This window comes from Pseudomonas sp. UBA6562, assembly GCF_002434265.1.
In the GTDB taxonomy this organism is placed as follows: Bacteria; Pseudomonadota; Gammaproteobacteria; order Pseudomonadales; family Pseudomonadaceae; genus Aquipseudomonas.
Genome location: NZ_DJJS01000007.1, coordinates 1 through 50,357 on the forward strand (window position 1 = coordinate 1; position 50,357 = coordinate 50,357).

The 50,357-nt window shown below is 59.9% G+C and carries 79 protein-coding genes and 1 tRNA gene (1 of these 80 running past the window's edge); 42 read left to right on the forward strand and 38 right to left on the reverse strand.

Annotated elements, in window-relative coordinates:
- Window positions 1-134: 134 nt before the first annotated feature.
- Complete coding sequence (locus B4M43_RS12030) at window positions 135-752, forward strand: tRNA-(ms[2]io[6]A)-hydroxylase (RefSeq protein ID WP_296267343.1); 618 nt, start codon at window positions 135-137, stop codon at window positions 750-752.
- A gap of 25 nt (window positions 753-777) precedes the next feature.
- Here B4M43_RS12030 and B4M43_RS12035 read toward each other — a convergent pair whose 3' ends face one another.
- Window positions 778-1,098 (reverse strand): DUF883 family protein, encoded by a 321-nt coding sequence (locus tag B4M43_RS12035; RefSeq protein WP_414707849.1) that lies wholly within the window; start codon window positions 1,096-1,098, stop codon window positions 778-780.
- A 130-nt stretch (window positions 1,099-1,228) separates the two neighbouring features.
- Between B4M43_RS12035 and B4M43_RS12040 the strand changes: the two genes are divergently transcribed.
- The gene (locus B4M43_RS12040) at window positions 1,229-1,492 is read left to right on the forward strand and encodes a hypothetical protein (RefSeq protein ID WP_296267347.1); all 264 of its coding nucleotides are present in this window, start codon (window positions 1,229-1,231) and stop codon (window positions 1,490-1,492) included.
- Window positions 1,493-1,570: 78 nt separating this feature from the next.
- Here the strand turns inward: B4M43_RS12040 and B4M43_RS12045 are convergent, their stop codons facing one another.
- The 9 genes from B4M43_RS12045 to B4M43_RS12085 form a co-directional block, all read right to left on the reverse strand.
- Window positions 1,571-2,029 (reverse strand): LEA type 2 family protein, encoded by a 459-nt coding sequence (locus B4M43_RS12045; protein WP_296268385.1) that lies wholly within the window; start codon window positions 2,027-2,029, stop codon window positions 1,571-1,573.
- Window positions 2,030-2,147: 118 nt separating this feature from the next.
- On the reverse strand, window positions 2,148-3,119 hold the full coding sequence (locus B4M43_RS12050) for a glutathione S-transferase family protein (protein WP_296267348.1): 972 nt from the start codon (window positions 3,117-3,119) through the stop codon (window positions 2,148-2,150).
- 95 nt (window positions 3,120-3,214) lie between these two features.
- Window positions 3,215-4,216 carry a glycosyl transferase family protein gene (locus tag B4M43_RS12055; RefSeq protein ID WP_296267351.1) on the reverse strand — a complete coding sequence of 334 codons (1,002 nt, stop codon included), beginning with the start codon at window positions 4,214-4,216 and terminating at the stop codon, window positions 3,215-3,217.
- Window positions 4,213-4,548, reverse strand: a complete 336-nt coding sequence (locus B4M43_RS12060; RefSeq protein WP_296267353.1) for a TusE/DsrC/DsvC family sulfur relay protein — start codon at window positions 4,546-4,548, stop codon at window positions 4,213-4,215. Before B4M43_RS12060 ends, B4M43_RS12055 begins: the two co-directional genes overlap by 4 nt.
- On the reverse strand, window positions 4,545-4,841 hold the full coding sequence (gene tusB, locus B4M43_RS12065; protein ID WP_296267355.1) for a sulfurtransferase complex subunit TusB: 297 nt from the start codon (window positions 4,839-4,841) through the stop codon (window positions 4,545-4,547). Before tusB ends, B4M43_RS12060 begins: the two co-directional genes overlap by 4 nt.
- The gene (tusC, locus tag B4M43_RS12070; protein WP_296267357.1) at window positions 4,841-5,200 is read right to left on the reverse strand and encodes a sulfurtransferase complex subunit TusC; all 360 of its coding nucleotides are present in this window, start codon (window positions 5,198-5,200) and stop codon (window positions 4,841-4,843) included. The genes tusB and tusC overlap by 1 nt, the downstream gene beginning before the upstream one ends.
- Window positions 5,201-5,202: 2 nt before the next feature.
- Entirely contained in the window at window positions 5,203-5,595 is a 393-nt protein-coding gene (gene tusD / locus B4M43_RS12075) for a sulfurtransferase complex subunit TusD (protein WP_296267359.1), read from the reverse strand.
- A gap of 77 nt (window positions 5,596-5,672) precedes the next feature.
- Window positions 5,673-7,052: a nucleobase:cation symporter-2 family protein gene (locus tag B4M43_RS12080; protein ID WP_296268386.1), complete on the reverse strand. Its 1,380-nt coding sequence runs from the start codon at window positions 7,050-7,052 to the stop codon at window positions 5,673-5,675.
- 169 nt (window positions 7,053-7,221) lie between these two features.
- The gene (locus B4M43_RS12085) at window positions 7,222-7,893 is read right to left on the reverse strand and encodes a Bax inhibitor-1/YccA family protein (RefSeq protein ID WP_296267361.1); all 672 of its coding nucleotides are present in this window, start codon (window positions 7,891-7,893) and stop codon (window positions 7,222-7,224) included.
- Window positions 7,894-8,016: 123 nt separating this feature from the next.
- Here B4M43_RS12085 and B4M43_RS12090 point away from each other — a divergent pair.
- A tRNA-Ser gene (locus tag B4M43_RS12090) sits at window positions 8,017-8,104 on the forward strand.
- A 110-nt stretch (window positions 8,105-8,214) separates the two neighbouring features.
- Here B4M43_RS12090 and B4M43_RS12095 read toward each other — a convergent pair.
- The 21 genes from B4M43_RS12095 to B4M43_RS12190 all read right to left on the reverse strand — a co-directional run bounded on the left by B4M43_RS12095 (window position 8,215) and on the right by B4M43_RS12190 (window position 18,875).
- A complete protein-coding gene (locus B4M43_RS12095; protein ID WP_296267363.1) occupies window positions 8,215-9,276 on the reverse strand; it encodes a tyrosine-type recombinase/integrase in 1,062 nt (353 codons plus the stop codon).
- Between the two features lies 1 nt (window position 9,277).
- On the reverse strand, window positions 9,278-9,520 hold the full coding sequence (locus tag B4M43_RS12100; RefSeq protein WP_296267366.1) for a DUF4224 domain-containing protein: 243 nt from the start codon (window positions 9,518-9,520) through the stop codon (window positions 9,278-9,280).
- Window positions 9,521-9,559: 39 nt separating this feature from the next.
- Window positions 9,560-10,051, reverse strand: a complete 492-nt coding sequence (locus tag B4M43_RS12105; RefSeq protein WP_296267368.1) for a hypothetical protein — start codon at window positions 10,049-10,051, stop codon at window positions 9,560-9,562.
- Between the two features lie 50 nt (window positions 10,052-10,101).
- Window positions 10,102-10,296: a hypothetical protein gene (locus B4M43_RS12110; protein WP_296267370.1), complete on the reverse strand. Its 195-nt coding sequence runs from the start codon at window positions 10,294-10,296 to the stop codon at window positions 10,102-10,104.
- Entirely contained in the window at window positions 10,293-10,862 is a 570-nt protein-coding gene (locus tag B4M43_RS12115; protein ID WP_296267372.1) for a hypothetical protein, read from the reverse strand. Before B4M43_RS12115 ends, B4M43_RS12110 begins: the two co-directional genes overlap by 4 nt.
- A 154-nt stretch (window positions 10,863-11,016) precedes the next feature.
- Window positions 11,017-11,511, reverse strand: a complete 495-nt coding sequence (locus B4M43_RS12120; protein WP_296267374.1) for a hypothetical protein — start codon at window positions 11,509-11,511, stop codon at window positions 11,017-11,019.
- Window positions 11,512-11,576: 65 nt separating this feature from the next.
- Window positions 11,577-12,416 carry a hypothetical protein gene (locus B4M43_RS12125; RefSeq protein ID WP_296267377.1) on the reverse strand — a complete coding sequence of 280 codons (840 nt, stop codon included), beginning with the start codon at window positions 12,414-12,416 and terminating at the stop codon, window positions 11,577-11,579.
- A gap of 16 nt (window positions 12,417-12,432) precedes the next feature.
- On the reverse strand, window positions 12,433-13,158 hold the full coding sequence (locus B4M43_RS12130; RefSeq protein ID WP_296267379.1) for a hypothetical protein: 726 nt from the start codon (window positions 13,156-13,158) through the stop codon (window positions 12,433-12,435).
- Window positions 13,155-13,400 (reverse strand): hypothetical protein, encoded by a 246-nt coding sequence (locus tag B4M43_RS12135; protein WP_047595572.1) that lies wholly within the window; start codon window positions 13,398-13,400, stop codon window positions 13,155-13,157. The genes B4M43_RS12130 and B4M43_RS12135 overlap by 4 nt, the downstream gene beginning before the upstream one ends.
- A gap of 64 nt (window positions 13,401-13,464) precedes the next feature.
- On the reverse strand, window positions 13,465-14,028 hold the full coding sequence (locus B4M43_RS12140) for a hypothetical protein (RefSeq protein WP_296267384.1): 564 nt from the start codon (window positions 14,026-14,028) through the stop codon (window positions 13,465-13,467).
- 81 nt (window positions 14,029-14,109) lie between these two features.
- Complete coding sequence (locus B4M43_RS12145; protein WP_296267386.1) at window positions 14,110-14,274, reverse strand: hypothetical protein; 165 nt, start codon at window positions 14,272-14,274, stop codon at window positions 14,110-14,112.
- Between the two features lie 2 nt (window positions 14,275-14,276).
- Window positions 14,277-14,774 carry a single-stranded DNA-binding protein gene (locus tag B4M43_RS12150; protein ID WP_296267388.1) on the reverse strand — a complete coding sequence of 166 codons (498 nt, stop codon included), beginning with the start codon at window positions 14,772-14,774 and terminating at the stop codon, window positions 14,277-14,279.
- 9 nt (window positions 14,775-14,783) lie between these two features.
- On the reverse strand, window positions 14,784-15,347 hold the full coding sequence (locus B4M43_RS12155; RefSeq protein ID WP_296267390.1) for a siphovirus Gp157 family protein: 564 nt from the start codon (window positions 15,345-15,347) through the stop codon (window positions 14,784-14,786).
- Window positions 15,344-16,075 carry a hypothetical protein gene (locus B4M43_RS12160; RefSeq protein ID WP_296267391.1) on the reverse strand — a complete coding sequence of 244 codons (732 nt, stop codon included), beginning with the start codon at window positions 16,073-16,075 and terminating at the stop codon, window positions 15,344-15,346. Before B4M43_RS12160 ends, B4M43_RS12155 begins: the two co-directional genes overlap by 4 nt.
- 17 nt (window positions 16,076-16,092) lie before the next feature.
- Window positions 16,093-16,527, reverse strand: coding sequence for a hypothetical protein (locus B4M43_RS12165; protein ID WP_296267393.1), 435 nt, complete (start codon window positions 16,525-16,527; stop codon window positions 16,093-16,095).
- 159 nt (window positions 16,528-16,686) lie between these two features.
- Complete coding sequence (locus B4M43_RS12170) at window positions 16,687-16,863, reverse strand: hypothetical protein (RefSeq protein ID WP_296267395.1); 177 nt, start codon at window positions 16,861-16,863, stop codon at window positions 16,687-16,689.
- Window positions 16,860-17,054: a hypothetical protein gene (locus B4M43_RS12175; protein WP_296267397.1), complete on the reverse strand. Its 195-nt coding sequence runs from the start codon at window positions 17,052-17,054 to the stop codon at window positions 16,860-16,862. Before B4M43_RS12175 ends, B4M43_RS12170 begins: the two co-directional genes overlap by 4 nt.
- On the reverse strand, window positions 17,051-17,473 hold the full coding sequence (locus tag B4M43_RS12180; RefSeq protein WP_296267399.1) for a hypothetical protein: 423 nt from the start codon (window positions 17,471-17,473) through the stop codon (window positions 17,051-17,053). Before B4M43_RS12180 ends, B4M43_RS12175 begins: the two co-directional genes overlap by 4 nt.
- Window positions 17,474-17,496: 23 nt before the next feature.
- Window positions 17,497-17,736, reverse strand: coding sequence for a DUF551 domain-containing protein (locus B4M43_RS21140; RefSeq protein ID WP_414707836.1), 240 nt, complete (start codon window positions 17,734-17,736; stop codon window positions 17,497-17,499).
- Complete coding sequence (locus tag B4M43_RS12185; protein ID WP_296267400.1) at window positions 17,733-17,990, reverse strand: hypothetical protein; 258 nt, start codon at window positions 17,988-17,990, stop codon at window positions 17,733-17,735. The genes B4M43_RS21140 and B4M43_RS12185 overlap by 4 nt, the downstream gene beginning before the upstream one ends.
- 675 nt (window positions 17,991-18,665) lie before the next feature.
- The gene (locus B4M43_RS12190; RefSeq protein WP_296267401.1) at window positions 18,666-18,875 is read right to left on the reverse strand and encodes a hypothetical protein; all 210 of its coding nucleotides are present in this window, start codon (window positions 18,873-18,875) and stop codon (window positions 18,666-18,668) included.
- A 476-nt stretch (window positions 18,876-19,351) separates the two neighbouring features.
- Between B4M43_RS12190 and B4M43_RS12195 the strand changes: the two genes are divergently transcribed.
- Window positions 19,352-19,663 (forward strand): DUF1654 domain-containing protein, encoded by a 312-nt coding sequence (locus B4M43_RS12195; protein WP_296267403.1) that lies wholly within the window; start codon window positions 19,352-19,354, stop codon window positions 19,661-19,663.
- A gap of 35 nt (window positions 19,664-19,698) precedes the next feature.
- Here B4M43_RS12195 and B4M43_RS12200 read toward each other — a convergent pair whose 3' ends face one another.
- The 3 genes from B4M43_RS12200 to B4M43_RS12210 all read right to left on the reverse strand — a co-directional run bounded on the left by B4M43_RS12200 (window position 19,699) and on the right by B4M43_RS12210 (window position 22,268).
- A complete protein-coding gene (locus B4M43_RS12200; RefSeq protein WP_296267405.1) occupies window positions 19,699-20,244 on the reverse strand; it encodes a hypothetical protein in 546 nt (181 codons plus the stop codon).
- Entirely contained in the window at window positions 20,245-21,345 is a 1,101-nt protein-coding gene (locus B4M43_RS12205; RefSeq protein WP_296267407.1) for a hypothetical protein, read from the reverse strand.
- A 74-nt stretch (window positions 21,346-21,419) separates the two neighbouring features.
- The gene (locus B4M43_RS12210; protein ID WP_296267409.1) at window positions 21,420-22,268 is read right to left on the reverse strand and encodes an XRE family transcriptional regulator; all 849 of its coding nucleotides are present in this window, start codon (window positions 22,266-22,268) and stop codon (window positions 21,420-21,422) included.
- A 102-nt stretch (window positions 22,269-22,370) separates the two neighbouring features.
- Here B4M43_RS12210 and B4M43_RS12215 point away from each other — a divergent pair, with 102 nt between their 5' ends.
- From B4M43_RS12215 to B4M43_RS12285, 15 genes are all read left to right on the forward strand, one after another.
- On the forward strand, window positions 22,371-22,589 hold the full coding sequence (locus B4M43_RS12215) for a hypothetical protein (RefSeq protein ID WP_296267411.1): 219 nt from the start codon (window positions 22,371-22,373) through the stop codon (window positions 22,587-22,589).
- Window positions 22,590-22,664: 75 nt separating this feature from the next.
- On the forward strand, window positions 22,665-23,087 hold the full coding sequence (locus tag B4M43_RS12220; RefSeq protein WP_296267413.1) for a phage regulatory CII family protein: 423 nt from the start codon (window positions 22,665-22,667) through the stop codon (window positions 23,085-23,087).
- A gap of 73 nt (window positions 23,088-23,160) precedes the next feature.
- Window positions 23,161-24,150, forward strand: a complete 990-nt coding sequence (locus B4M43_RS12225; protein WP_296267415.1) for a replication protein — start codon at window positions 23,161-23,163, stop codon at window positions 24,148-24,150.
- Window positions 24,150-25,487, forward strand: coding sequence for a replicative DNA helicase (dnaB, locus tag B4M43_RS12230; RefSeq protein ID WP_296268387.1), 1,338 nt, complete (start codon window positions 24,150-24,152; stop codon window positions 25,485-25,487). The genes B4M43_RS12225 and dnaB overlap by 1 nt, the downstream gene beginning before the upstream one ends.
- A complete protein-coding gene (locus B4M43_RS12235) occupies window positions 25,487-26,140 on the forward strand; it encodes a hypothetical protein (RefSeq protein WP_296267416.1) in 654 nt (217 codons plus the stop codon). The genes dnaB and B4M43_RS12235 overlap by 1 nt, the downstream gene beginning before the upstream one ends.
- Before the next feature lie 88 nt (window positions 26,141-26,228).
- Window positions 26,229-26,414: a DUF1382 family protein gene (locus tag B4M43_RS12240; RefSeq protein WP_296267418.1), complete on the forward strand. Its 186-nt coding sequence runs from the start codon at window positions 26,229-26,231 to the stop codon at window positions 26,412-26,414.
- Complete coding sequence (locus B4M43_RS12245; RefSeq protein ID WP_296267419.1) at window positions 26,414-26,698, forward strand: hypothetical protein; 285 nt, start codon at window positions 26,414-26,416, stop codon at window positions 26,696-26,698. The genes B4M43_RS12240 and B4M43_RS12245 overlap by 1 nt, the downstream gene beginning before the upstream one ends.
- Window positions 26,695-26,826: a hypothetical protein gene (locus B4M43_RS12250; RefSeq protein ID WP_296267421.1), complete on the forward strand. Its 132-nt coding sequence runs from the start codon at window positions 26,695-26,697 to the stop codon at window positions 26,824-26,826. Before B4M43_RS12245 ends, B4M43_RS12250 begins: the two co-directional genes overlap by 4 nt.
- Window positions 26,827-27,120: 294 nt before the next feature.
- On the forward strand, window positions 27,121-27,591 hold the full coding sequence (locus tag B4M43_RS12255; protein WP_296267423.1) for a hypothetical protein: 471 nt from the start codon (window positions 27,121-27,123) through the stop codon (window positions 27,589-27,591).
- The gene (locus tag B4M43_RS12260; protein ID WP_132578470.1) at window positions 27,588-27,890 is read left to right on the forward strand and encodes a nuclease domain-containing protein; all 303 of its coding nucleotides are present in this window, start codon (window positions 27,588-27,590) and stop codon (window positions 27,888-27,890) included. The genes B4M43_RS12255 and B4M43_RS12260 overlap by 4 nt, the downstream gene beginning before the upstream one ends.
- A complete protein-coding gene (locus B4M43_RS12265) occupies window positions 27,887-28,249 on the forward strand; it encodes an endodeoxyribonuclease RusA (RefSeq protein ID WP_296267428.1) in 363 nt (120 codons plus the stop codon). Before B4M43_RS12260 ends, B4M43_RS12265 begins: the two co-directional genes overlap by 4 nt.
- Window positions 28,246-28,836 (forward strand): hypothetical protein, encoded by a 591-nt coding sequence (locus B4M43_RS12270; protein ID WP_296267429.1) that lies wholly within the window; start codon window positions 28,246-28,248, stop codon window positions 28,834-28,836. The genes B4M43_RS12265 and B4M43_RS12270 overlap by 4 nt, the downstream gene beginning before the upstream one ends.
- A gap of 703 nt (window positions 28,837-29,539) precedes the next feature.
- Window positions 29,540-29,707, forward strand: coding sequence for a hypothetical protein (locus B4M43_RS12275; RefSeq protein WP_296267431.1), 168 nt, complete (start codon window positions 29,540-29,542; stop codon window positions 29,705-29,707).
- Window positions 29,708-29,972: 265 nt separating this feature from the next.
- The gene (locus B4M43_RS12280; RefSeq protein WP_296267433.1) at window positions 29,973-30,299 is read left to right on the forward strand and encodes an MFS transporter; all 327 of its coding nucleotides are present in this window, start codon (window positions 29,973-29,975) and stop codon (window positions 30,297-30,299) included.
- Window positions 30,296-30,604, forward strand: coding sequence for a hypothetical protein (locus tag B4M43_RS12285; RefSeq protein ID WP_296267434.1), 309 nt, complete (start codon window positions 30,296-30,298; stop codon window positions 30,602-30,604). Before B4M43_RS12280 ends, B4M43_RS12285 begins: the two co-directional genes overlap by 4 nt.
- 29 nt (window positions 30,605-30,633) lie before the next feature.
- Here B4M43_RS12285 and B4M43_RS12290 read toward each other — a convergent pair whose 3' ends face one another.
- Window positions 30,634-30,966, reverse strand: coding sequence for a hypothetical protein (locus tag B4M43_RS12290; protein WP_296267436.1), 333 nt, complete (start codon window positions 30,964-30,966; stop codon window positions 30,634-30,636).
- Between the two features lie 171 nt (window positions 30,967-31,137).
- Between B4M43_RS12290 and B4M43_RS12295 the strand changes: the two genes are divergently transcribed.
- Window positions 31,138-31,566, forward strand: coding sequence for a proteasome subunit beta (locus B4M43_RS12295; protein ID WP_296267437.1), 429 nt, complete (start codon window positions 31,138-31,140; stop codon window positions 31,564-31,566).
- 30 nt (window positions 31,567-31,596) lie between these two features.
- Here the strand turns inward: B4M43_RS12295 and B4M43_RS12300 are convergent, their stop codons facing one another.
- The gene (locus tag B4M43_RS12300) at window positions 31,597-31,803 is read right to left on the reverse strand and encodes a hypothetical protein (protein WP_296267438.1); all 207 of its coding nucleotides are present in this window, start codon (window positions 31,801-31,803) and stop codon (window positions 31,597-31,599) included.
- A 72-nt stretch (window positions 31,804-31,875) separates the two neighbouring features.
- On the opposite strand from B4M43_RS12300, the gene B4M43_RS12305 reads away from it, so the two are divergent.
- The 15 genes from B4M43_RS12305 (at window position 31,876) to B4M43_RS12375 (ending at window position 42,391) form a co-directional block, all read left to right on the forward strand.
- Window positions 31,876-32,484, forward strand: coding sequence for a putative metallopeptidase (locus B4M43_RS12305; RefSeq protein WP_296267440.1), 609 nt, complete (start codon window positions 31,876-31,878; stop codon window positions 32,482-32,484).
- A 31-nt stretch (window positions 32,485-32,515) separates the two neighbouring features.
- Complete coding sequence (locus B4M43_RS12310) at window positions 32,516-32,992, forward strand: DUF2280 domain-containing protein (RefSeq protein ID WP_296267441.1); 477 nt, start codon at window positions 32,516-32,518, stop codon at window positions 32,990-32,992.
- A complete protein-coding gene (locus B4M43_RS12315) occupies window positions 32,967-34,295 on the forward strand; it encodes a terminase (RefSeq protein ID WP_296267443.1) in 1,329 nt (442 codons plus the stop codon). The genes B4M43_RS12310 and B4M43_RS12315 overlap by 26 nt, the downstream gene beginning before the upstream one ends.
- On the forward strand, window positions 34,295-35,764 hold the full coding sequence (locus B4M43_RS12320; protein ID WP_296267445.1) for a DUF4055 domain-containing protein: 1,470 nt from the start codon (window positions 34,295-34,297) through the stop codon (window positions 35,762-35,764). Before B4M43_RS12315 ends, B4M43_RS12320 begins: the two co-directional genes overlap by 1 nt.
- A complete protein-coding gene (locus B4M43_RS12325) occupies window positions 35,706-36,767 on the forward strand; it encodes a minor capsid protein (RefSeq protein WP_296267447.1) in 1,062 nt (353 codons plus the stop codon). Before B4M43_RS12320 ends, B4M43_RS12325 begins: the two co-directional genes overlap by 59 nt.
- 110 nt (window positions 36,768-36,877) lie before the next feature.
- Window positions 36,878-37,645, forward strand: coding sequence for a hypothetical protein (locus B4M43_RS12330; protein ID WP_296267449.1), 768 nt, complete (start codon window positions 36,878-36,880; stop codon window positions 37,643-37,645).
- A gap of 15 nt (window positions 37,646-37,660) precedes the next feature.
- Window positions 37,661-38,701 carry a phage coat protein gene (locus B4M43_RS12335; RefSeq protein ID WP_296267451.1) on the forward strand — a complete coding sequence of 347 codons (1,041 nt, stop codon included), beginning with the start codon at window positions 37,661-37,663 and terminating at the stop codon, window positions 38,699-38,701.
- Window positions 38,702-38,741: 40 nt separating this feature from the next.
- Window positions 38,742-39,113 carry a HeH/LEM domain-containing protein gene (locus B4M43_RS12340; RefSeq protein WP_414707837.1) on the forward strand — a complete coding sequence of 124 codons (372 nt, stop codon included), beginning with the start codon at window positions 38,742-38,744 and terminating at the stop codon, window positions 39,111-39,113.
- A 4-nt stretch (window positions 39,114-39,117) separates the two neighbouring features.
- The gene (locus B4M43_RS12345) at window positions 39,118-39,495 is read left to right on the forward strand and encodes a hypothetical protein (protein WP_296267453.1); all 378 of its coding nucleotides are present in this window, start codon (window positions 39,118-39,120) and stop codon (window positions 39,493-39,495) included.
- Window positions 39,496-39,497: 2 nt separating this feature from the next.
- Window positions 39,498-39,890, forward strand: coding sequence for a hypothetical protein (locus B4M43_RS12350; RefSeq protein ID WP_296267455.1), 393 nt, complete (start codon window positions 39,498-39,500; stop codon window positions 39,888-39,890).
- Between the two features lies 1 nt (window position 39,891).
- The gene (locus B4M43_RS12355; RefSeq protein WP_414707838.1) at window positions 39,892-40,566 is read left to right on the forward strand and encodes a hypothetical protein; all 675 of its coding nucleotides are present in this window, start codon (window positions 39,892-39,894) and stop codon (window positions 40,564-40,566) included.
- Window positions 40,563-40,991: a phage tail terminator-like protein gene (locus B4M43_RS12360; RefSeq protein WP_296267458.1), complete on the forward strand. Its 429-nt coding sequence runs from the start codon at window positions 40,563-40,565 to the stop codon at window positions 40,989-40,991. The genes B4M43_RS12355 and B4M43_RS12360 overlap by 4 nt, the downstream gene beginning before the upstream one ends.
- A 36-nt stretch (window positions 40,992-41,027) precedes the next feature.
- A complete protein-coding gene (locus B4M43_RS12365) occupies window positions 41,028-41,687 on the forward strand; it encodes a phage tail protein (protein ID WP_296267459.1) in 660 nt (219 codons plus the stop codon).
- 9 nt (window positions 41,688-41,696) lie between these two features.
- A complete protein-coding gene (locus B4M43_RS12370) occupies window positions 41,697-42,077 on the forward strand; it encodes a phage tail assembly chaperone (protein ID WP_296267461.1) in 381 nt (126 codons plus the stop codon).
- A gap of 17 nt (window positions 42,078-42,094) precedes the next feature.
- Window positions 42,095-42,391: a DUF1799 domain-containing protein gene (locus B4M43_RS12375; protein ID WP_296267463.1), complete on the forward strand. Its 297-nt coding sequence runs from the start codon at window positions 42,095-42,097 to the stop codon at window positions 42,389-42,391.
- 208 nt (window positions 42,392-42,599) lie between these two features.
- On the opposite strand, the gene B4M43_RS12380 is transcribed toward B4M43_RS12375, so the two are convergent.
- Window positions 42,600-42,818: a hypothetical protein gene (locus B4M43_RS12380; RefSeq protein ID WP_296267464.1), complete on the reverse strand. Its 219-nt coding sequence runs from the start codon at window positions 42,816-42,818 to the stop codon at window positions 42,600-42,602.
- Between the two features lie 178 nt (window positions 42,819-42,996).
- Between B4M43_RS12380 and B4M43_RS12385 the strand changes: the two genes are divergently transcribed.
- Window positions 42,997-43,371 carry a DUF2513 domain-containing protein gene (locus B4M43_RS12385; protein WP_296267467.1) on the forward strand — a complete coding sequence of 125 codons (375 nt, stop codon included), beginning with the start codon at window positions 42,997-42,999 and terminating at the stop codon, window positions 43,369-43,371.
- A gap of 80 nt (window positions 43,372-43,451) precedes the next feature.
- On the opposite strand, the gene B4M43_RS12390 is transcribed toward B4M43_RS12385, so the two are convergent.
- Window positions 43,452-43,919 (reverse strand): hypothetical protein, encoded by a 468-nt coding sequence (locus B4M43_RS12390; RefSeq protein WP_296267469.1) that lies wholly within the window; start codon window positions 43,917-43,919, stop codon window positions 43,452-43,454.
- A gap of 152 nt (window positions 43,920-44,071) precedes the next feature.
- Between B4M43_RS12390 and B4M43_RS12395 the strand changes: the two genes are divergently transcribed.
- The 6 genes in view from B4M43_RS12395 to B4M43_RS12420 are tightly spaced (at most 55 nt apart) and all read left to right on the forward strand, a layout consistent with a single transcriptional unit that may run on beyond the window.
- On the forward strand, window positions 44,072-44,365 hold the full coding sequence (locus B4M43_RS12395; RefSeq protein ID WP_296267470.1) for a hypothetical protein: 294 nt from the start codon (window positions 44,072-44,074) through the stop codon (window positions 44,363-44,365).
- A 55-nt stretch (window positions 44,366-44,420) separates the two neighbouring features.
- Window positions 44,421-48,119, forward strand: coding sequence for a phage tail tape measure protein (locus B4M43_RS12400; RefSeq protein WP_296267472.1), 3,699 nt, complete (start codon window positions 44,421-44,423; stop codon window positions 48,117-48,119).
- An 18-nt stretch (window positions 48,120-48,137) separates the two neighbouring features.
- Entirely contained in the window at window positions 48,138-48,476 is a 339-nt protein-coding gene (locus B4M43_RS12405) for a phage tail protein (RefSeq protein WP_296267474.1), read from the forward strand.
- The gene (locus B4M43_RS12410) at window positions 48,476-49,174 is read left to right on the forward strand and encodes a phage minor tail protein L (protein WP_296267477.1); all 699 of its coding nucleotides are present in this window, start codon (window positions 48,476-48,478) and stop codon (window positions 49,172-49,174) included. The genes B4M43_RS12405 and B4M43_RS12410 overlap by 1 nt, the downstream gene beginning before the upstream one ends.
- Window positions 49,175-49,183: 9 nt before the next feature.
- A complete protein-coding gene (locus tag B4M43_RS12415; RefSeq protein WP_296267479.1) occupies window positions 49,184-49,954 on the forward strand; it encodes a C40 family peptidase in 771 nt (256 codons plus the stop codon).
- Window positions 49,947-50,357, forward strand: the 5' portion of a protein-coding gene (locus tag B4M43_RS12420) for a tail assembly protein (RefSeq protein WP_296267481.1). Its footprint extends 225 nt past the window's final position; the window shows 411 of its 636 coding nt (coding positions 1-411); it begins with the start codon at window positions 49,947-49,949; its stop codon lies off the right edge, out of view. The genes B4M43_RS12415 and B4M43_RS12420 overlap by 8 nt, the downstream gene beginning before the upstream one ends.

Consider the following 50,357-nt stretch of genomic DNA (forward strand, 5'->3'; position numbering starts at 1 on the left):
TAGGGGTTTTGTCTTTTCTGCAATTTTGAATCATCTTGTTTGAAGCTCATTCAAGTACCCCGTTACACCCCTGACGTCGGCCCGCACCACCGGTATAATCGCCCGTCCAGCTAGCCCGTACATTGAGAATATCCATGTCCCTGACACCTGAAATTGATGCTTTTCTAGGTTGCCGCACTCCCGATGCCTGGATTGAAGCCGCACTCGCAGATCAGGAAACGCTATTGATCGATCATAAGAATTGCGAGTTCAAGGCCGCCAGCACTGCGCTTAGTCTCATTGCTAAGTACAACGGGCACCTTGAATTGATCCATATGATGTCGCGCCTAGCGCGCGAGGAGCTGGTGCATCATGAGCAGGTGCTGCGAATCATGAAATGTCGTGGGGTAGCGTTGCGGCCAGTGTCTGCCGGGCGTTACGCCTCAGGGCTGCGTCGTGCCGTCAGGGCCCACGAGCCGGCCAAATTGGTAGACACTTTGGTGGTAGGGGCCTTTATCGAGGCTCGCAGTTGCGAGCGTTTTGCGGCTTTGGTCCCGCATTTGGATGAAGAACTTGCTACCTTCTACCACGGACTCTTGAAAAGCGAGGCACGGCATTACCAGGGGTACTTGAAACTCGCTTATCAATACGGCGAGCGCTCAGACATCGCAAGGGTGATCGAGAAGGTGAGAGAAGTGGAAGCCGATCTGATCAGTTCATCGGATCAGGAAATGCGTTTCCACAGTGGCGTGCCAATGGTCAGGGCCGCTTGATCACTCAAACGGCCCGGTAATTGATTTAGTAGCGGCGGCCCAGCAGCAAACCCACAACCAGACCGAAACCGGCTGAGACAGCTACCGTCTGCCATGGATGGCCACCGATATACTCCTGGGTGGCTTCGACAGCAGGTTGGGCCTTACCGCGCAGATTGCTCGCGGCATCGCGAGCCTCACGCAGCTTGTTGCTGATCTGCCCGCGCAGGGTTTCGGCTTCTTCACCCACCAGTGTCGCGCTTTGGCTGAGCAACTTTTCAGATTCCTCGATCAGCGATTGCAGATCGCTGAAGACCTGGTCCTTGATCTGATCGGTGTCGACTTGTGCAGTGGATTTCCTGGCCATGAATACGTCCTCGTTGAGTGGGAATACAGCAATGGATACCGCTGGGTAAGGAAAGTTGCAACCGACTCCCGCTCTCCTGGATCTCCCGTGTAGAATGCCGGCCTCGTTTTCAGGCAGAAGGACCATCGGCATGAGTTTCAATTTGGCCAACATGAGCTTCGTCGAGCGCGCTCAAATCGAGGCTGAGAAATCCAGGCTTTTCGACTTCTGGCAAGGCAACCTCGGCAAGGCCAAAGGCGAGGCCGCCAGGCTTATTTCGGAGAAATCCCGACGCAAAGGCAAATGGTCCGAGTGGGCCAGAGCAGAGTTGGATGCCTTGAGTCCTGTGGAATACGGGAGTCTGGTACGCCTTGAGGTGAACAAGATGATGGCTGCGGCTGGGAATAACCGCTGATTGCGTTTTCAGGGATGGCGCGGCGCGTGAGCTAGCGCCTACCCCTTCCAGACGCTAGATAGCGCATGCAGGACTCACTCACATGCCATCGCTACCGGCCATATCCAAGCGTCCTTTTTCTTCAAAACGCACGACGCCCAGTGGTCCGGTTGCCAGCTTTCCTCGCAATCGGTAAGGCATCCCCTCTAGCGATGCTGTCCGGCTCATGCCATAGGCCTGGCGCAATATCGCCAGCGCGCTTACGCTCATAGGCACTGTAAAGACCTGTTCGCCATACCCTTCGATATGTCCGTGCTGGCTGCTGACGCCCGAGGCGAACGGTTGGCCATTGATGCTCAAGTCCAAGGCTAACCCTTTGAAGTCCAAAGCTTCCTGATTCGGATTTTGCGCTCGGAGTTTGACCTCCATGCGTAGCTCCAAATCCTCTCCAGGCAATGGCCCGATGCCAATGACGGTGACCATCAATGAGTCTCGTGGCGCAAGCACGGAACAGGCGCTCAGCGCAGACACTAGGACTAGAGCCATCAGCAACCGCATGGAAAAAGAAAAATGCGTTGGTACAGGCATACACGAGATCCCAAGCAATGTGCGGTAAGCCCAAGCCGTCGCTGGGGCTGTGTCGGGCAAGGCCGCTCCCTGTCCATGCGCACTTGCATCAGTCTGGGGTGACGGCCCGCCAGATTCCTCGGCCCGATAGACGCTCCCGGTCGTGTGGGGCATTGAAATCCTGCTGTGGGCCCTTAGGCACGATTCCGTTCGGGTTGATGGTTGTGTGGCTCAAGTAGTAGTGCTTTTGAATATGCTCCCTGTTTACGGTCGAAGCGATGCCGGGCCATTGATACAGTTCACGTAGCCAATTTGACAAGTTTGGATAATCGCAGACACGGCGCAGGTTGCATTTGAAATGCCCATGATACACAGCATCGAATCGGATCAAAGTCGTGAACAAGCGCACATCCGCCTCGGTCAGGTATGCCCCTGCCAGGTAGCGGCTGTGTTCCAATCGACCCTCCAGCGCTTGCAGTTCATTGAAGACGCCGTCGAAGGCCAGCTCATAGGCTTTTTGCGTCGTCGCGAAGCCAGCTCGATAAACGCCGTTATTGACGGCTGGGTAAATGCGCGAATTGAGCTCGTCGATCGTGGCACGTAGCGGCTCAGGATAGAGGTCCAGGGTATTGCCGGTTAATTCGTCGAAGGCTGAATTGAACATGCGGATGATGTCCGCCGATTCATTGTTGACGATACACTGGTTTTCGCAGTCCCACAGGACCGGAACCGTCACACGTCCGCTGTAATGAGGGTCGTCTTGGGTATAACGTTCATGGAGGTACTGAAACCCGTCGAGCTTGTCGCCCGACGAGCCTTCATGCTGGTCGAAGGTCCAGCCATGTTCGGCCATCCGCCAACTCACCACAGACACGTCTATCAGCGGGGCCAGGCCCTTCAGTTCGCGCAGGATCAGCGCTCGGTGCGCCCAGGGGCAGGCCAGCGATACGTAGAGGTGGTACCGACCCGATTCGGCTTTGGGCAGCGGATTGCGTCGTTGCGCCTGTTCGCGTTTGAACGCACCATCCTCGTCGCTTTCGTACCATTGGTCATGCCACTGTCCGTCGATCAAAAGGCCCATGCCGTACTCCTCGCAACGTGATGTTTGTCGTTGGAGCCCAGCGGGCTGGCAGTGTTCGAATGGATGAGGCGGACCTTGCTTTTCGTGGGCGCTCGTTATTGAGCGCTATAGCGTGCGTCCCAGTACTGGCGCGCTGTCTCGAAAGCCTGCTCGCGCTCTTTGCCTAGGCCGCGCAATGCCAGGGCCATAGTGGAGACGACCGCCAACTCGCCATAACTGTCCTGCGCTTTGCCTTGCCAGACATCTACAAGGTGTTGGGTTTGCAAGGTTGCGGGCTTCACATGGCGCTGCGCGCTCAGTGCAGGCCACTGCTCGTCCCAAGCCTGACCGTCGGTTGCACCGTACAGATGGCTGAGCACATCCGGGTTGATCTCGATCTCGCCGCCGTCACCTTTGACTACGATGGCATGGTCGCCCAATAGCTGACTGGCCTCACGGTGCACGGCCTGGTAGCCGGGGTGGAAAATGCTTTGCAAGGCGCAGCGAGCGGCCAAGGGATTGAGTACCCGAGCCAGCGAATGGACAGGGGAGCGCAAGCCAAGCACGTTGCGCAGGTCGATCATTCGCTGCAGTTGTGGCGCCCAGTCTTGTAGCGGAAAAAAGGCCAGGGCGTGTCCGTCCAGTGTACTGGCCACCGCCTGCCAGTCGCGACACAAAGGAATGTCCAGCAGGCCGAGCATTTGCTCTGTGTAAAGTCGCCCTGCGGTGTGTGCTCCACCCCCGTGCAGCAGGATACGTATGCCATTAGCGGCCAGACATTTAGCAGCAAGCAGATACCAAGGCAGATGGCGTTTTTTGCCAGCATAGGTCGGCCAATCGAGATCGACCGCAATGGAGGGCGGGTTTAGGTGCTGGCGTAGCGCCTCGGTAAATCCGGCCAGTTCCTCGGCGGTTTCTTCTTTGTGCCTGAGCAGCATGAGAAACGCGCCCAATTGAGCATCTTCTACCTGTTCTTCCAACAGCATGCCCATGGCGGCGCGAGCTTCCGCGCGAGTCAAGCCGCGCGCTCCGCGTTTGCCTTTGCCAAGCGTGCGGACAAATTCAGCGAAAGGGTGTTCGGCAGGTGTTTCCAGGACTAGGGGGCGTGGCTCGGTCATATGCAGTTGGTCGGTTTGGGAAGGCCGGCAAGCTTGGCGGCGAGCTTGGCAGGAGTGCCGTTGAAGAGGCGATTCAGATGAGAGCTATTGCCTTTTTCCGGGCCTAGATGGAGGGCCGCATATTTGACCAAGGGTCGGGTGGCAGGCGATAGCTGGTACTGTTCGTAGAAGGCTCTGAGCAAGGCGAGAATTTGCCAATGATCGGGTGTCAGTTCGATGCCTTCACGCTGCGCCAGCGCCAGCGCCACAGGCTCGGACCACTCGTTCAGGTCGGCGAGGAAACCTTCATCATCCAGGCTTACCAAGCGTCCGCAGATATCCAGCGCGTTCATAACCAGCTGTTCACCTTGTCGTAATGCAGCGATAGTTCGACGAAGCCTGGGTAGTCGAGCGCTTTGGCGTAGTCCTGAGAAATGGCCCTGGCGTGCAGATCTTCTTGCAATGCGAACAAGCGTCCTTGTAGCTGCGCGGCATGCAACTGCAATGCGGTTTCACTACCTGGGCGTAGCCCATTGACCGCCTCGCCACACAACAGCACAGCGTCTTTAGCGCCAAGCAAACGTAGGCAGCTGTCAAACCGGTCGTCGCTCGAGGGGGAGTGCGCGATTACGTGCAAAGTCGTCATCACAGGGTCACCACGTGGTCGAAACGCCCGAGCAAGGTGCTTAGTTCATCGTCATCGAGCACCTCGACGGCCAGAGCCAGCGTCTGTTCGCAAAGGCCGCGCCTGGTCAGGCTCGAACGACTGGCGAACAGTTGATCGACGCCGAACATGGGCAATGCCTGCAAGTTGGCGCTGAGGTTCTTTTGCTCAAGGTGCATGGGTTGTTGGTCGATCGCCAGCTGCAAGACACCGTCATCGAGAAACAGCATGCCCAGCTCCAGATCGAACGCCCCCCCTGCCAGGGCGATGTCCAAGGCTTCGCGAGCCGCAGGGCCTCCCCAAGGTCCTTGGCGGCTGATGATCAACATGGATTTGGCCATATTCAATCGCCTCCGAAGCAGATCAGACGATCCGCCAGTTGCGCCGCTTCATGCAGTTGGCCCAAGCCGGACAGCTCCCAAGGTGCTGGCAGGTTCGCCGCAGGTCGTTGGTAGCGTTGCGCTTCTTCCTGATTGAGCACGCCGCGCCGCAGCGCTGCGGCGATACAAACGACTGCGTCGAGCCGATGATTCTGGATGAAGGCACGCCACTGCGTCGCAACATCAATTTCGTCTTGTGGCGCAACGATGTTGGCCGAGGCGCTGTGAACGCCATCCTGGTAGAAGAACAGGCGCGTGATGTCATGCCCGCCCTCGAGCACCGCTTCGGCGAAACGCAGTGCACGACGGGAGGAGGGCGCATGGGCGGGAGAGAAGACCGCGATCGCGAATTTCATGAACGACTCTGACAGAGAACTGCCGCCATGATAGAGCAAAACGCCCCAGGCGGCAGTCTCTGCATCGTTGCTGCGGCTCAGGGTTGGCGAGTGCCTTCGGGCAGAAACCAGTTGAGCAGCAAGGCGCAGATCCCGCCAGTGGCCACGCCCGATTCCAACACGGCGCGTACGGCGCTTGGCATATGCGCAAGGAACTCCGGCACTTGGGCGACTCCCAATCCCAGGGCCAGGGACACGGCGATGATGAGCAGCGCCCTACGATCGAGCGTCGTGCTGGCCAGGATATTGATGCCCGATGCCGCTACCGCGCCGAACATCACCATGGCCGCTCCACCCAACACGGGTTCAGGCACGGCCTGGATGACACCCGCCACGCTAGGGAATAGCCCCAACAGCACCAGCATGGCAGCGATCCAGATGCCGATATGGCGGCTGGCAATGCCGGTCAGCTGAATGACACCGTTGTTCTGAGCAAAGATCGAGCTGGGGAAGGTATTGAACATGCCTGCCAGCAACGAATTGGCACCGTTGACCAATACCCCGCCTTTGATTCGCTGCATCCACAACGGGCCTTCCACCGGTTGCTGCGACACCTTGCTCGTGGCAGTCACATCGCCGATGGCTTCCAGGGAAGTCACCAAGTAGATGACCAGCATGGGAATGAACAATGCCCAGGAAAATCCCAGCCCAAAGTGGAGGGGAGTTGGTACCTGAAACAGCGCCGCCTCGTGCATGCCGGTGAAATCGAGCCTTCCTAGGTAACCGGCCAACGCATAGCCGGCCATCAATGCAATCACGATTGCGCAACTACGCATCCAGACTACGGGAATGCGATTGAGCAGCACGATGATTGCGAGTACTGCCCCCGACAGCAGCAGGTTTTCGCGATTGGCGAAGGTACCGTCGGCCATTGCCGAAAAGCCTCCACCCATGCTGATCAAGCCGACCTTGATCAGGGTGAGGCCGATCATCAGTACGACAATCCCGGTTACAAGAGGGGTAATCAGACGTTTGACGAAGGGCAAGGTCCGCGAAATGCCCATCTCGATGAACGAGCCGGCGATCACCACGCCAAAAATGGCCGCCATCACCGTTTCCACAGGCGTACCTTGCTTGACCATCAACGATCCGCCGGCGATCAGTGGGCCGACGAAGTTGAAGCTGGTCCCCTGCACGATCAGCAGCCCTGCGCCGAACGGGCCGAAGCGTCGACATTGCACGAAGGTGGCGATGCCGGAGATGACCAGTGACATGGACACGATCAGGTTGGTATCGCGCGATGACACACCGAGCGCCTGGCAGATCAACAGCCCAGGTGTGACGATGGGTACGATGATGGCCAGCAGGTGCTGGAGGGCTGCAAGAATACCGATCCAAGGCCGAGGTTTGTCGTCAAGCCCGAGGATTAGATCGTGGGTAGGCGCAGGCGCGCCGGTACCTTGCTCGTGCGAACTCATGTAAGGCTGCCCCAGGGAAAAGGAGCGCATTCTACGGCCCTGGTGGGCGTTGGGGTAGGGGGGGTGGGCTGAGCGTGTGCCGCTTGTTGAAGAAGGCAGGCGATGCTGATCGACAGGCAAAGAAAAGCCCGCTGAAGCGGGCTTTGTATGGCATGTCAGCGATAGGGCATCAATCGTCACGGCCCATCAGGCCGAACAGTTGCAGCAAGCTGACGAAGAGGTTGTAGATCGATACGTACAGGCTGATTGTCGCCATGATGTAGTTGCGCTCGCCACCGTGGATGATCGCACTGGTCTGGAACAAGATGCAGACCGACGAGAACAGCACGAAGCCGGCGCTGATCGCTAGCTGCAAGCCACTGATCTGGAAGAAGAAACTGGCAACTACCGCGCCTAGAAGGACGAAGAAACCTGCGGTGATGAAGCCGCTGAGGAAGCTCATGTCCTTGCGGCTGATCAGCACATAGGCCGACAGGCCACCGAACACCAGCGCCGTCATGGCGAAAGCCGAGCTTACGACTTCGGCACCGCCAGCCATACCCAGATAACGGTTGAGGATCGGGCCAAGGATGAAGCCCATGAAACCGGTCAGGGCAAAGGTTGAAACCAGGCCCCATACCGAATCGCGCAGCTTGGCGGTCAAGAAGAACAAGCCGTAGAAGCCGATCAGCACCACGAACACGTTCGGGTAGCCGACGCGCATCTGCTGGGCGATGAAGGCCATGACGCCACTGAAGGCGAGGGTAAGTGCCAATAGGCCATAAGTGTTGCGCAGGACTTTGCTGACCTCCTGCTGCTCGATCTGCTGACCGTCCCGGACGGCGTAATCCTGTTCGCGCATGGCGACACTCCTGTGGGTATTGAAACATGTAGTCGCAAGAGCATATCAGAGCCCTGGGAAAGCGCGACATAGAGAGTTTGACAGTGTGTGTCATTGAGGTATGATGGCGCCCGCAAAACAGCTGGAAGCGTGGCCGAGTGGTTTAAGGCAACGGTCTTGAAAACCGTCGATGGGCAACTATCCTAGGGTTCGAATCCCTACGCTTCCGCCACGTTCAAACCCCCGTCGAATCGGGGGTTTTTGCGTTTTTGGGGCGCGCAAAATTCCTGAGTGATCGGACCTAGTACAGCGTCTATTTTGGAAGCGCTTCCGATACTTTTCCTATTTGGTGGGTTTTGCCAGCGCTCCGACCCTTCGGTAAACGCGTTCTGTGATATCGCCCTTGGTGTGTCCCAATAGCATGCTGGCGTGCTCGACATCGGTGATCTCCGATGCTGCCTTCGGGCGAATGTCGCGAAACTGGAACTGGCTGATGCGGCCGGCAAGCACTTGGTCTCCTGCTGCAGTTGCTGCTTTCACTGCCTCCCCCCGCGCATCGTCCCAGCGATGCCGGAGCATCGCAGCAGTGACGCGCTTCCCCGACTCGGTCAGCAGCAGGTAAGGTGACGAGTGCGCGTGATGCCGTTCCTGCATTGTTCGGATAAGCGCTCCAAGACTGCTCTCGACGCCATCAACCTCAAGCATGATCCGCAGCTTTTTGTGCGTCTTCTTCTGCTTGACCCCGAGGGCATTACCCTCGATGTCATCCTGTCGCATTACCAGCACATCCGCCGGCCGCTGGCCCGTCAAATACGCCAAGTCCATGGCGTCCTTCAGCTCTCCCACTGCCTTGGCATATACCGCGTTCCAGATGGCTTCGTTCGCGTAGAAATCGCGAGGAGTCTCTCGGTTTTTGCGCACGCCCTGGCATGGATTCTCACGAACCGTAAGGCCCCATTCCCGGGCGATGTTGAAAATGTGCGAAAGCGTAGCGATCTCGCGATTTACTCGCACCGGCGCCGTTCGGGCGTCCCGGTACTTGGCAATGTGGGCAGGTGTGATGCCGTCAATGGGCGCCTGATCGAAGTAGCTGCGAAGCTGCTTAATCTCCGACAGGTTGTCTTTCTGGGTCCGGGGGGCTTTCTTCGGGACTATGTCGCGGATGTAGCGATCGAAGATCGCTCCCATGGTCACTAGGTCTTTGGGCTTCTCCTTCGATTCTAGTTCTGCCCATTTAAGGCGAGCTAGACTCAGGTCGGTCCCCAACGCGACCTCCTTACCTGTCTGGTCGCGGTAGTAGTAACTGACCCAGGTCTTTTCGGGGTTTTTCTTGCTCTTGCTGGTTCGCACGCGCCGATACACACCAGGTGGAAGGTCGCGATTCGCTTTACTCCTCGGGCGCATTTCACCTCACCTTAGAAATGTCAGGCGTCCATACAGGCGTCAGTGGTGGTGGGGGAGCCATAGGCACGACCTCCAGCGTGACACCCAGCTTGACGCGGGCGTATTGGCGACCAACCAAGGGGCGGCCCCCGCGGCTTTCAACGAAGTGCCAACCACGGTCGGTCAGCCACCGGCGCTGCCATCCCCTGGCCTTATAACCGGTGAGCTCGGCCAGCTCATCGTCCGAAAGGATCTCGGTTTGCATAAAAGCGTCTCCACGCCGCCGGTGGCGGCAGGTTGGTGTTCAGGCTGGAATCTTTGCGAGCACCGCGTCGGCGACCTTGAGCGCTTCTTGGGCACCGTTCACGTAGGCAGGATCAAAGCCGCCGGCGTAGTGGATGACGCGCTGGCAGGCATCGAGCTCTTTTCGTGCCAGGCGCAGCGCCTGCACCAGTTCTTCCTGCAGCTTGCCTTCAGCTCGGCCAATGTCCCAAAAGCGCTGGCCCCAGTGGCGGTCGGGTGGCGGGCAGGTGTTTTGCTTGCCCATCGTCATCGCACCTACAGCCAGGTCGCAAACGCCCTCTTTGTAGCTGTTGCTCCCGTCGATGCTGAGGCCCTGACGGCGGAGCGCATCCAGAGCATTGTTCAGGTTTGCCTCTGGCGATGGCAGCACCAGGTCGAAGTCTTTCTTCCCGGGGCGGCAGGCAATGACGAATAGCTGACAACCTGTTGGTATGTGCTGGGCCATGTCGGAAATACAGTCGATGGCCACGTCGCGAAACATTTCTTTAGGCATAGGAAGTCCTCGCCCGCGCGCATCGGCGGGCTGGAGTAGTAGAGAAGGGGTTAGGCGTTCGGGTAGCCGCGGGCGATGCGGTCGGCAATGCTTTCCAGGCGCTCAGCCATGTACCACATGTCGTTGTTGTCGCGGCGCGACACCACCAGTGATCGAGACAGGTTACGGCCTGCCAGAATGGCAACTGCCAGACGAATCAAGCCCGTCTCCAGCTTTCTGCGGAGATAGCCTTTGCGCGGGATCACGGCGTTGCCTGCTTGCGGTAACCGGCGTCGACCATGGCTTCAACCGTAGCCCGGATGGCCGCGCTACAAACCAGGCTTTCGTTATACGCCTCGACAGACTTGTTGATCGCTGTGATCGCATTGCGGATGCTGTGAAGGCGCTCATCCGCCGCGATCTGCTCGGGCGTGCGGATGGGGCGGAAGCCGTCCGCCCATGCCAGCAGCTCTTCATTACCGTGAGCTACGGCGGCTGATCCTCTGTTGCGAGGGTGGTGGTGGACGATTCGGCATTTTCGCCAGGCCAGGTTCCCGTTTCCGTCGAGAATCTTGGCTTCGACCTCACTTCCAACTGGCGGAAGCCCGGCGCCATCCCAGCGATCAGGCCGGGGCGTGATGTACTGGATCTGGCCGCGCGTGAAGTTGTACATGGACTTGCCTGCGTCGCTGCCATAGGCGTAGGTGCGATCCTCGGCACCGACCAATGCGTACTGCTCGGGATTGATCCACGCTTCGGTGATGCCGTGATGGGCGACCAGCGCGTGGCCTTCTGCCCATTCGGGCGCTTTGCTCCAGTCGATATGCCTCACAGCTCATACCTCTCATCAATCCAGCGCCCAGGCGCCAGTGCGGGTGTAGGTTCGGGTTGTTGTTCGTGCGGGGAGAGCTGGCGGCCGGGCTCGGCGTGCGCCAGGTGAGCGCTGGCGCCGGTGGCCAGCAGCAGGAGGCAGAGGGCAAGGCGGGTCATGGCTGAGCCTCGGCAGCGTCCGGGATCTCCTCGAACTTATACGTCTTGATGACGCGCTCTTTCACGTCTGTAACCTTGATGAACTTGGCTTCTTTCACCCATGGATAAGCATTTGGCTCTCCGAACTTGCCGCCACCACTCATCTCGCAGAAGGCCAGGGCTCGACCATCAGGCAAGATGAGGGCTTTCACGTCGACCTCGTAATTTCGCCCCCAGCTGTAGTGGCACCATTCGGCAATACCGCTGACATCAACTGCGCCATAGCGAACCTCGTTGATGGCGTCGTCATGCTCGTTTTCTTCGAAGATCACCTCCAGCAGATCGCCCGGCGCTGCGGAGAGGAAGGCATGGTCGACTGCAGCAGACTGGCCGTCGTCATCGGTGAAGGTGTAGTCGTAACCGAAGTCGAGGCCTTTGCGCATGACCAGCAGCATGGCCAGTTGGCTTGCGGTCAGGGTGCTGAGGGATTCGTGGATGTTTTCGTTGAGCACGGGGATTCCTTTGCCGCCATATCGCGGCAGTGAATAGAGGGGAGAGGGGTTGCAGCGGGGCGGGGTTACTGCTTGCGCTCCAGGGCGGCGCGGGCTTCCTCAACGGCGACAGACAAATTACTAAGCCCCTGGCTACGCAGAACGCACACCGCAGCCACAAGTGCGTCATTGTCGATCTCAGTCGTTGCGATCGGCTCTGCGCTGCAAAGGTCACAAGGGCGCCGGCCGGCCATTTCGAGCTTGCAAGGCCCGCAGCGCCAAGCGGTCGAGACCGGCTCTGCGCTGGTGGATAGGGAAAGTCGAATGTCTGACTTCACTCGTTCCACAAGTGGATAGTCAGTCAAGTGATCAAGCTTGCCTACCTCGCCTAGTGCTTCAAGCGAGCGCAGGAGCAGCGCATCCCGCTCGGCCAGCTGGGCGCGCAGGGCGTTGCGCTGGTCCTGGTAACGCATCCCGACGTTTACGGCCTCGGTGTGTTCAATGCGCAGACGCTCAACCTCAGCAGGGTCGGCGACCGTAGCACCTGGATAGCGATCGTCGCGGCTGTTGCTTGCCGTCCTGACGAACAGATGCGCGTTCCATGACTGGGAAATTTGCTCGTAGCGGCGTAGCGCGGCCGGTCTGGCACCAGATCCACAAAAGTGCTCATTCGCTCGGTCGGCGTCATCGAACACGATGATGTGCGGGCACTCGTCCGGTATCGCCAGCGCCACCGGCTCGCCCTGGTGCTGCTGGGCTGGCTGGGCGCCGTTCCAAAGCGCCAGGTTCGGCGCCGTGGCGCCGCAGCTCTCGCACTCCGGGCCACGGGCGCCGTCACCGCGCAGCCAGCCCTCGGGGTCGACCCGGCCGTCGCAGAACGGGCACGGTGCATTCTCTGTATCGCTGGATCGGTTTTCTGTGGGCATGGGATACCTCTGTAGGTCACAAGGCCAGTTCGGTCTGGCTCTCGCGCTGCCAAATTGGGGAACTGGTGTGGGATTCGATGCGATCAGCGATCACGCTGGCGCGCTGGCCGGCGGATGGCGGGGTATACATACCGAACCGGCTGATGCTGCCGCCATTGACCGCAGCATTGGTGCTGTCCGCTGATGCCAGCGGCAGGCTTTGGAAAATCGCGGGGTCAAGCATGCGCAGGCCGTGCAGTCGGCATTGAGGCCGTCCCAGGTCGTCGCAGATGGCATCCATCGCTGATCCCATCCGCTTCCACCACGCTGCGGTGCCGGGAGATCGCCACTGGCCGGAACTGCCCAGGGCGATTGTTCGCCAGACCTTTGCCAGGCGCTGCAGCCGCTCGATCGACTCATGCATGTGCCAGACTGGTACGCCTGGCAGATGGCCGGGCCATTGCTCGAGCAAGCGGTCGTTGGCCTCTTCGTCGCCGTCGATCACGTCGGGGATCAGTGCCCAGTCGAAGCCTGGGTGCCGGTACCACTCATCCACCCAGCGGGTGTATCCATCAACATCGACCTGGCCGCCTTTCTTCCAGACCGTGAACGCGCCGTTGTCGAAGATGAAGGACTGACAGGCCTCGGCGACGATGCCCATGTCATCTTGCCGCGGGAACGGCACCAAGGCGTGCCGGCCGGCCAGCAGCCGCGCTGCATCCTGACGAGTGCCGCCAATGGGCGTGCCGTGGTAATGGATCATCCGCTCAGCCTCACCGTTTCGATCTCGACGCCCTGGTGCACAGCCTTGATCACCTGGTCACCGCCGAAGCGTTCGGCCAGCTGATCGGCGATCTGCTCGTGCCAGCCCTTTTTGATCAGCGCGGTGGCGGTCTTGATGTGCTCGACACGGATCATCGCCAGGCTACGGATTTCCAGGCTGTAGACGATCACCTCGGCATCGCTCGGGCAGACCGCGGTGAATGTGTGGCGATAGATGTTCATGGCGTTCCTCGCCAGGCAGGCGTTATCGTTGAATAGGGGAAGGCGCTGGAGGGCAGCGCGGGGTTCAGCCGTTGCCGAGCAGCAATAGGCCGGTGTCGTCTGGGTCGTCGCCCAGCATCGGATTAAGAGAGCGGAGTTCTCGCTGCATGCGCCACTCGTAGAGTGTCCGCGCCACGGAATCGCTGATTGCGAATTTGTGGCGCGGAGGAAGCGAGAGCAGGGTGAGAGCCTGAATCGGCCCCAGCGCATGGGCGCGTTCGATCAATAGGCGGATTACGAAACTGCGGTCGTTGGCGTTGATCCACTCGCCCATTTCATCGATCTGCTGGACGGTGCCGCGCCTCGCCATCAGTCTGATCTCGGTTCGCTCGGCCTTGATGTGCTGGTCGCTTTCGACCTCAAGTTGAGCACCGGCGGCGAAGAAGGAGAAATTCTCCGGGCCAAGCTTGTGGGCGTGGTAGATCAGCAGGGTAATCGCCTCGCTGCTCTCGACCATTTCACCCCAGGCCATAAGCTCAGCGAGCTGGGCAGTGTGCGCTGCAGTGGCCTTCATGCGCAAATCTCGCTCGCCCAGGCGTTCCTGCTTCTCTCGGCGCTTCAGGTCGCGCTCTTTCGGCGTCATGGCCATGCGGTTGCTCCCTCAGGCCGCTGGGCGGCAAGTTCAGGTGCAGCTGGCGTCGGCGCTGCTGCGTGATTTTTCGGATGGGTCTCAAGGATTGCAGGTCTCGATGGGGATCTTCTTGGTGGATGCCGAGGGCATGATGACCAGAAGACGGTTGTTGCCGCGGTAAACACCCCACGGCTGGCCTGTAGCTCTGGCCATGGCCGCCGCGTATTTCACGGCGGGCACGGGTTGGGACATGGTTGCGATCATGGCTATTCACCTGCGAGCTGGTGAATCGGAGCGAACGGGATGTCGTCATCAAAGCTGTCCGGCGGCGCTGCCTGCTGATTTTGTTGCGGCGACTGGCGCTGCTGTTGGCGCTGCTGCTGAGGCTTTCGGGCTTGCTGACCGCCGCCCTGATTCTCCGGTCGGCCTCCCAGCAACTGCATCGTACCGTTGATGTCGACATGCACCTCGGTGCTGTACCGCTTAATGCCGTCCTTCTCCCATTCGCGCGTCTTGAGCTTGCCCTCGATGTAGCACTGCGAGCCTTTGCGCATGTACTCGCCGGCGATCTCGGCGACCTTGCCGAACAGCACGACCCGGTGCCATTCGGTTTTCTCAACCTTCTGGCCGGTCTGCTTATCGGTCCAGGCCTCGCTGGTGGCCAGGCTCAGGTTGGTGACCGCGTTGCCGTTGGGCAGGTAGCGGGTCTGGGGATCCTGACCGCAGGTGCCTACCAGGATGACTTTGTTTACTCCACGGGGCATGGGGCCTCCTTACTTGATGCGGATCGCGCTCTCGCCGCGCTCCAGGTGAGCCCAGGTCGGTTCGGCGATCAGTTCGTGTTCGCAGTCCTCGCCGGCGTCCATGCGCTTGCGCACAGCGTCGTTGTGCTCGCGGTCAGCCTTGAGCTTGGCGGCGATGGCGTTTTTATCCGGGGCGATCTTGGTCACCACCGAGGTCAGGTCGTCAGGCACCGCCTGCTCGTTGTCGACGATCACCCGCTCTTTGCCGGTAACCAGGCTGATGGTGAAGAGCGGCCGCTTGATCGACTTGATGTTGGCCGCGTCCATGTTCCGGCGCAGGTAATCGGTGATGGCCGTCACGCTGTTCGCCTTGATGCGCTTGAGCTCGGCGAGGCGCTCGATCTCCGCGTCGATCGCAACGATGTCGCCCTCGATGTTCCTACGCAGCATGACGATGTTGTCGGCCTTGACCTCGAACTCGCCTTTGATGCCGGACATGGTGTCCTGAATGGCCTGCTTGAGGCCTTCATCGTCCGTGTCGCACATGGCGGCCAGGTCGGCCATCTGACCGGTGAGCGCGTATAGCTGGGTCATGCTGCAGCCTCCTGTGTCTTGCCTGCTTCGAGGTTTTTCAGCTCAAGCGAGATACGCGCGGCGCCTTTCTCGTCCTTGCGGCCGATAAGCTTGCGCACGGCGTGGTCGTGGATTTTCTTGCGCTCATGCGGCGTTACTGCCTTCTGCATGGTCGTGATGGTGTCGCGGATGAAGTCGAGCCGCTCCTGCTGCTGCCGGTCGATCTCGGCCTGGCGGTCTTCGGCCTGTTCGATGGCCTGCTCGGCTTCCAACTGCTGGCGGTAGTTCACGTCGTCGAACATGCCCAGGAACACGTCGGCGCTGAAGCCCAGCATCGACAGCGCTTTTTTGATGGCATCGGTCAGCGATTTCTTCGGGGCTTCGCCATCGGTGGTCGTGCCGTATTTCGACTTGTAGAGGTACTGGGTGCAGCCGTACTGCTCGATCTCGCCACGCTGGCCGTCGAGCACGAACCAGAACCTGATTTTGATGGTGTGATTCAGCTCGAAGCCCAAACTGACGCGCTTTTCACCCTCGCCGCTGAACATCTCGGCGCCCTTGTCGAAGCGCTCTTCCGCCACATTCCAGCCGAAGCCGATGCCGGCTGGCCCGAATACTTCGGTAGCCTTCATGATCATCGCGGTGCCGTTGAGACTGGTGATCTGCTGGCCGCCGACCTTGGCCTCTTTGGTGAAGCGGGTGTCGGTGGTCTGCACCTGGTCCCAGATGCGCAAGTTGGTGTTGGTCATAACCGGCTCCTGCGGCATCAGGCCGTCAGCTTTTTGATGATGGCTTCGCCAATCTGGTCTTCGATTAGGCTGCGCAGTTCCTCGCTGTTGTATCGAGCGATGAGGTCGTGCACGCGCTGGTGGATCATCGGCTTGAGTTCGTCGAGGGCCGACTGCATATGCTCGAAGCCCTTACTTGCTGCGCGATCCCAGGCATTCGGCGGACTGAACACCGTGGACGAGGAAAGGTTGTTGATGACGCTGATGGCCTTGTCTTTGAGAGTGGCCACCATGCTGCCGTCGAAGTGCTGGTCAACAATCTCTCCAACCAGGTAGTAGGCCGAGTTGCTGATGATGCGCTCGAAGTCCTTTTGAGCGGTCTTAGCGGCAGCTGAGCGGAACGCGTCTGCCACCACCTGGCGCTTCTCGGACTCGCTGAGGTATTCGTCGACGTTGAGGGTAATTTCGGACATGCGAATCTCCCGCGCCATACTTGCGTAGGGGCGCTGATGTGTTCGGTTACTGAGTGATTGAGCCAGCCAGAGCGCTGGCCAGCATGAGGGCGGTACACGCGAAGAGGGTAGAGAAGGAGCCGCGCCAGATGACCAGGCGGCGGGCGCGCTGGTGGCGAGTCATGGGCATGGACTCGGCCTGGCGATGGGCCGGCGCTTCAGCCAATCCGCCTTGATCGGGTAGGGCAGGTCTGCCACCCGCATGCCTACCGGGAAACGCAGAGTGCCGCGGACCTGAGCGGCTTGTGCTTCCTCGACCTGCTCGTCGATTAGCGATTTCACGATTGGAGTAGTCACGCAGCCTCCTTGCGCCCATCAACGATCCTGTTGAGGCGCGTGCAGTAGTGGTTGAATTCTTCGAGGGTGATGCGCTCGTCCATCATCATGTCCGTGATCTGGCGGGTGATGATGAGCGAGTAGCTAACTGGTGTTTCTGGATGGCCCAGGGCTTCCAGCTGCTGGTCGAGCAGCACATGAGGGCTTCTCATTGCGCCTCCTCGGCCTGGGCCAGAACTCCGTCTTTGGCCAGCGGCAGAAGCAGGGTATGGGCGATCTCGCGCAGCATCGAATCGGCGTTCGGTACCGCCATCAGTTCGTGCGCCGCAGCGTTGGCGTCGCTACCGATCTTGAAGTGCGCGGCCAGCACCAGCCGGCCCAGCACCGACTTGCTCACGCCTTTCATGCCGAGCTGGCCCATGGCGAACTCGTCCACGGCCTCGGCGAAGCGCTCTTGCGTTACGCCCTGCTGGGGGCGCATGCGGCGCTGGAACAGGTAGTCCGCACCGCGCATCAGCTGGTCGATGCCTTCCTCGATCCAGTGGCGCTCTGCGCGTTCCTGCGGCGTTTCACTCACCTCAGGAGGCAACTGGTTTTCGTACTGCCATTGTGCTGCTTGAAGTGCGGACATGGTCGCCTCCAGGTGGTGGTGAGTTACTCGGTGGGTGGGGAAGGGAGGGGCTGCCAGTGGGTGACAGCATGCTCAGGCCGTCCATGCACTCGGAAAGCGCGGATATCGGCGTCGTAGAAGCCAATGCGAACGCCCCAGCCGCGCCCGTGCCTGCACTTCATGTCAGTGAGCGAGCAGTTGCCCATTAAGAAAACGAGAACGTCGCCGCTGTCGTGTCCTTGCTCGCCTGGCAATTGATCCTCAACGCGAAGCCAGCCGCTCATGACTTCACCCGGGCGGCGAGCATGGCGTCGGCCAGCGCATAGGAGGATTCCGCAATCTTCTGCGCGACCGACCGATCGTCACGCGGGTCGACATAGTCAGGGTTGATGAGGCCGGTATCAGCGCTGGTGGCGGTCGCCTGCGCTGATGCAAAGCCAGCCGCGAAGTAATCGCGCAGCGTCATACCGAATGCGGTTCCGTGACCGCCGTACTCGCTCGCCGGCGTAGGAAACGCAAAAGTGTCCTTGTTGCTCATCGTTTTGGCCTCGGTGGACAACCGCATTGGCCAGGAGCCAGGCGCGGGCGACCAAACCCACCGCGAAAGGTGGCCTGGCGCCCGCCAATGCGGTCGAAGTGAAGGGAAGGGGATGCGGAGTGTATCGGGGTGAAAGCTCAGCGGAATCGAACCGCTATCTGCGTCGGACTTTCTCGGCCTGGTGATCAGGCAGGCCACGGCCAGGTAGGCTTGGGCAGCTACTCCCTCGACTTCTGGCCCCGCGCGCAGATGCCTCCTGCGAACTTTCACTCCGATGCACCCTGCGATGGGGAGCAGGGCATCGGGCCGTCTTTCCGGCTGTCAGGGAATTAGTGCCTGTTTTTGCAGGGACAGGCTCCCTGTTTCCTCGCTTTCCACAGTCGAGGGAAAACCATATGCTCCGATCTCCACAGTCGAGATAAGGAACATCGGTATGCCGGACTACATGGTTAGGGTTGAGATATTCAAGGCGGACAGTGAGGAGTACTCGGATTTACACAAGGCGCTGGCAGCTATAGGACTGAAAAGAACTGTTCCAGGCCAAGATGGCCCGCTAAAGATGCCGCCGGGCACGTATTATGGGTTCAGCACCCTTGGAACCCACGAACTGAGGGAGAGAGTGAAGACGATCGCCACCCCATTTTCATATCCTTCTGACCCTTCAGTATTTGTTGCTCAGTCCAGCGACTGGTCAGCGTGGCTTCGCCCAGCTTGATCAGCCTTTCCGCCTGAGCAGCCTACAGCCTGCTTGCCTTTAGGCATCTCGCTAACCCAGTAAGCCAAGTGATTCGAAGCGATGGCGAAAGCCTCATCGAAGCTAACTTTCTCGTCGGTCGATATCTCCTGAACGATCTGGCGAAACCGTTCAATCTGCTGTTCGTTCATATGCTTTACCTGCTCTCCGCGTGGCCCTGGAATAGGGCCACCTGGAGAGCATCCGGCCCACGCTCGGCGGGCCGGTAATCTCTTTCTCGGGGGATCTTCAATCCCGACAGCCAACCGCGATGTAGCCATGCAATGGCATCCCACCCGTCAGCACTCTTTGATCTAGGGCCATCTACGCTGCTGGCCACGGGGTGAGGCTTCCCCTGTACCGAACTTGAGGTGTTCGGCTCGCTACCTTGAATCTGGGCCGGTGTCGATCCGGCAAAGTGTGTCGCTAAAGAGCGGTCGGCTTGAGGGCCTCCCGAGGGGCTGTGTGGACGCCTCGGCATGGACGAAATATGCACCAGTGCAAATGCACTGTCAATGCACTGGTGCATAAATATTTTGAGGAATTCTCCTACCCGGCATGTTCACGTTTCAGGAGGTCTAGGTTATGCTCGCTGCTTAACTGGATGGATATACAGTAAGGAGGTGTTATGGCCAGGCAGAAGAAACAGGCTACTCAGGAGCGACAGGCGTTGAATGGGGTAGAGCGGCTGGGGCTGAGGATCTCATCAATGATCAACCATCCAACTGCGCAGCAGCAGCGATGGGTGACCGTCCATCGCTTGGACAGCGACGGTGATGCAGAGTGGGGAGAGGTAATGGGGATGCTTGGCGATACGGATGGCATCAGCCTGACGATTTTGGATGATGGGGGCGTAATGATTGAGTGGGAGAAACCGACCGATGAGGATCGTCAGCTTGAAGCGGGGGAAGTTGATGCAGTCGATAATATGAAAGGATGAAGTATTGATGCCCTTTCACAAATTGTGAAGAGGCGTCAGCCCTTAGAGTTTGGCGAATCTTCGCTTAGCTTCTTGAGTGCCGCTGCTTTCGCTTTACGCTCTTCAGAGCGCCTAGTCACAATTGCTTCGTAATCTTGGACTTTAGCCAAGTCTCTATAAATTTTAAAGGAGATGACTGTTGCAAAGACAGCTATGAATCCTGTAGCCCTTAGGGCCCAAAGGTTTGCGTTAAAAGAAATCTTAAGAGTAGCTGCGTAAAATCCGATTGCCACGCCAGTAGTTGATAACAGGAAAAAGAATAGATAATAGAAGAGGGCCGATCTTTGGGTGTTCACGGCCTCGTCCAGCCTGCGCTGCTCTTCCCTACTAAGTCCCTTGACTTTTTTTATCTCGCCATATTTGCTAATAGCCTGAGCTATTAGAGCAATGGGAGCTACAACGATCGCTATCAGTACCATCGGCACTAGTTGTTTGGCAGGGTCAATAAAGTCATTTAAAAGACCTAAAGCGTATCCTCCTGTCAGGCACAGGAAAAGCAGGACCCAAACCCGTGCTTTTTTATTTTGTGCCTGTACTGCCATTTATGGAGCCTCTATGTTTGTGTCTATTTCTGATGAGCTAATTTTTTTCAAAAGCCAATCATGCATTTCGTGGAATAGTACGCTTTCATCTACTAGTCCTGAATCGGTGAATTTAACACTAATCCCTCCAGAAAGCTTTAGCTCATCACCACTAATTCTACCACCACCTTGAAGATTTATTACTACATCCGATTCCGGTAGATGCCTTAAGCTTGTTGCCACGGAGTCAATCACTTTCTGGCCAATCTTTGTAGTCTTGCGCAGGTAAGTTATTTCGAGTGCTACATGTATATTAGCATCATCAAGAGACTCTTCCAGCTTTAGGTCCTCCAAAAAACCATCCGGCAATGCTGCGCGTAGCATCGAAGCGCCTAGTCCCTGAGGAACAAACCTTACCTTGCTGGCGTGAACCTCATCTTGATCTACGTTCTCATATTGTATCTCTGTCATTGAGGACGGATCGTTCGATGCGTCTTTCGTCAGAGGCGCGCCCAGCTTTATACTTTTTACAGGTTTAGACATGAGCTTTTGATACACAGATTCTGCAGGCTTGTCCTTAAGAACAAACATAGCGTTATCTGGAATGTTTTTTGTGCACGTTCCAAGCAGCCATGACAAATGAGCCTCTAGCTCTCTTGTGCGAAGGCTTGAAGATTGAAGTACAACGGTATGATTTCCGTACACTCCAAAGTAAAGTATAGAATCAACAAACTCCTTGCGCTTCCTTACCTTTTCGCTATCTGAATTTTTCTTTGTGGATTTAGGCTTTTCCTCACCTTCTTTCTTTTTTTCAGGGATTTGTTCTGATGCAAGCGCGTCAATTGAATAAAACTCTGCCTCATCATCGACAGTGATGAATGGCTGTTGCTTGCCGGACTCGAGAACAACCAACTGACAGAATGTCATGCCTCGATAATCCGATGTGCGGTTTATGAATACAACAGTTCCGTCATCGCCATTTATCTGCTGCTGTCTGTTATTCGGCTTACCAGCAATGGATTCTTTGGATAGCGTCTTGCGCAAAGCTTCTTGAAGAACTACTTCTCCAGTGATGAAGCAGTTCTTATAATGTATGGTCTTGGTTTTGCTTGAGGACTTCATTACTTCTCCCTGTATTTGCTCGCATCACCTACCCACTTCCAATTAGCGATGTGGAAATGATGAAAGTCTTATGGCTATAATTTTTTAGCATTCCAAGCTAATAAGACCTTTGCATGGAATGTCAAATCCTCAGCTCTAGCCTCAGCGTCTTTATGGTTGGGGTTGTCCGAGATAAGCCAGAAGTGCTCCGCATCCTTTATTTGAACACGCTTAATAAACAGGTGCTCATGCCAAGTCAGGACATAGATGCCATCGCCAACATAGTCGTTAACGCCTCTATCGACGATCAAGGGATCCTTATCATTGATCGTCCCCTCCATCGACTGACCCCAGCCGGTGATCATCGCTAGAGAGTGGGGTGAAGTGTACGTCACGCCCTTTTCACGCAAAACATCCTCACGAATGATCAGGTTGCGGATCACCTCGTTGTAGTCAGCCGGCACCTGGCCATGGCCCATCGCTGCGCGTACGTCGTACTGGGGTATCAAAATCTCTTCCTGCGTGGGGCGCAGGTTGGCATAGCTCGCCGGAATGTATTGGCCGTCTGATTCAGGCTGATCAGCGTCAACAGCCGCAGCTAGCATTGCCTCGCGCGCCCTCTCAGAAAGATTCATCCCGGCTTTCGATGCAAGCATCTGCTTGACAACCTCGGCAGCGGAGGAAGCTGGCTTCGAATCCGCGATCGCTACAGCAGATGCCTCAAGAGGCGCATAGCCCCGCAGCTGGTCCGTGCTGACCCGAAAATATTCCGCCAGCGGCCGTACCTGCTTGTCGGTCGGCTCCTTGATCCCCTTGGGCCCGCTGGGCTTCAAAATCCTGGAGATGGTGGACTGACCCACGCCCGTACGGGTGGACAGTTCCACCTGCGAGACGCCGCCGGCCGACATGAGCTGAGCCAGAATTTTATCGATAGATTTATGCATAGGTGCAATGCTGCCGTCCGTGTGTGCATAGGGCAATACAGTGGATCGTTGACAGATATGCACTGGTGCATGATGATGTGCATATCCACACAGGAGGCAGCCATGAGCGCTACCGATCTTCCAAAAAAGCTGGACGCATTACTGGGCTCGGGCATGACCTACAAGGCTATTGCAGAGCGCGCGCGGTGCGACACGTCAACGATTTTCCGCATTCGAAAAGGGGAGATCAGCAACCCCAGTTATATGGCCGGTACTGCTATCGACCAGATGCATGCCGAGCTGGAAACGAGCCTGAAAGCAGCTCCCAAATCAGCAGCATGAGCGCGCAGCCTGCCTGGAAGCATTTTCGCCGGCACGGCGGATTGCCACCACGGAAACACACCTGAGGTTTTACGGATGGAAGACTTTCTGAGAGCCACCCAGAGCGCAGTTCTGGACGGCGAGGCCAAGGTGCTCGCGTCGAAGATGGGCGTTCCACATGTGAGCCTGCTGCAGCGTGCGAACCCTGACAACGACGCGCACCGGCTCACGATCGAGCACCTCTTCGGGATTCTGCTTCACACCGGCGACATGCGTCCGCTGGCCGCGTTGGCGGCAGAGTTCGGCTTCGACCTGGTGGCGAAGGTCGCTCCACAGCCTCAAGCGCTCACCGCGTCCCTGATCAACGTTGGGAAGGAGGTCGCAGACCTGACCATCGCCGTGCACAACGCGCTTGTGGACGAACACGTCAGCTCGTTCGAGAAAGCCCAGATCAAGGTTGAGATCGAGCATGTCCGGCAGAGCCTGGATGTGATGGCGGCATCTGTGAAAGCAGCCTAACGGCTGAGCAATAGGCACAAAAAAGCCGACGGGCAAGGTCGGCGATTTCGTTACAGCGTTCGTGAGAGGAATCATGACAAATATCACCACACTTCGCAATACCGGGGGGTTTACCCGGATGGACAACGACTTGATGGAGGCCCTGGCCACCGTCGACCTGCCGGCGCGTGAGCTCCGCGTGGTGATGGCGATCGCTCGCCAAACCATCGGCTACCAGGTCGAGGCTAAGCGTCTCTCTGCTGACGATCTGGGCAAGCACACCAACATGCGCCGGGATGTCACCTCTAAGGCAATCAGCCACCTACTCGAGCGCCGCATCATCTTCCGCGTGGGTGGTAGCCGCGGCGATATCGGGATTTCCCCGATCAACGAGTGGGTGTTCTACGAAGTGAAAAAGACTGGTCTCAGTGAGACCAAATCGTCTCACTCAGCCCAAATTGTCTCACTGGTGCCCAAGTCGAGTGAGACCAAAACGGCAACTTCCCATCTTTATACAAAGAAATCTCCCCTAGTAACTGTTCCTACGGAACAGATTACTGCCCCCCAGGGGGCTGAACCCACCCAGCCTGAGGCAACTGCGGTCTCGTTCAACGGCGAAGACTTCCAAGTCACCACCGACCTGATCACCAAATGGGCCAGCGCCTATGCACCGATCGACGTTGAGGCAGAGATCAAGCGTGCAGCGGCCTGGGCCAGCGGCAGCAAGCCGAAGAAGGACTGGCGTCGCTTCCTGGTCAACTGGCTGGGCCGTGCGTTCAAGCGCAGCCCCAACGGTGCCAGCGAGGCCGGCGTGCCTGTCGACAAGATCATCGAGCTGTACCACCGGGTCTGCCCGAACCTGCCGGCGGTGACCGTGGCCACCGACCGCGTCCTGCGCAGCATGATCGCCGAGCGATGGAGCGAGTCGCCTGCCCATCAGAGCGGCCAGGGCTTCTGGCTTGGGTTCTTCCAGAAGGCCAACAACCGCAGCCAGGTGTTCTTCCGCGGGGCGAACGTCACGCCGCGCCTTGAGGCCCTGGTAAGCCGCGCTGTCTTCCGCGAAATCTCGGAGGCAGCCCAATGATGGACCTCCACAGCCTCGAGGCCGAACACGGCGTCCTGGGCGCGATGCTGCGCCAGCCGCACCTGATCGACGTCCTGTCCGATGACCTAGCCGCCGACGCCTTCGCATGGGATGACAACGCCGACCTGTACCGGCTGGTCCTGGAGCTGCACGCCGATGGCCAACCGGTTGACCCGATCACGCTGGAATCGCGCCGCGGCGCGCTGCCGAGCGGCACCAAGACCTTCGGCTATGCCGCCGAGATCCTGACCAACACGCCCAGCGTGGCAAACGCGAAGAGCTATGCCCAGATCATCCGGGATCGCGCTATCTGCCGGCAGCTGGCATCGGCCGCCGAGCGCATCAACGAAGTGGCCCATGAGCAGGCTAGCGTCGAGGACAAGGTGTCGTTGGCGCAGTCGATCGTGCTTGGCCTGGACGCCGCCGGCAAGGAAGGCGAGTGCCAGATGATCGGCGACATCCTGGCTGATCACGTTGAGATCCTGCAGGAGCGCCTGGACCGCTTCGAACAGGGCGAGATCATGGATGGCCTGAGCACTGGCATTCTCGACCTCGACAAATACACCCAGGGCCTGAAACCGGGCCAGATGATCGTGATCGCGGGTCGCCCGGCGATGGGCAAGACCACGCTGGCGATGAACGTGGCCGCAGACGTCGCCGTTGGGCAGAAGAAGCCGGTGCTGGTCGTCAGCCTGGAGATGAGCAAGACCCAGCTGATGGATCGTCTGCTTGCGGCCGTCGGCGGTATCCCGTTGCCGGCGCTGAAGTCGGGCGTGTGCGCTGCCGACCATGTGACTGAATTGAATGCCGCCACCCTGAAGCTGCGTGACGCGCCGCTCTGCGTCTCCGATGTGCCGGTGATGACCATGCCGCGCATCCGATCCATCGCCCGGCGCCAGTCGCACCGCATGGGCGGCCTGAGTCTGATCGTCATCGACTACCTCGGCCTAGTGGAAGGCGAGGGCAAGGGCCGCACCGAAGACGTCACCGCCATGTCGCGCCAGATCAAGCTGCTGGCGCGCGAGATGGGATGCCCGGTGATCATCCTGTCGCAGCTGAACCGCGGCTGCGAATCCCGCCCCGACAAGCGCCCGGTACTGAGCGACCTGCGCGAGTCCGGCGCCATCGAGCAAGACGCCGACATCGTGATGTTCGTGTACCGCGACGAAGTGTACCACCCGAACACCCAGGACAAGGGCATTGGCGAAATCCTCATCCGCAAGAACCGCGATGGCGAGATCGGCACAGTGCCCACGGTCTTCCAGGGCGATCGCTCCCGCTTCATTCCTCTGGCGGCCCGGTCCAGCCAGGCAAACGTCGTGCAGGTGAATTTCTGATGAGACAGCGCAGAACGATCTACCACCACCATGGCTACCGGCTTCGCTCGTACACCGAACTGATGTGGGCTCGGCTGCTGGACTCGGTCGGGATTTTTTACCTCTACGAACCGGACCTGGTCCGCGTCGATGACGGTTACTACCTGCCGGACTTCTGGCTGCCCCATGTCGGCTGCTACCTCGAAGTCAAAGGCGTTGCCCCGACGCCCGAGGAGATCGAGAAGGCGGACGCCGTCATGGCTCGCACCGGCAAGGAGGTGTTCTTCCTGGTGGGCCGGCCACATGCCGACGGCGGCGGCCTGTTCAATTGCGGCCTGCTGATGCGCGGCGCGCGTGGCTGGCACAGCAACATTTCGCCCATCGACCTGCAGCGCCTGGTGCGGGACCACGTCAGCACCGTCATGGCTTCCCTGATGACCTGCGCGGTGATGGACAACGAGATGGACTACGTCCGCCCGGTGGTCGACTGCCTCGAGGAGATGTTCTTGAAGCTGGCCGATCGATCCGAGATGGAGCGAGTTCTGCGCGAAATCCACGGGCCGTTGAACGCCCAGCGCCTGACCGACGCGCCGGAGCCGACTGTCTGCGAGAAGGGCGTAAAGGCCTTCCTCGACCGCCAGCAGTTCCGGACATCCCAGCGAGGTGCTGCATGAACCGTATCCCCACCACTGCGCCCGCTGCCCGAGCGCAGTTGCTGGCCAAGTACAAGCGCGGGCCTGTGGCCGGCAAGGAGTGCAAGTGATGATGCGAGCAACCCCAGTATCCATGCGGCGAGCACTCGAAGCCGCGCGCACCTATGCCGAGCATGGCGTGTTGTTCGTGCCGGTCCCGGTGCTCAACGAAGCCGACCAGGCCGACTTGGTTCGCCAAGTGGATGAGCGTCTTGAGCGAATGGCTACGCAGGCCGAAGCCGAGGAGCAGCACTGATGGACACCAACAAGATGCGCGAGAGATTCGAGGCCTGGGTTGTTTCATCTGGGCTGACTGATATCGGACTGGATCTTAGTCGCGGTAACCACGACTCCTACAAATCGAACACGGTCCATTGGCTCTATTGCGGCTATGTGGATGCCTGGAAGGAATCCCGCGAGGCCGTGGCAGTGGATCTGCCTACCAAAGCCTGCATCCGCACCAACGAGTACACGCCATTCGAGGTGGTCGATGTGTGCCGCGAGGCCATCGAGAACCAGGGCCTGAAGGTGACCCCATGAAGCGCACTTGGACCATAACCGTAGGCACCCACCGTTTCTCGATGGTGCTGTTGGAGCAGGCCCTGGATCACGCCGGGGCGCTGCGTGAGGCTCGGATGATCTGGCCGGCGTGTGAGGTGGCGGCATGAGGCAATGGGATACGAAACGTCAGTTCAAGCCTGACTACAGAGGGATTGCGCGAATGGTTTTCTGCGGAATACCAATGGCTGCCGAGCACGGGAGCTGGGCTTACGGCTTGCGAATGTTGCTCGAGGCAATGGGCATTCTGTCTCGCGCCATCGGGAACATGCTTCTCGCCATAGCGCTCCTGGCGCTTGCCCCAATAGCGTTCCCGCTGATCTGCCTTTTGTGCAAGCTCGCTGCCCGCAGCCGCAGGCTCGCTTACCTACGCCGCATGCGCGCAGCTGATGAGGATTTCTGATATGGCCGAAAGGATCAGCGTCAATTGCCAGGCCAAGCTCTCGGAGGCGGTAACCATGCTCACCAGCATGTACCGCGACAAGAAATTCGTGGTGGTCAGCCTGCGCCCAGGCAAGGACCGCACCCTGGACCAGAACGCGCTGTGGTTCGCCTTCTACAAGCGCATCGCGGAGATGACCCAGATCGGCGACGCGGCCGACGCCCGGCGCTACTGCAAGCTGCACATCGGCGTGCAGATCCTGCTGAACGAAGACGCCGAGTTCCAGCAGGCCTGGTACCGGGTCATGCGCCACCTGCCGTACGAGGAGAAGCTGGCGATGATGGGCGAGTGCAAGCTCTTCGGCCCGGACGGGTTCCCGGTGACCAGCTTGTTCAATCGCGCCCAAGGCGTGGCCTACACCGACCGCATCCTGGCCGAGTTCACGGCTAAGGGCGTGTTCTTCGGCGACTTGGTGGGCGAGGTGGCGGCATGAGGGTCGTGAGCAAGAAGGTCCGCGACAGCGCCCGTGGTCAGGACTGTGCCGTTCGAATTCCGGGCACCTGCAACTTCAACCCGGAAACGACTGTGCTGGCGCACCTGCCATGCGGCCAGAAGGGCATGGGCATGAAGGGCTTCGACACCGTGGCGGTCTACGCCTGTTCGAGTTGCCACGATGTTCTGGACGGGCGCGGGCGGGGCGAGGTGGATTGGTCGGACATGCCCAGGGCTATCGCGGAGACGCATGAGGCCCTGATCCGCGCCGGGCTGATGACGGTCAAGGGGGCGGCATGAACCAGGTAGTTCTTCTCCCTTGGCCGCCGGCCGTATGCAGCCCCAATGCACGGGTGCACTGGTCGAAAAAGAGCAGGGCGGCCAAGGCCTATCGAGCGGCGTGCCACGTGCTCGCCAAGCAGGCCGGCCTGCAAACGCCCGCAGGCCAGGCGCTGCTGGTGGTCGAGTTCGTGCCGCCCGACCGCCGCCGGCGCGACGACGACAACCTGCTGGCCATGTTCAAAGCAGGCCGTGATGGACTGGCAGACGCCCTGGGCATCGACGACAACGTGTTCGCCACCCAAATCCGGGTAAGCAAGGAAACCACCAAGGGCGGCGCTGTGCGCGTCCGTATCGAGCCGATGGAGGCCGCAGCATGAAATTGAACAGCGCACGCCAAGCCTGGCACGACTGTCTGTACACCGCCTGGGACAGCCAGGGCGCCTTCATCGAGAACCTGGGCCTGCTCGGCGCCATGGTCCAGACCACGCAGAAGCAGCGCAAGGCGAGCCATGCCATGCACCAGGCTCTGGCCGGTTGCATCCAACAGGCCATCGGCACGCTGCCGCAGTCGCTGCGGGCGTTCGGCAGCTGGATGTACAACCCGGTCGAGAACGACGACGACCGCGAGCTGGCCGAAGAGCTGGTGTTCGTGACCGCCTACAACGCCGGGCCGAAGATGTACGCCAAGAAATTCGAGAAGGCGCGCATGGTCGCCGCCGGCGTGCTGTACCGGTACCGCCGTATGCACCAGGGTGGACAGAGCGAAGGCATCGACCCGTGCCCAACGCCTGAGGTGTTCCGCGCGTGCCTGCTGGCCATCCACGGCCTGGAACTGTCGTCCGAGCAGTGGGGCAGGGAATGGGAGGGGTTCATCGACGCCTGTTTCGCCGCGTGCAACGACCTTGATCGTGACGCACTGGTGCCAATTTCACGGGTGTTGAAAGAGATGAAAATGGCCGCTTGACGAATTGTCCGGCTGGTGACACTATTTCGCCATTCTGACAATTTTGCCTTTGGCAAACGCATCACAAGACCCGGCCCTCGCGCCGGGTTTTTTGTTGCCCGCACACAAGGCCCCGTATGGCTCGATCAACCTGTTGGAGCCTGCTGGTCCTCGGCCTGGCGATGCTCAACTACGTCATGCACCGCGCCTTTTTCATCCAGCTTGAAACAGCGCGACACAGAATGGCCCTCGGCTAATGGATTGAGGTATCGAGTTTGGTTAAGATGTGCTCAAGTATTTGAGTCATCATGAGGCAGCGGCGCTGCCTCCACATCAGAAGTACTGAACTGCGGTGTGATTTGTTGATCCTGTCCGGCGGTCAGATAAGTATTTACTCAGATTTATAAAGCGCATACTCAGAATGGCTCGAATTTTTGAGCCATTGAGAGGTGCTTATGAAAATTACTCATAGTAGTCCGGCAGTAATTGCGAGACGTAATACTGACCCGGAGCCTGAGAATGATCCGGAAGAAAATAATAAATCACATCCTGAGGATCGGGACGATTACGTCGATTACGAAATAAGATACCAACCATTGTCCCCTGAGCAACGAAAAGCTGCCAACTGGGCGCATCCCACAAGGCGCTGGGATGCTCAGCTCATCCACTGAGTTAGAAATCGAAGTGTTTCCACCTAAAAATGGCTTAGGCAGCATGGGGATTTATGAAAGAAAAAAATGTTAAAGGCTTTCCAGATGCGCAAGATGGTACTCCTGGATCCGATAAAAAGGATGATGCGCAAAAAGGCAAGCAGATTGGGCGCGCCTCGAAGGCCGAGTTGTATAGCCATCAAGATAAAACCGAGAGTATCGAACAAAAGCGCACGCCCTGAAGTTACAAGGGTAAGTATTACTGGACGCTGGTGCTGTAAATAATGCGTTTCTTGGAAGATAAACCGCCTACGGGCGGTTTTTTGCTTTCGCATATTTTCAAGATTTTATTCGTGGCTGCTATCGGTAGCGAATTATTATTACGGTGAATGGCATGGACTCAACTGATTAGACCCAAGCGCGGTCACCTTGCTGAACGGGCTAGCATCTCAAAGCCACAGCAGACCCCAGGTCTGGTTTTATTTCACGCTTGCTGAGAGGTCGAGCATGGAGTTTTTTCACCGCCTGCTCGAGAAGGCTGACTTGGCTATCGCTGGTCTGCTCGGTGCCCTGGTAGCCACGCGCTGGCACAAGGACGATCTGCTCGACAGGAAGGCCTGGCTGCTCTTCCTGCTCACCGGCATGGCCTGCGCCCACTACCTGACCGGCATGGTCAGTGCCTACTTCGGCATCACCGAGCCGCGTAGTGTCGCTGGCGTTGGTTTCCTGCTGGGCACCTTCGGCGGATCGCTGATCGCCGCCATCACCCGCGCCATCAAGGCCGCTGATCTCTGGTCTGTCATCAGGTCCAAGTTCGGAGGGCCGAACCCATGATCATCGAGTACGTCAACGCAATTGCCGCCGGCGTCATCGCGCTGTGGGCATCCTGGGCTGTGCTGAGCGGAAAGGTGCGCGACGGTGTGGTCGGCAAGATCCTGTACGCGATCATTGCCCTGAGCGGCTACGCCATCCTGGCCCGATCGGACCGCATGTTCTTCACCCCGAACACCGCCGGCGTGACGATGCACGTCGCCCTGGCCTTGGCCGGTATCCGCCACATGTTCGTCATCACCTACTGGCCGCGGGTGAAGCGCTGGATCTGCCGGCGTTTGGACTGCGACCTGTGCAAGCGGGGCTGAGCGCAAGACTTAGGACTGACTCACTCGCCTTACCCATTCATTCGAGCAGCCAAAAGTGCTTGCTCCTTTGGAAGAAGCTTCAGTACTCCTGGGTGCTGACCAGTTTTGATGAATAGGTAATAGCGGTCCTGATTGTCATGCAGGATACGGTAGACGTCGGCTGTTCTGCTGGGGCTTGGCGAGGTGAGCTTGTCAACGATCAACGTGTAGCAATCAACGCTCAATCGGCTTAGGGCTGTTTGCAGCTCGGCGTCGATCTTTGATCGCCATTTATTCCTGTTATGTCGATACGCCACAGCCAGCAATATGACAGCCAGTATCGGCATGACGCCAGACGCGAAGGTCTTGAGCAACGTTTCCATGATTCCCAACGAGAAGCTGCGAAAACGGCAATCAATACCTGCATTCGCTTCTGACGACAAGAGTAATGAGTGGCGTCATGAGTGGGACGAATGCCCTAGTTGGGGTGTTGCCTTGGCGCGCCACAAAATCGACATGCGCCTTTTCGTGGCGCCAACTCCCCGAGGGAAGCCATGACCACCATCGCTTACAAAAACGGTGTGATTGCGCATGACACGCGCCAGACCCGAAACGGGACAATCATTTCCGATGAGTGCTCGAAGTGCCAGGTCGTAGAAGGGGTCAGCTTCTTCCTATCTGGTGCCGTGTGCGATGAGAAGGCGCTGATTGCTGCCTACTTCGGGACTCCGTCTCAGGTGTCGGTCGAGTGCTCAGGCTATGCGATCGACAGCGGTAAGCTGCTGCTAGTCGGGCATGACGACAAGACCGGTATCTGGAAACAGGAACTTGACCCTGCAAACCCAGACGCTATCGGTAGCGGATCGGCCTACGCCCTTGCGGCGATGGACATGGGGGCAAGTGCAGAACAAGCGGTGCGGTCCGCCATGAAACGGGACATCTACACCGGCGGGAAGGTCGTGACCTTTCGAGTGGCTGGGTAGGTGTGCCGCAGGTGAATGCGGCACTTTCTATCATTCTGCAGTTTGCAAAGCCGCCTGAATTTGGTCGGCGTACCTGGAGAGGTTATCCATCTCATTTTTGAGTTCTACTATGCCAGGGCTAGATACCCGTGCAGAGATGAGCTCCAGTGCAGCACCAACCGCAGCCTCGCGAGTCATCATCGGAGATCCCTTGCCTCCCATACCGCTTCGATTCAGATTCTTGAACAGATCAGACATATTGCTCTCCTTGAATTAGTCGAGCTTTACCAATAGCGGCAAGACGCCATCTTTTCAAGGTGAGGGACCAAAATGAGTAGACCATTACCATCGGCCGAACTCGTCGAATCCCCACTCCTTGTGCTTAAGCCCGCTGCTGAGGTATGGGAGTGGGTACAGCGCGAGATTCTCGCCAGCACTGGCAGCCTGTATAACCCCGACCACGCCCATTTGTTGGATGCCAGCTTAGAGGTGCTATGGGCATCGCATTCGTTCGCCAAGCAGGGGCGCACAGTGCTCGGTCAGGCTGAGCAGGTGATGTTCCGGGCGGGCGGCTGGCAGAAGGCACGCCAAGAGCAGCAGATGCGGGAGTGGTTCGGCGAAGAGCCGCAGTTCCTCATCACGTTCGCTGCCGACTACTGCGCCCAGTGCACCGACGACGAGTTCTGCGCCCTGGTCGAGCATGAGCTGTATCACATTGCGCAGGCGACCGATCAGTACGGTGCTCCCAAGTTCACCCAGGACGGTATGCCCAAACTGGAGATGCGTGGGCACGAAGTCGAGGAGTTCATCGGCGTGGTCCGCCGGTACGGTGCCAGCCAGGATGTACAGCAGCTAATCGACGCTGCAAGCCGGCCGCCCGAGGTGGCCAAGATCAACATTGCGAGGGCCTGCGGAACCTGCCTGCTGAAGTCGGCGTAGTTTTGACAGGCGCTTGACGGAACCTAAACCTATGGCAGCCCTGAGCAACGAGGTGAAGGCCTTCATCGTTCAGGCGTTGGCCTGCTTCGATACGCCATCTCAAGTGGCTGAGGCCGTCAAAAACGAATTCGGGATTGTGGTAAGCCGCCAGTCGGTTGAAAGCCACGACCCAACGAAGCGCGCCGCGCACCGCCTGGCCAAACGCTGGGTAGTCATGTTCGAAGACGCGCGCAAGCGTTTCCGCGAGGAGACAGCCGAGATCCCGATCGCCAATCGAGCGTTCCGCCTGCGTGGCCTCGGTCGGATGGCCGAGAAGGCCGAGAACATGCGCAACCTGGCCCTGACAGCTCAGCTCTACGAGCAGGCGGCCAAGGAGTGCGGCGACATGTACGTCAACCGCAAGCTCGAACCCGATAAGCCCCTGGGCTCCCAGGCGGACCAGCAGCACGCCGTTGCTGAGTACACGCTGGAGCCAGACGAGAATGTCCCGACTACCCCGTACCTATGACGCGCCGGTCAAGCTGACGCCCAAGCAGGCGAACATCTACGTGTGGGGCTTTCAGCCTCAGGCGCGCTTTCGTGATGCGGTATGCGGCCGGCGATTCGGCAAGACCTTCCTGGGCAAAGCAGAGATGCGCCGCGCGGCCCGATTGGCTGCGGAGTGGGGCGTAAGCGTCGAGGACGAAATCTGGTACGGCGCGCCGACGTTCAAGCAAGCAAAGCGCGTGTTCTGGCGTCGCCTGAAGCAGGCCATCCCAGAGGCCTGGCGCGCGGCACGCCCCAACGAGACCGAGTGCTCGATCACGCTCAAGTCCGGTCACATCATGCGCGTGGTCGGTCTGGACAACTACGATAACCTGCGCGGCTCTGGCCTGTTCTTCGTTCTGGTGGATGAGTGGGCCGACTGCCCTTGGGCGGCCTGGGAGGAGGTTCTCCGGCCGATGCTCTCGACCTGCCAGTACACTATTCCGCAGACCGGCGAGTCGCGCAAGGGCGGTCACGCGTTGCGGATCGGCACACCCAAAGGCTTCAACCACTGCTACGACACCTACCGCGACGGCCAGCCCGGCGGCGAGCCTGACCACAAGAGCTGGCAATACACATCGCTGCAGGGCGGCAACGTCCCAGCCGAGGAGTTGGATGCAGCTCGGCGCAAGATGGACCCGCGTACCTTCCGCCAAGAATACGAGGCAGGGTTTGAGAACTACGCCGGGGTCGTCTACTACACCTTCGACCGTGCGGAGTGCGGTACCAGCGAACGCATCAAGCCAAGCGAGGCGTTGCACATCGGCATGGACTTCAACGTGATGAAGATGAGCGCCGTGGTGTACGTCGTGCGTGACGGTCTGCCGCTGGCGCTCGACGAGTTCCACACGGTGCGCGATACGCCGGAGATGATCGAGAAGATTCAGGCCCGGTTCCCAGGCCATGGTGTCTCGGTCTACCCGGACGCCAGCGGCCAGAACACCAGCAGCAAGAACGCCAGTGAATCGGACATCTCGCTGCTGAAGAAGGCCGGCTTCACCGTGGTGGTCGACTCGCAGAACCCAGGCGTCAAGGATCGAGTCAACGCGATCAACGCCATGTTCCTCAATACCTACGGCGAGCGGCGCTTGAAGGTCAACATTGACCAGTGCCCTAAGCTCACGCAGTGCCTGGAGCGGCAAACCTACGACAAGAATGGTGTGCCGGACAAAGACCCGAAGAAGGGCCACGACCACATGAACGACGCCGCCGGCTACTTCATCGCCAAGCGGTACCCAATCAAGAGCCAGTCGGCCGGCACTCGCCGCATCGGAGGTTTGGCGTAATGCCTGTTCAATCCACCAACCCAGACTTCGACGCTCACATCAATGAGTGGCGGATGATGGACGACGCGCTGGAAGGCGAGGGCGCCATCAAGCGCAGCTCGGTCAACCTGCCCAAGCCCAGTGGCATGGTCGAGGCTGAAAAGCTGGACGGCCAGGGCAACGCTTACCTCTACCAGAACTACACGGCCCGCGCGCAGTACGAGCACTGGGTGCGCGATTCGCTGCGCTCGATGATGGGCCTGGTGTCGCGCCTGATCCCGGAGGTGAAGCTGCCCAGCGGCCTCAAAGGGCTGGAGGACAACGCTACCGCTGATGGCTTCGGCCTGACGCAGCTGTTCCTGCGCATCGTGCGCCAAGCGATCTCACACGGCCGGGTGCCGCTGGTGGTCAACGTCGATGACGCGGGCCAGCCGTACTTCGCCACCTACGCCGTGCGCAATGCGATCAACTGGGACACAGCCGACCAAGGCGGACGGCAGGACCTGGTGCTGGCCGTCTTCCGCGAGTTCCGCAAGAAGGCCGAGGACCGCTACAGCCATGACTGCCAGATCGTGTTCCGCGAGTTCTTCATGCGAGACCAGGTCTGCTACACGGCCGTGCGGAATGAGGCGGGCGAGCTGATCGAGGATGAGCGCCCGCTCGGGACTGTCGGCACCGGCAACCAGCTGGTGCGCGGCCTCGAGTACATCCCAGTGATCTACTGCGGCTCGACTGACAATTCGCCGGACGTGGACGAGATTCCGCTGCTGACCATGGCGCGGGCGGCGCTCAAGTCCTACCAACTCAGCGCGGACTACTTCACAGCGCTGCACCAGACCAGCCACCCGCAGCCGTGGGTGTCCGGCCTGGATGAGAGCGTGGAGTTGAGCGTGACCGGCCCATCAGCGGCTTGGGACTTGGGTAAGGATGGTTCCTGCGGCTACCTTGAGTTCCAGGGCGCTGGCGTCCAGGCCGTACGCACCGCCATGGCCGACCAGAAGAGCGCAGCCCTTGAGGCTGGCGCCAAGGTCATGGACGTGTCCGGCACCGAGTCGGGCGAGGCGCGCAAGACGCGCCAGAACGACCAGCATGCCACGCTGCACAGCATCGTCATTACTGCGGCGGCGGCCATCGAGCAAGCGCTGCGTTACGCCGCTGAGTGGACGGGGTACAACGCCGATGAAGTCGTGTTCAAGGTCAAGCCTGAATTCATAATTCCGGTAGTAGACGCCCAGGTGCTGGGTGAGCTGCAGAAGAGCGTCATGGCCGGCACGATCAGCGCCGAGACCTACTGGCAGTACCTCACCACCGGCAAGCTGCCCGAGCGGGCCTACGACGAAGAGGCCGGGCTGATCAGCGACGAGCGTGAGTCGGCCGGCATTGACCTGGATAGAGACAATGGCGACGAAACCGACGCAAACGGCAGACGAGATGCTGCTGGAGCAGGTCAGTCGACACGCGGTGCTGCTGGAGCGGCTCAAGGCCGGTGAGGTCAAGAAGTTCGAGACGGTCCTGCGCCAGGTAGATACCCAGGTGCGGGATCAGCTGACCCGCAAGGAGCTGACGACCTACAGCCGGTCCCGGCTTGAGGAGTTTCTGGGCCGGGTAGGCGGGAAGCTGCTGGACGTCTATCAGGCTTTCGGCAACCGCATGCAGTCCGACCTGGTCGACATCGCGCTCTACGAAGCAGCATTCGAGCGCAGAAGCCTGGCCGAGTCGCTGCTGATTGACGCGATCATGCCGACCGACCCGCTTATCCGGACGGCGATCAATACCCAGCCGCTACAGGTGGCCGGCATCGACGGCGGCACCCTGCTCAAGCCGTTCTTGAAAGGCTGGACGCGGACCGAGTCGACCCGGGTCACCAACGCCATACGGCTTGGCGTGGTACAGGGTCAGACCAATGCGCAGATCACCCAGGCTATACGCGGCACGGCCGCACAGAACTTCACCGATGGCGTGCTGGCGGTCAGCAACCGCACCGCCAAGGCAGTCGTGCACACCGCCGTGCAGCACGTGTCCGCTACGGCGCGCATGGAGACGTTGGCCGCGAACGCTGAGTTCGTGCCGGGCTACCGCATCGTGGCCACCCTGGACCGGAAGACCAGCCAGCAGTGCAAGAGCCTAGACGGTCGCGAGTTCGAGATAGGCAAAGGGCCGGTACCGCCGTTTCACGTCAATTGCCGGACGACCATCACGCCAATCACCAAGCTTTCGGCAAAGTTCGCAGAGGGCGCCACGCGCGCATCCGTGGGGGACTCGGGCGGTGCGCAGGTGTCCGCCGGCCTGAGCTATTACCAATGGCTCAAGACGCAACCCGCGAGCTTCCAAGACGCTGCGCTCGGCCCGGTGCGCGCCAAACTGTTCCGCGATGGCGGGCTTACCGCTGAGCGATTCGCCTCTCTGCAACTGGACAAGAACTTCAAGCCGCTGACGCTGGACCAGCTCAAGGAGCTGGAGCCGTTGGCGTTCGAGCGGGCCGGCATCAACTGATTCGCGCCACAAAACACCAAGCCACGATTTTGTGGCGCGGACCACGCCTCGCACCGCGGGGCTTTTTTCTGCCCGCGAGGCGGGCCAATCAATCCCCAGGGGATACCCACATGCCTTTTGACTTTGACCCGGCCGCCCACGGCCTCACCCTCGACGAGACCCAGGCCGCAGCACTCAAGGCAGCGCTGGGCGGCGAGGTGCAGAAATTCCTGGACGGCGAGGTCTCGGGCCTCAAGACCAAGAACCGCGAGTTGATCGACTCCAACAAGACCATCAAGACCGAGCTGGACGGGATCAAGGGCAAGTTCGATGGCCTAGACATCGAGGCCGTCAAAGGCCTGCTGACCAAGGCCGGCCAGGACGAAGAGACCAAGCTGATCGCCGAAGGCAAGCTGGACGAGGTTGTCAGCCGTCGAACCGAGCGGCTGCGCGGCGACCTCGACAAACAGATCAAGGCCGCAAACGAGCGCGCCGAAAAGGCCGAAGCCTTCGCTGCCAAGTACAGCGACAAGGTGCTGGCCGACTCCATCCGCGCCGCTGCCATCAAGGCCGGCGCGCTGCCTGAGGCTGCCGAGGACATCATTCTGCGCGCCCGCGGTACCTTCAAACTGAGCGAAGACGGTGAGCCAATCGCCACCGACCGTGATGGCCAGATCATCTACGGCAAGGACGGGAAGAGCCCGCTGTCTCCTCACGAATGGGCGGAATCGCTGCGCGAGACCGCTACTCACCTGTGGCCCAGGGCCCAGGGTGCCGGACCTACCGGCGATCAAGGTGGCAAGGCCACGCAGAAGTTCACCGACATGACCGAAGCCGAACGTACCGCCCTTTACCGGTCGGACCCGGCGAAATATCGCCAGCTGCGCGATGCCACCTAACAGGAGTAACACCCTATGGCGACTACTCGCCTTTCCGATGCCGTGATCCCCGAGGTCTACGCCGACTACCAGGCGGAAAACACTCCCGAAAAGACCGCTTTCTTCGAGTCCGGCGTTGTGGTCCGTAACCCGATGCTCGACGCCAAAGCCAACACCGGCGGTCAGGAAATCCAAGTGCCGTTATGGCGCGATCTGGATGCGTCCATCGAGCCCAATGCTTCGAACGACGATCCAGCTGACATGGCCGCACCCAACAAGCTGGGCTCCGGCTTGCAAAAGGCTCGCATCAGCTACCTGAACCAAGGCTACTCGGCCGCTGATCTGGTGGTGGAGCTGGCTGGCTCCGATCCAATGCAGCGTATCCGCAACCGTTTCGGCACCTACTGGCAGCGCCAGTGGCAGCGCCGCATCATCGCCTCTGCCGTAGGCCTGCTGGCGGACAACGAAGCGAACGACGATGGCGACATGGTCTATGACGGTGCTGCGGGTCTGTGGTCGCGCCAAGCGTTCACCTCGGCCGTGTTCACCCTCGGTGATGCCTTCGGCCAGCTCTCGGCCATCGCTGTGCACTCGCTGGCCTACAAGCAGATGGTCGATGCCGACGACATCGACTACGTGAAGGACAGCCAGGGCAACCTGACCATCCCGACCTTCATGGGTCAACGCGTGATCGTCGATGACTCCATGCCGGCAACCAGTGTGGGTGACCCGGCGAGTATCGTCACGACCGCAGTCCTGTTCGGTGCTGGCGCTTTCGGCTATGGCGAGGGCACCCCAGAGGTGCCGGAAGAGATCGAGCGTCAGGCGCGCGCGGGCAACGGCGGCGGCGTGGAAACCCTGTGGGAGCGCAAGACCTGGATCCTGCACCCGTTCGGTTACCAGTTCACCGGTGACGACATCACCAATCGCGCCAACGTGCGTGGACGTACCGGCGCGGACACCGCGCTGGACGAGTTCTCGCCACTGCTGGCCGACCTGCGCAAGGCCGCCAACTGGAATCGCGTGGTTGATCGCAAGAACGTGCCGATCGCCTTTCTGAAAATCAAAGGCGCCTGAGTCGATGAGGGCTTCGGCCCTCGTTTCCGTGGAGACGATGATGAGCAAAGACGACATCAAACCGGGTGAGCAGCTGACACTCGCCCAGATCAACCGGATGCGCAAACAGGCGCAATCGGCCGCACCAGGTGGCAACGGTGTTGGCGGGAATGGGCTGCGCCAAGATGGGCCGACCGTTGGCGAGTTTGTAGCAGCCGGCTATCAGGCCTCTGGCTACCCCCCGGAAGGCTACGCCTCGCGCAGCAGCCAGGAAGAGATCGACGCAGCCATCGCGGCTCAACGTGGCAGTGCCGAGACCGACCCGCACAAGATGAACGTGCCCGAGCTGAAGGAATGGCTCACCGCGAAAGGGATCGAGTTCGACGCCAGCGCGAAGAAGCCCGACCTGCAAGCACTGATCCCGCAGGAGTAAGGCCATGACCGACTTCGTCACCGAGGCCGATGTGGCCCAGCTGCTGGGTCAGGACTGGGCGGGCGCCGGTGATGCGGTCCTTGCCGTGGCCATGGCCAACGCCTGGCTCACGGCCAAGATCAAGCGCGCGGTACCTGAGGCGGTGCCGGACGCAATCAAGTCCGCTGGCGCGCAGGTGGCCAAGCTGGCTGTGGCCGGCAAGCTCTACAAGGACACCGATCGCGAAGTGCAGAGCAAAACGGTATCGGCTCAGTCCGGAACTTCGGTCAGCAAGACTTACGTCGCTGGCTCGACCGATCGGTCCACCGCCGAGAACTTCGCACTGGACCTCATCGCGCCGTGGACGCGCCGACCGGGCACCGTGATGCTCAAGAGGGTCTAGCCATGGGCATGCGCGAAGAACTGCAGGCCGAACTCGCAGAGGCCTTCGACGACCCCGACGGCTTGGCTGATGCCGTTCGGTCTGTCGCGGGATCACGCTCTATCAAAGGCGGTTACGACCCCGCCATCGGCGGCACGGTACCGACCTCAACGCTCCACTACTCGGGTCGGGGAGTGTTCGGCAGCTACTTGGCCAAGGAGATCGACGGCTCACGCATCCAAACGGAAGACGTGAAGCTGCTTGTACTGCAAAACGAACTGTTCGAAGTCCAGGTCGCTGCCGTTACCGATGTCCCGGCTGCGCCCAAGATTGGAGATCAGGTAAGCGGGTATCGCGCCCTCAACGTCTCCGAGGATGCAGCCAGGGCGACGTGGACCATTCAGCTGAGGAAATGACATGCCCCGTGGCTCACACATGACCCAGCGGTATGGCGGGCGTGACGGCGGTTTCGCTGAAAGCATTCGCGCATTCGCCGAACAGGCTCAGCACGCGCTCGACGCGACCTTCCGCGAGATCGTGATCGAGATCGGCAGCAGCGTCATTCGCATGTCGCCGGTGGGCAACCCTGAAATATGGGCGGCCAACGTGGTACATCGAAACGCGAACACGCGCGCTGCTGACGACTACGATTACAAGGTCGCCATCCGCAACACCCTGATCAACCTCAACGAAAGCAACTTCACCAAGTCGGGCAAGCTGCGCAAGGGCGTGAAGTACGCTAAACCACTGACGAAGACCGAGCGCGAGCAGAACTTTGCTGTGAACGGCCTCGTGACGGGGCAGGGCTACGTCGGCGGCCGCTTCCGAGGCAACTGGCAGTTCTCGATCGACTCGCCGGCTACCAACGAGCTTGATCGCATCGACCCATCCGGCAACGAGGCGATTTCTGCCCTGCTGAACCAGGTGCAGGCGCTGACCATCGGCCAGACGGCCTACATCGTCAACAACCTCCCATACGCGATTCCGCTCGAGTATGGCCATTCGACCCAAGCGCCGGGGGGCATGGTCCGGGTAACCCTGGCCAACTTCCAGCGCATCGTCGACCAAGCCATCCGGAGCAACCGCGTATGAGCCAGGCCAGAGCCCGTCAAGCGATCGAAATCAAGCTGATGGCCTGGGCCGCGGCGCGCCCGATTCGGGTGGCCAACTTCGAAGGGGGATTCGAGGCCGAACCTGGAGAGACCTACCTTCGCGCCTACCTGCTGCCTGGCAGCACCGTGTGTAACTACCTGGGCGGCGAGGCCTACGAATACACCGGCGTCTACCAGGTGAGCATCGTGTGCCCGGCTGGCCAGGCACTGGCAGCTGCCGAGGCGCTGGTCGACGACTTGTCGAGCATCTTCCGGGCTGACTCTCCGCTGAGCCGCAATGGCTTCGAAGGCCTGATCACCGAGCCAGTGGAGCAGGGGCCCACCATCACCGAGTCGGCGGCCTACACCGTTCCGACCAGCTTCACCTACCGCGGCATCGCGGACCAACCGCCCGCAGGGGCATAACACCGCCGCCCGGCGGGCCACCAAGAGGAATACACCATGGCCGCACGCTTCCCGCTGCCGAACGGCTCTGTGCTGGAGATCGCCGCATCTCTCGGCAATGCCGTCGCTTACACCGCGCTCACCAATGCCGCACCACCGGTGGCCACCGCCGCCGGCCACACCATCAAGAACGGAGACGTGCTGGTGGTGAACTCGGGCTGGTCGCTGATCAACGACCGCGCGGTCCGCGCCTCTAACGTGGCGACTGACAAGTTCTCCATGGGCGGGCTGAACACCACCAACACCGACAAGTACACCGCCGGCGCCGGCGTGGGCTCGGTGCTCCCGGTAAGCAACTGGGCGCAGATCTCCAAAGTGACCGCGTTCACCTCGTCTGGCGGCGAGCAGCAGTACCTCACCGTTGGCTACCTGGAGGACGACGACGACCGCCAGTTCCCGACCAACCGCAACCCGATCAACCTGGCTATCACCGTCGAGGACCAGCCTACCGCCGCCTATGTCGCGTTGGTTGAGGGCTATGGCGATACCAAGTCGCTGACCGTGCTGCGCCTCAAGCTGCCGAACGGCGACCAGATCCTCTACCCGGGCTATGTCAGCATTTCCAGCACTCCAACCATGGAGCGCAACAGCCTAATGACCCGCACCATCAACGTGGCCCTGTCGGGCCGTCCACTGCGCTACATCCAGGCCGCGTAAGGAACCCCTATGGCGAAGATCAAGATTGCGCAGAACCCCACGTTCAGCGCTGCAGTGCTGTTGCCGCGCGTCGGCGCCGAGCCGGTCGAAGTGAAGTTCGAATTCCGCTACTTCGACCGCTTGGCGCTGGCGGAGATGTTCGATCGCTGGAACCAAGCCCGCGAGTCGCTGGCCGACCAAGCGAAGGAGGGCGCAACCTGGGCCGAGGTCACCCGCAGCGAGGTGCAACTGCAGGCCGACCAGATCAAGGAGATCGTGCACGGTTGGGGCTTACAGGACGACTACACCGATGAGTCGGTGCGCCAGCTGGTGCTGACCTGCACCGGCGCCCCGAAGGCCGTGATCGACGCCTATCAAGCAGCCTACGCCCCGGCACGCCTGGGAAACTGAGGGCGGCGGCGCGGGCCATGTATGAGCGTGGTCCCACTGCCGAGCAGCTTGGTGCGCTGGGCCTGAGCCTGGCGGACGTTCCAGACGAAGAGGTCGAGGTATGGCCGGATGCCTGGCCAGCCTTGCGGCTATTTGAGGCGATGGGCACGCAGTGGCGTACAGGGCAGGGTGGGGCTTCGGGGTTGGACTACACGGCCGTGCCGGCCACCGCCGCAATGCTTGGGATCAAGCGAAGAGACCTCGTCGACATCTTCCCGGACCTGCGCGTTTTCGAGGTCGAGGCTCTGGCTGTTATGGCTGAGTCCTTGGGGTAGGTCAGGCCATCGGAAATCATCGTGGTCGGTGGGCCGTGGCTTGACCGGACACGCCTTGTGTTGCGTCATCGGGACGCGTTATGGAGCGGCTAGGCCGCAGGAGGAAATATGCTAACTGCTGAGCAAAAGCAGGATATCCATAAGGAGTGCAAGCGCAGGGCTGCGAGCGATGAGCAGCTCGCAGCAAAGATTGGTCAGCTTAGGTCGCTTACTTGCCCGAGCGTTTAATGTCATCGATAAAGTTCTGCAGAACCAAATCGAAGACCTCTTTGCTCTCGGCCGCTTTGTAATCGCTACCGATTGCAGACGCAAGTCTGGCCACATAGAGGTCTTCGTTCAGCACGCCAGTTTGTTTAAGGCTTGCCGCAAGACAGCGCACCGCAAGACTGATAGCTTTTATTTCACTTTGAGTTGTTGCGTCTGTCATATTGACCTCCTAGGTCGTGACTCCCCAGTCCATGGGCTTTCCGGCAACGGACCAGGGCGGTTCGTTGGGAGGCACAACGCTACTACGGCTCCAGCTATCGTTGGTACTGGCATTCCATCCACACTGGATGCCCTGACAGGCTCCTGATACTGTCTTTGCATTTAAGGGAGGTAATGCGTTGAAGCTAGACAAGGAGTTGGTACGCGAGATTCTTCTAGCGGTGGAGGCGCATGACGAGGCCCTTGGCTGGATGACGCTCTCCATTGATGGGCGGGCCGCTAAAGACGTCTCGTATCACGTCATGCTGCTGGATGAGGCTGGTCTTGTAGTTGGCATCCAGTTAGGCGGGATGAACCACTTCGAGTGGCAGCCTAAGAGACTGACGTATCAAGGCCATGAGTTCCTCGACACGGTTCGTGACCCAGAAATCTGGCGCAGGACCAAAAGCGGAGCCGAGAAGGCCGGCGTGGCCGGCCTCGGCATGCTTGTGGAGCTTGGTAAAGCTTATGGCAAGCAGATGTTAAGGGAGCGATTGGGAATCGAGCTTCCTTGATGAGCAGACGAGCCCAGCCCCGCGCTGGGCTTTTTGCGTCTGGCACCATCAAAAAGCCTGGGGCTTGGCCTGACCAAGCGTTATTTTTTGCGGCACGCACATTTATCGAAGAGCTGATCCGCGCCGCCGTGCTTGCTCACGAAGTAGCTATGCGCGTGACCTTGCCGTCCAGTTTCGAGGGCAAGCCTCTCGATCGCAGCAACCTTTTCCACGCGGCTGCCTCTCCCCTCATAGATCTTTCGCAAGTCCATCAAGAAGTTCAGGTAATCATTTAGGGCGTAGTCTAGCTGACCAATGTCTGACCACGTGTGAGCACTGTCGATGTTGCCGTTCTCGTCAAGAGCAATGAAAGAACCGGCAGGGAAGTAGAGGTCACACCGGAGCTTCTGGATCCGCTTGAACTCGTGATCGCCATACTTACACAGGGTGCCAACCAGGCTGAGATTCTTCAGGGTGTTCGAGGCAAAAGCTCGCGGGACGAAACAGACTGTAACCGATGAAAGCAAGCTGTCAGCCTTTGCGGTTTTTGGCAGTCCAGTAGTAGTCATGCAAATCCAGTCCTTTGGCGTGGCTAGCCATCCAGAATACCAGTGACTACGATCAACGTGTACGCGCACCTAACCGCCCCCAAACGCGGTGCATGGTTTTGGCGTCACTTGCCAATAGTGGTAGATTCTGACCTCCACCAAGGAGGACTGCCGTGAAGCAAGTAATTTTTTTCGCGCTTGCCATTTTTTCAGCATCGGCTATGGCTGAGGGTGAGGAGATCTGCAAGAAGGTGTCTGCGAATGCCGGCAAGGCTATGGCTGCTCGTCAAGACGGCGTACTACTTGAAGAGGCGATGTCCACAGTGGGTAACCAAAGCCAATTCGCAAACGCAATGATCATGCGAGCATATGCATCGCCGATCAGAGACAGCGAAAGCGCCAGGAAGCAGGAAATCTCGGAGTTCCGTAACCTGATCTATGCCGAATGCTACAACGTACATAACTAAACAGAATCCAACAAAGAACCCGCCTCGGCGGGTTTTTTAATGCCCGGAGAAAACCATGACGACCATCGCCGAACTTGGGATCAAGGTCGATTCGGGAGACGCCGTCAGCGCTGCGTCCGATCTAGATCAGTTGACAGACGCAGGCAAGCGCACTGAAGAGTCTGCTGGCAAAGCCGGCGGGGCATGGGAAGCCGCGCTGACCGGCATGCGCGGCGATACGCGCCAGATCGTCCAAGAGCTGCAAGCCCTCAACGCCAGGCAGGGCGAAATGGCTCAACAGATGGCGACGGTCGGCAGCGCCGTTACTTCGGCGTCCGCGGCATTCACCAGCGCCGCAGCGAGCATGACAGCGTTAGGGTCCGCCACAGATCAGGCAGGCCATGCCCAGGCCACGCTCACAAGCGCGACGGACGCTGTAAGCCAGGCAGAGGGCCGCGCAGCAGAGTCGGCCGATGAGCGTCGAGCTCGGCTGGAGTCTATGGCCAAGGCCTCGCTTGAGGCCAGCGAATACCACCAGAGCCTGGCCGCCAGCGTAGCCAAAGCCGGTACGGCCATGGAAGGCGCTCAATCGTCGGCGACCAACTGGGCTGCCTACCAGGACGAGATCAACGCCCGCGGCCGCGCGCTGTTGGAAACCGAGGATCGGCTGGCTGAAGCTGCGCGCCAAGCAGCGGCAACCAACGGGCTGCAAGCCCAAGGTCTCCAAGAGCTGCTCGGTCGGATCAACCCTGTAGTTGCAGCGCTGGACAAGCTCGACCAGCAACAGGCCCAACTCCGCCAGTTTAAAGATGCCAAACTGCTGGATGATGAGACATTCCGCGAGTACAGCACGCGCATCGAAACCGCTCGCCAGAAACTCGGCGACTTCGACGAAGGCGTTCGGAATACGGGTGTTTCCGCAGGGCAAACCGCTGCGGCGTTGCGCCAGTTGCCCGCGCAATTCACCGACATTTTCACCAGCTTGGCAGGCGGACAAAACCCACTGCTGGTGCTTATCCAACAGGGTGGACAGATCGCTGATTCCTTTGGAGGCATAGGCCCGACTCTGGATGCACTGAGCGAGAAGGTGCGCTCTGTACTCGGCCTGGGCGGCGGTATCGCCTCTGTAGGCCAGGCACTCGGATCTATAGGGGACGGAAGCAACGCGGCCGCTGAAGGCGCTGAGGCTGCCAGCGAAAGCTTGGGAGACATGGCGGATGGCGCAAACACGGCCGCCGATGCTTCGAAAAATGCAGCGGAAGCCGCTGGCGCATTACGTACAGCCACGAGTGGTGTCGGTATCGGCGCCGGCTTGATGGTGGGTGGTGCTCTAGCAGCCGCAGCCGCAGTGGCTGCGCTCATTGCCGCATACAAGCAAGGTAGTGACGAGGGCACGGCCTTCAGCACGGCGCTGATTCTGACCGGCAACACGGCGGGCACTACATCGCATGAACTGGCGAATATGGCCAAGGCCGTCAGCCAGGTGAACGGCACGGTGCACGAAGCTGCAGCTACGCTGACGCTGCTTGCTGGCTCTACCAAGATTCCTGTGGATTCGTTCGAGCTTATCGCAACGGCGGCCGCCAACATGGAGGACGCCACCGGCAAGGCCGCAAGCGAAACTGTCGCAGAGTTCAGCAAGATCGCCGACGACCCTGTCAGCGCGATTCTGAAGCTCAACGACTCGATGAACTTCCTCACTGCCGATACCTACAAGCAAATCAAATCGTTGCAGGATCAGGGAGACTCGCAAGCCGCCGCGACACTGGCAATCCATACCTATGCGGACACCATCAACGCTCGAACACCGGAGATCAACGAGAACCTCGGCTACATCGAGCGGGCATGGAAAAACCTCGGAGATGCCGCAAAAATTGCCTGGGATACCGCGCTTGGCGTCGGCCGCAAGTCTGATCCTGGGCCCGACCTAACAAACCTCAAGCAGCGGCTTGCTTACCAATCCAGCCTGATAGATACGCCGGACGAGAACACCGCTAAGGGCTCTTCAACCAACACCAGGGATATGGTCAAGGCCCTCACTGACCAGATATCCGCCGCTGAAAAGCTCGTCGCGGCCGATCGCGAGGCAGCGCGTGCTGAGGGGGCCAAGCAACAAGCCAATAGCCGTACAATTGCGGATCAGCGCAAGCTGGACAAGCTGCGCGATGAAACTCAGTCCAAGGAGCAACGCCGGAAGAAGGAACTGGACGAGTACGATGCTCTGGTAGCGCGCCGGAAGGCCGATGCGCAGACTCTGGGCGATAAGAGTTTGCTGATCAGCGCCGAGCAGCAAGCTAAAGACATCGCTGCGATCCGGGAGAAATACAAGGACACGCAGAAGGCTGCCGGGGAGGTTGATCTTTCTGAGTTCAACGACATGAAAAACGCCCTCAACGCCATCCTCGCCGAGTACAAAAACCACCAGAAGGAGCTGGATGCGGCGCAAAAAGCAGGGCTCGTTTCCCAGGAGTCCTACGCTTCACAGCGCGCCGCCCTGATCGAGCAGCAGTCTTCGGACGTGACCCATGCCTACGAGGCCGAGATTGCCGCGCTCGAGCAGGCCAAGGGCCGCAGCACGACCAACGCCCAGCAGCGCATCCAGCTCGACCAGAAGATCGCCGATGCGCGCGCTTCCATGGTCAAAGCTCAGAAGGACGCAGAGACAGAGCTGGCGGTGCTGGCCACCAACGAAGAGGGGCGCCTGGCCAAGCAAGAGGCTGCGGTCAAGGCGTACACCGATCAACTTGAGCGGCAGCGTGAGGCACTTGCGATATCCGGCACCCGGGCAGCCAATGCCCTGGGCCTGGGCGACCGCGAGGCCGGCCTGCAAAGCAACTTGGACGACGCAACCGACCGCTTCAACGAAGACCGCGCCCGGCTGCTTGATCGCCGGCGCACAGCCCCCGACAAATACTCCCAAGGCGATTACGAGCGCGATCTGGTCATTCTCGCCCAGGCGGAAGACCGGTACCGGGAAACCGTGGTCGACAACTACGACAAGATCACGGCGGCCCAGGGAGACTGGCGCAATGGCGCTTCCTCGGCCTTCCAGAACTATCTGGAGCAAGCCCAGGACGTTGCTGGCCAAACCCGGTCGCTGTTCACGAATGCCTTCAGCTCCATGGAGGACGCGGTGGTCGAGTTCGCCATGACCGGCAAGCTCTCGTTCGCAGACTTCACCAAGTCGATCCTGGCAGACATGGCACGCATTGCAACGCAGCAGGCCGCATCAAGCCTGCTGGGCGGCTTGGTCAACCTCGGGATGTCGGCTTACTTCGGGGGCGGTACTGGAAACGGCTTGGAGGCAGGCTCGGCAGGGGCGGTGTCCTCCAATCTTGGGGCTTCACGGGCCGGGTATTCTTCTGCGTTCGGATTCTCTGATGGCGGTTACACAGGGGATGGCGGCAAGTACGACCCTGCGGGAGTCGTGCACGGCGGCGAGTTCGTACTTCGCCGCGAAGTCGTGAACCAACCTGGTATGCGCGATTACCTGGAGACGCTGAACACCCGTGGCTACGCCGACGGTGGCTACGTCGACTCCATCACCACCCGCCCGGCGCCACGGCAGGCTGCCGCCAACCCTGCATCGGTCGTCATCCAGCAGCAGATCAGCGTCGACGGAGGCTCAGGCCAGGCCGGCGCCTCGGCGGACGACATGAGCGCCGTCACCCAGGCCTACATGACAGCGGCGAAAGAGGGCGCTCAGCAGGAGATCACCAAGCAGCTCAAGCGCGGCGGGATGATCTGGTCTGCTATCAACCGGCCCATTCGATAGAAACCGCAGGAGGGCCCTATGGCCGAACGATTCACTTGGAAGCCGAATCGCTCGGCCCCAGGCACGTTCCAAAACGCTGTGCGCTCCGCCAGCTTTGGCAACGGCTACCGCCAGGTCGCCGGGAACGGCATCAACAACGAAACCCAGTCGTGGAACCTCACCTTCACGGGGAAGAAGGCGCGCATTGCCGCGATTCTGGCGTTTCTCCGCGCCCAGCAGGGGTTCAAGGCTTTCATCTGGAAGACGCCGTTCGACGGCGATCTCCACTTCACCTGCAACGCATACAGCCCCACGGACCAAGGGGGCGACTTGTGGATGCTGACTGCAACCTTTGAACAGACCCACCAGGTGACCTGATGGCCGAGAGTATCTACGAAGACATCCAGAAGCTTGTACCTGGGCAGTATGTCGAGCTGTTCGAGCTGGACCTTACCGCGCTCAACGGCGACGTCTACTACTTCCATGGCTACACCCGTGTGGGCCCGATCTTCTGGCAGGGCCGCGAGTATTCGCCCTGGCCCATCAAGGTCGAAGGCATGGGCATGACTGGCGATGGGCAGCAGAACAGCCCAACCCTTACGGTGGGTAACGTCTCAGGCCTGATCACGGCCTTGTGCCGGATCTACGATGACCTGATCGACGCAAAGGTGGTACGCCACCGGACCCTCGGCCGCTTCCTCGATGCCGCCAACTTCCCAGGCGGCAACCCGGAGGCTGATCCAGAGGAGCACTTTGCCGACGATGTTCTGACCATCGACCAGAAGCAGGCCTCCGATAGCGAGGTTTCTTCGTTCGTGCTGAAGTCTCCGCTGATCGCCTCGGACCGCAAGCTGCCCGGCCGGCAGATCGTCGCCAACTGCTGCCAGTGGCTGACCATCGGCGGCTATCGGGGTCCGTACTGCGGCTACACCGGGTCGAACTACGCCACTGACAAGGACGTGCGCACCGGCGACCCGGAGCGTGACATGTGCTCTGGAACGCTGACTGGCTGCAAGCTGCGCTTCGGCGAGCACAACCCGCTGCGCTACGGCAGCTTCCCCTCCGCCGGCAACTGAGGCTTACCCATGAAAATTTCCGAGGCTGTCACTGCGGCCATGTACACGCACGCTCGCGAGAAAGCCCCGCAGGAGTGCTGTGGGCTGCTGGTCAGAGTTGGGCGCAAGCTCCAGTACCTGCCCTTGCAAAACACGGCGCCGGATCCCGAGCAAGACTTTCGGATCAGCGCCCAGGACTGGGCTGATGCGGAGGATCGGGGCACGGTTGCCGCGGTGGTGCACAGCCACCCTGGCCAGTCGGCACGGCTCAGCACGCCCGACCGGGCAGCGATGGAAGCCACTGCGATGCCCTGGGTGATCATCGAGGTTCGCGAGGGCAAGCCGGTAGGGCACCTAGTGCATGAACCTGACGGGTACCAGGCTCCGCTGGTGGGCCGGCCGTTCCACCACGGCGTGTTGGACTGCTACACGCTTGTGCGCGACTACTACCGGCGCGAGCTGGGTATTGACCTTCCTGACTACGAGCGCGAGGACGGCTGGTGGGACAAAGGCCAGGATCTCTACGCCGACAACTTCGAAGGCGCTGGCTTCTACCCGGTCGACCCGGGCGATCTGCGCCAGGGTGACCTCATCGTCATGCAGGTCCGGTCCGAGAGGGCCAATCATGCAGGCGTTTACCTGGCCGCCGGCGTGCTCAAGACCGAACCCGACCACCACCCGGTACCGGGCGCCATCCTGCACCACCTGTACGGTCGCGACTCCAAGCGAGACGTGTTCGGTGGTTTCTGGCTCGAGGCGGCCCGTTTCTACATGCGACACAAGGAATCCCCCCATGGCTGATCGAGTACGCATTGTCCGGCTGCACGGTGAGCCTGGGCGGCTTTTCGGGCGTGTGCACCGTCTAGCGGTCCAGTCCTCGGCCGAGGCAGTCAGAGCGCTCTGCGTCCTGTTCCCTGGCTTCCAGGCCTACTTGGCCACATCCAAGGAACGCGGCCTGGCGTTCGCGGTGTTTTACGGCAAGCGCAACATCGGCGAGCACGAACTGGGCCATCCGCCAGGAAGCGCTGAAATCCGCATTGCGCCGGTGGTGCAGGGCAGCAAGAGCAGTGGCGGGCTACAGGTCGTGCTTGGTGTGGCGCTGATGGCAGCGATGGTCGTCGCCGGTCCGGCTGGTTGGGCCGGCCTGGCTTCGGCATCGAGCTGGGGCGCCGCACTCAGCGCAGGCGGCCTGGCTGGCGCAACG

Bases quoted from the DNA above. Each gene is read 5' to 3' on its own strand.
- B4M43_RS12030 (WP_296267343.1), top strand. From the start codon at position 135: ATGTCCCTGACACCTGAAATTGATGCTTTTCTAGGTTGCCGCACTCCC.
- B4M43_RS12035 (WP_414707849.1), bottom strand. From the start codon at position 1,098: ATGGCCAGGAAATCCACTGCACAAGTCGACACCGATCAGATCAAGGAC.
- B4M43_RS12040 (WP_296267347.1), top strand. From the start codon at position 1,229: ATGAGTTTCAATTTGGCCAACATGAGCTTCGTCGAGCGCGCTCAAATC.
- B4M43_RS12045 (WP_296268385.1), bottom strand. From the start codon at position 2,029: ATGCGGTTGCTGATGGCTCTAGTCCTAGTGTCTGCGCTGAGCGCCTGT.
- B4M43_RS12050 (WP_296267348.1), bottom strand. From the start codon at position 3,119: ATGGGCCTTTTGATCGACGGACAGTGGCATGACCAATGGTACGAAAGC.
- B4M43_RS12055 (WP_296267351.1), bottom strand. From the start codon at position 4,216: ATGACCGAGCCACGCCCCCTAGTCCTGGAAACACCTGCCGAACACCCT.
- B4M43_RS12060 (WP_296267353.1), bottom strand. From the start codon at position 4,548: ATGAACGCGCTGGATATCTGCGGACGCTTGGTAAGCCTGGATGATGAA.
- tusB (WP_296267355.1), bottom strand. From the start codon at position 4,841: ATGACGACTTTGCACGTAATCGCGCACTCCCCCTCGAGCGACGACCGG.
- tusC (WP_296267357.1), bottom strand. From the start codon at position 5,200: ATGGCCAAATCCATGTTGATCATCAGCCGCCAAGGACCTTGGGGAGGC.
- tusD (WP_296267359.1), bottom strand. From the start codon at position 5,595: ATGAAATTCGCGATCGCGGTCTTCTCTCCCGCCCATGCGCCCTCCTCC.
- B4M43_RS12080 (WP_296268386.1), bottom strand. From the start codon at position 7,052: ATGAGTTCGCACGAGCAAGGTACCGGCGCGCCTGCGCCTACCCACGAT.
- B4M43_RS12085 (WP_296267361.1), bottom strand. From the start codon at position 7,893: ATGCGCGAACAGGATTACGCCGTCCGGGACGGTCAGCAGATCGAGCAG.
- B4M43_RS12095 (WP_296267363.1), bottom strand. From the start codon at position 9,276: ATGCGCCCGAGGAGTAAAGCGAATCGCGACCTTCCACCTGGTGTGTAT.
- B4M43_RS12100 (WP_296267366.1), bottom strand. From the start codon at position 9,520: ATGCAAACCGAGATCCTTTCGGACGATGAGCTGGCCGAGCTCACCGGT.
- B4M43_RS12105 (WP_296267368.1), bottom strand. From the start codon at position 10,051: ATGCCTAAAGAAATGTTTCGCGACGTGGCCATCGACTGTATTTCCGAC.
- B4M43_RS12125 (WP_296267377.1), bottom strand. From the start codon at position 12,416: ATGCCCACAGAAAACCGATCCAGCGATACAGAGAATGCACCGTGCCCG.
- B4M43_RS12130 (WP_296267379.1), bottom strand. From the start codon at position 13,158: ATGATCCATTACCACGGCACGCCCATTGGCGGCACTCGTCAGGATGCA.
- B4M43_RS12135 (WP_047595572.1), bottom strand. From the start codon at position 13,400: ATGAACATCTATCGCCACACATTCACCGCGGTCTGCCCGAGCGATGCC.
- B4M43_RS12140 (WP_296267384.1), bottom strand. From the start codon at position 14,028: ATGGCCATGACGCCGAAAGAGCGCGACCTGAAGCGCCGAGAGAAGCAG.
- B4M43_RS12145 (WP_296267386.1), bottom strand. From the start codon at position 14,274: ATGATCGCAACCATGTCCCAACCCGTGCCCGCCGTGAAATACGCGGCG.
- B4M43_RS12150 (WP_296267388.1), bottom strand. From the start codon at position 14,774: ATGCCCCGTGGAGTAAACAAAGTCATCCTGGTAGGCACCTGCGGTCAG.
- B4M43_RS12155 (WP_296267390.1), bottom strand. From the start codon at position 15,347: ATGACCCAGCTATACGCGCTCACCGGTCAGATGGCCGACCTGGCCGCC.
- B4M43_RS12160 (WP_296267391.1), bottom strand. From the start codon at position 16,075: ATGACCAACACCAACTTGCGCATCTGGGACCAGGTGCAGACCACCGAC.
- B4M43_RS12165 (WP_296267393.1), bottom strand. From the start codon at position 16,527: ATGTCCGAAATTACCCTCAACGTCGACGAATACCTCAGCGAGTCCGAG.
- B4M43_RS12175 (WP_296267397.1), bottom strand. From the start codon at position 17,054: ATGAGAAGCCCTCATGTGCTGCTCGACCAGCAGCTGGAAGCCCTGGGC.
- B4M43_RS12180 (WP_296267399.1), bottom strand. From the start codon at position 17,473: ATGTCCGCACTTCAAGCAGCACAATGGCAGTACGAAAACCAGTTGCCT.
- B4M43_RS21140 (WP_414707836.1), bottom strand. From the start codon at position 17,736: ATGAGCGGCTGGCTTCGCGTTGAGGATCAATTGCCAGGCGAGCAAGGA.
- B4M43_RS12185 (WP_296267400.1), bottom strand. From the start codon at position 17,990: ATGAGCAACAAGGACACTTTTGCGTTTCCTACGCCGGCGAGCGAGTAC.
- B4M43_RS12190 (WP_296267401.1), bottom strand. From the start codon at position 18,875: ATGAACGAACAGCAGATTGAACGGTTTCGCCAGATCGTTCAGGAGATA.
- B4M43_RS12195 (WP_296267403.1), top strand. From the start codon at position 19,352: ATGGCCAGGCAGAAGAAACAGGCTACTCAGGAGCGACAGGCGTTGAAT.
- B4M43_RS12200 (WP_296267405.1), bottom strand. From the start codon at position 20,244: ATGGCAGTACAGGCACAAAATAAAAAAGCACGGGTTTGGGTCCTGCTT.
- B4M43_RS12205 (WP_296267407.1), bottom strand. From the start codon at position 21,345: ATGAAGTCCTCAAGCAAAACCAAGACCATACATTATAAGAACTGCTTC.
- B4M43_RS12210 (WP_296267409.1), bottom strand. From the start codon at position 22,268: ATGCATAAATCTATCGATAAAATTCTGGCTCAGCTCATGTCGGCCGGC.
- B4M43_RS12215 (WP_296267411.1), top strand. From the start codon at position 22,371: ATGAGCGCTACCGATCTTCCAAAAAAGCTGGACGCATTACTGGGCTCG.
- B4M43_RS12220 (WP_296267413.1), top strand. From the start codon at position 22,665: ATGGAAGACTTTCTGAGAGCCACCCAGAGCGCAGTTCTGGACGGCGAG.
- B4M43_RS12225 (WP_296267415.1), top strand. From the start codon at position 23,161: ATGACAAATATCACCACACTTCGCAATACCGGGGGGTTTACCCGGATG.
- dnaB (WP_296268387.1), top strand. From the start codon at position 24,150: ATGGACCTCCACAGCCTCGAGGCCGAACACGGCGTCCTGGGCGCGATG.
- B4M43_RS12235 (WP_296267416.1), top strand. From the start codon at position 25,487: ATGAGACAGCGCAGAACGATCTACCACCACCATGGCTACCGGCTTCGC.
- B4M43_RS12240 (WP_296267418.1), top strand. From the start codon at position 26,229: ATGATGCGAGCAACCCCAGTATCCATGCGGCGAGCACTCGAAGCCGCG.
- B4M43_RS12245 (WP_296267419.1), top strand. From the start codon at position 26,414: ATGGACACCAACAAGATGCGCGAGAGATTCGAGGCCTGGGTTGTTTCA.
- B4M43_RS12250 (WP_296267421.1), top strand. From the start codon at position 26,695: ATGAAGCGCACTTGGACCATAACCGTAGGCACCCACCGTTTCTCGATG.
- B4M43_RS12255 (WP_296267423.1), top strand. From the start codon at position 27,121: ATGGCCGAAAGGATCAGCGTCAATTGCCAGGCCAAGCTCTCGGAGGCG.
- B4M43_RS12260 (WP_132578470.1), top strand. From the start codon at position 27,588: ATGAGGGTCGTGAGCAAGAAGGTCCGCGACAGCGCCCGTGGTCAGGAC.
- B4M43_RS12265 (WP_296267428.1), top strand. From the start codon at position 27,887: ATGAACCAGGTAGTTCTTCTCCCTTGGCCGCCGGCCGTATGCAGCCCC.
- B4M43_RS12270 (WP_296267429.1), top strand. From the start codon at position 28,246: ATGAAATTGAACAGCGCACGCCAAGCCTGGCACGACTGTCTGTACACC.
- B4M43_RS12275 (WP_296267431.1), top strand. From the start codon at position 29,540: ATGAAAGAAAAAAATGTTAAAGGCTTTCCAGATGCGCAAGATGGTACT.
- B4M43_RS12280 (WP_296267433.1), top strand. From the start codon at position 29,973: ATGGAGTTTTTTCACCGCCTGCTCGAGAAGGCTGACTTGGCTATCGCT.
- B4M43_RS12285 (WP_296267434.1), top strand. From the start codon at position 30,296: ATGATCATCGAGTACGTCAACGCAATTGCCGCCGGCGTCATCGCGCTG.
- B4M43_RS12290 (WP_296267436.1), bottom strand. From the start codon at position 30,966: ATGGAAACGTTGCTCAAGACCTTCGCGTCTGGCGTCATGCCGATACTG.
- B4M43_RS12295 (WP_296267437.1), top strand. From the start codon at position 31,138: ATGACCACCATCGCTTACAAAAACGGTGTGATTGCGCATGACACGCGC.
- B4M43_RS12300 (WP_296267438.1), bottom strand. From the start codon at position 31,803: ATGTCTGATCTGTTCAAGAATCTGAATCGAAGCGGTATGGGAGGCAAG.
- B4M43_RS12305 (WP_296267440.1), top strand. From the start codon at position 31,876: ATGAGTAGACCATTACCATCGGCCGAACTCGTCGAATCCCCACTCCTT.
- B4M43_RS12310 (WP_296267441.1), top strand. From the start codon at position 32,516: ATGGCAGCCCTGAGCAACGAGGTGAAGGCCTTCATCGTTCAGGCGTTG.
- B4M43_RS12315 (WP_296267443.1), top strand. From the start codon at position 32,967: ATGTCCCGACTACCCCGTACCTATGACGCGCCGGTCAAGCTGACGCCC.
- B4M43_RS12320 (WP_296267445.1), top strand. From the start codon at position 34,295: ATGCCTGTTCAATCCACCAACCCAGACTTCGACGCTCACATCAATGAG.
- B4M43_RS12325 (WP_296267447.1), top strand. From the start codon at position 35,706: ATGCTGCTGGAGCAGGTCAGTCGACACGCGGTGCTGCTGGAGCGGCTC.
- B4M43_RS12330 (WP_296267449.1), top strand. From the start codon at position 36,878: ATGCCTTTTGACTTTGACCCGGCCGCCCACGGCCTCACCCTCGACGAG.
- B4M43_RS12335 (WP_296267451.1), top strand. From the start codon at position 37,661: ATGGCGACTACTCGCCTTTCCGATGCCGTGATCCCCGAGGTCTACGCC.
- B4M43_RS12340 (WP_414707837.1), top strand. From the start codon at position 38,742: ATGAGCAAAGACGACATCAAACCGGGTGAGCAGCTGACACTCGCCCAG.
- B4M43_RS12345 (WP_296267453.1), top strand. From the start codon at position 39,118: ATGACCGACTTCGTCACCGAGGCCGATGTGGCCCAGCTGCTGGGTCAG.
- B4M43_RS12350 (WP_296267455.1), top strand. From the start codon at position 39,498: ATGGGCATGCGCGAAGAACTGCAGGCCGAACTCGCAGAGGCCTTCGAC.
- B4M43_RS12355 (WP_414707838.1), top strand. From the start codon at position 39,892: ATGCCCCGTGGCTCACACATGACCCAGCGGTATGGCGGGCGTGACGGC.
- B4M43_RS12360 (WP_296267458.1), top strand. From the start codon at position 40,563: ATGAGCCAGGCCAGAGCCCGTCAAGCGATCGAAATCAAGCTGATGGCC.
- B4M43_RS12365 (WP_296267459.1), top strand. From the start codon at position 41,028: ATGGCCGCACGCTTCCCGCTGCCGAACGGCTCTGTGCTGGAGATCGCC.
- B4M43_RS12370 (WP_296267461.1), top strand. From the start codon at position 41,697: ATGGCGAAGATCAAGATTGCGCAGAACCCCACGTTCAGCGCTGCAGTG.
- B4M43_RS12375 (WP_296267463.1), top strand. From the start codon at position 42,095: ATGTATGAGCGTGGTCCCACTGCCGAGCAGCTTGGTGCGCTGGGCCTG.
- B4M43_RS12380 (WP_296267464.1), bottom strand. From the start codon at position 42,818: ATGACAGACGCAACAACTCAAAGTGAAATAAAAGCTATCAGTCTTGCG.
- B4M43_RS12390 (WP_296267469.1), bottom strand. From the start codon at position 43,919: ATGACTACTACTGGACTGCCAAAAACCGCAAAGGCTGACAGCTTGCTT.
- B4M43_RS12400 (WP_296267472.1), top strand. From the start codon at position 44,421: ATGACGACCATCGCCGAACTTGGGATCAAGGTCGATTCGGGAGACGCC.
- B4M43_RS12405 (WP_296267474.1), top strand. From the start codon at position 48,138: ATGGCCGAACGATTCACTTGGAAGCCGAATCGCTCGGCCCCAGGCACG.
- B4M43_RS12410 (WP_296267477.1), top strand. From the start codon at position 48,476: ATGGCCGAGAGTATCTACGAAGACATCCAGAAGCTTGTACCTGGGCAG.
- B4M43_RS12415 (WP_296267479.1), top strand. From the start codon at position 49,184: ATGAAAATTTCCGAGGCTGTCACTGCGGCCATGTACACGCACGCTCGC.